The sequence below is a fragment of the Lonepinella sp. BR2271 genome (assembly GCF_051851515.1).
Classification (GTDB): domain Bacteria; phylum Pseudomonadota; class Gammaproteobacteria; order Enterobacterales; family Pasteurellaceae; genus Lonepinella.
The window spans coordinates 1-57671 of record NZ_JBPDVF010000014.1 but is presented as its reverse complement, the minus strand read 5'-3'; the positions used below and the strand labels follow the sequence as shown (position 1 = coordinate 57671).

The 57671-nt window shown below is 42.0% G+C and carries 60 protein-coding genes, 2 tRNA genes, 1 other RNA gene and 2 riboswitches (1 of these 65 running past the window's edge); of the genes, 34 read left to right on the top strand and 29 right to left on the bottom strand.

Features of this window, described 5'->3' with window-relative positions:
• The 5 genes from ACTG7X_RS10370 to ACTG7X_RS10350 form a co-directional block, all read right to left on the bottom strand.
• Positions 1–172: the 5' end (the start) of an iron ABC transporter ATP-binding protein gene (locus tag ACTG7X_RS10370; RefSeq protein ID WP_439258382.1), read on the bottom strand. 590 nt of this gene lie to the left of the window's left edge; the window shows 172 of its 762 coding nt (coding positions 1–172); it begins with the start codon at positions 170–172; its stop codon lies beyond the left edge, outside the window.
• 6 nt (positions 173–178) lie between these two features.
• Positions 179–1129, bottom strand: coding sequence for an iron chelate uptake ABC transporter family permease subunit (locus tag ACTG7X_RS10365; RefSeq protein WP_439258381.1), 951 nt, complete (start codon positions 1127–1129; stop codon positions 179–181).
• A gap of 16 nt (positions 1130–1145) precedes the next feature.
• Entirely contained in the window at positions 1146–2099 is a 954-nt protein-coding gene (locus ACTG7X_RS10360) for an ABC transporter permease (protein WP_439258380.1), read from the bottom strand.
• A gap of 400 nt (positions 2100–2499) precedes the next feature.
• Entirely contained in the window at positions 2500–3906 is a 1407-nt protein-coding gene (gene mepM / locus ACTG7X_RS10355) for a murein DD-endopeptidase MepM (protein WP_439258387.1), read from the bottom strand.
• 57 nt (positions 3907–3963) lie between these two features.
• Positions 3964–4236 (bottom strand): YcgL domain-containing protein, encoded by a 273-nt coding sequence (locus ACTG7X_RS10350; RefSeq protein WP_439258379.1) that lies wholly within the window; start codon positions 4234–4236, stop codon positions 3964–3966.
• Positions 4237–4316: 80 nt separating this feature from the next.
• Between ACTG7X_RS10350 and sfsA the strand changes: the two genes are divergently transcribed.
• The 3 genes from sfsA (at position 4317) to ACTG7X_RS10335 (ending at position 5815) form a co-directional block, all read left to right on the top strand.
• Entirely contained in the window at positions 4317–5033 is a 717-nt protein-coding gene (gene sfsA / locus ACTG7X_RS10345) for a DNA/RNA nuclease SfsA (RefSeq protein ID WP_439258378.1), read from the top strand.
• 233 nt (positions 5034–5266) lie between these two features.
• Complete coding sequence (locus ACTG7X_RS10340; protein WP_439258377.1) at positions 5267–5536, top strand: type II toxin-antitoxin system RelB/DinJ family antitoxin; 270 nt, start codon at positions 5267–5269, stop codon at positions 5534–5536.
• A gap of 3 nt (positions 5537–5539) precedes the next feature.
• Positions 5540–5815: a type II toxin-antitoxin system YafQ family toxin gene (locus ACTG7X_RS10335; RefSeq protein ID WP_439258376.1), complete on the top strand. Its 276-nt coding sequence runs from the start codon at positions 5540–5542 to the stop codon at positions 5813–5815.
• Between the two features lie 39 nt (positions 5816–5854).
• Here ACTG7X_RS10335 and kdsA read toward each other — a convergent pair whose 3' ends face one another.
• Genes kdsA through prfA form a run of 5 tightly spaced genes read right to left on the bottom strand, consistent with a single transcriptional unit; the run spans position 5855 to position 9977 of the window.
• Positions 5855–6709, bottom strand: a complete 855-nt coding sequence (gene kdsA, locus ACTG7X_RS10330; protein ID WP_439258375.1) for a 3-deoxy-8-phosphooctulonate synthase — start codon at positions 6707–6709, stop codon at positions 5855–5857.
• A gap of 12 nt (positions 6710–6721) precedes the next feature.
• Positions 6722–7552 (bottom strand): SirB1 family protein, encoded by an 831-nt coding sequence (locus ACTG7X_RS10325; RefSeq protein WP_439258374.1) that lies wholly within the window; start codon positions 7550–7552, stop codon positions 6722–6724.
• A complete protein-coding gene (gene prmC, locus ACTG7X_RS10320) occupies positions 7549–8421 on the bottom strand; it encodes a peptide chain release factor N(5)-glutamine methyltransferase (protein ID WP_439258386.1) in 873 nt (290 codons plus the stop codon). Before prmC ends, ACTG7X_RS10325 begins: the two co-directional genes overlap by 4 nt.
• Positions 8408–8884 (bottom strand): RDD family protein, encoded by a 477-nt coding sequence (locus ACTG7X_RS10315; RefSeq protein WP_439258373.1) that lies wholly within the window; start codon positions 8882–8884, stop codon positions 8408–8410. The genes prmC and ACTG7X_RS10315 overlap by 14 nt, the downstream gene beginning before the upstream one ends.
• A 10-nt stretch (positions 8885–8894) precedes the next feature.
• Entirely contained in the window at positions 8895–9977 is a 1083-nt protein-coding gene (gene prfA / locus ACTG7X_RS10310; protein ID WP_439258372.1) for a peptide chain release factor 1, read from the bottom strand.
• A 270-nt stretch (positions 9978–10247) separates the two neighbouring features.
• On the opposite strand from prfA, the gene rsxA reads away from it, so the two are divergent.
• From rsxA to nth, 9 genes are all read left to right on the top strand, one after another.
• The gene (rsxA, locus tag ACTG7X_RS10305) at positions 10248–10826 is read left to right on the top strand and encodes an electron transport complex subunit RsxA (protein WP_439258371.1); all 579 of its coding nucleotides are present in this window, start codon (positions 10248–10250) and stop codon (positions 10824–10826) included.
• Entirely contained in the window at positions 10827–11405 is a 579-nt protein-coding gene (rsxB, locus tag ACTG7X_RS10300; RefSeq protein WP_439258370.1) for an electron transport complex subunit RsxB, read from the top strand.
• A complete protein-coding gene (gene rsxC, locus ACTG7X_RS10295) occupies positions 11405–13723 on the top strand; it encodes an electron transport complex subunit RsxC (protein ID WP_439258369.1) in 2319 nt (772 codons plus the stop codon). Before rsxB ends, rsxC begins: the two co-directional genes overlap by 1 nt.
• Before the next feature lie 146 nt (positions 13724–13869).
• Entirely contained in the window at positions 13870–14262 is a 393-nt protein-coding gene (locus ACTG7X_RS10290) for a type II toxin-antitoxin system RelE/ParE family toxin (protein ID WP_439258368.1), read from the top strand.
• Positions 14249–14560, top strand: a complete 312-nt coding sequence (locus ACTG7X_RS10285; RefSeq protein ID WP_439258367.1) for a helix-turn-helix domain-containing protein — start codon at positions 14249–14251, stop codon at positions 14558–14560. The genes ACTG7X_RS10290 and ACTG7X_RS10285 overlap by 14 nt, the downstream gene beginning before the upstream one ends.
• 44 nt (positions 14561–14604) lie before the next feature.
• A complete protein-coding gene (rsxD, locus tag ACTG7X_RS10280) occupies positions 14605–15693 on the top strand; it encodes an electron transport complex subunit RsxD (protein ID WP_439258366.1) in 1089 nt (362 codons plus the stop codon).
• 2 nt (positions 15694–15695) lie between these two features.
• The gene (rsxG, locus tag ACTG7X_RS10275) at positions 15696–16268 is read left to right on the top strand and encodes an electron transport complex subunit RsxG (RefSeq protein WP_439258365.1); all 573 of its coding nucleotides are present in this window, start codon (positions 15696–15698) and stop codon (positions 16266–16268) included.
• 181 nt (positions 16269–16449) lie between these two features.
• Positions 16450–17097 (top strand): electron transport complex subunit E, encoded by a 648-nt coding sequence (locus tag ACTG7X_RS10270; RefSeq protein WP_439258364.1) that lies wholly within the window; start codon positions 16450–16452, stop codon positions 17095–17097.
• Positions 17094–17729 (top strand): endonuclease III, encoded by a 636-nt coding sequence (gene nth / locus ACTG7X_RS10265; RefSeq protein ID WP_439258363.1) that lies wholly within the window; start codon positions 17094–17096, stop codon positions 17727–17729. Before ACTG7X_RS10270 ends, nth begins: the two co-directional genes overlap by 4 nt.
• 1 nt (position 17730) lies before the next feature.
• Here nth and zevB read toward each other — a convergent pair whose 3' ends face one another.
• From zevB to ACTG7X_RS10250, 3 genes are read right to left on the bottom strand one after another with little or no spacing between them, the layout of a single operon-like run.
• Positions 17731–18735 carry a zinc transporter permease subunit ZevB gene (gene zevB / locus ACTG7X_RS10260; protein WP_439258362.1) on the bottom strand — a complete coding sequence of 335 codons (1005 nt, stop codon included), beginning with the start codon at positions 18733–18735 and terminating at the stop codon, positions 17731–17733.
• Positions 18726–19355, bottom strand: coding sequence for a zinc transporter binding subunit ZevA (zevA, locus tag ACTG7X_RS10255; RefSeq protein ID WP_439258361.1), 630 nt, complete (start codon positions 19353–19355; stop codon positions 18726–18728). The genes zevB and zevA overlap by 10 nt, the downstream gene beginning before the upstream one ends.
• Positions 19356–19967, bottom strand: coding sequence for a riboflavin synthase subunit alpha (locus tag ACTG7X_RS10250; RefSeq protein ID WP_439258360.1), 612 nt, complete (start codon positions 19965–19967; stop codon positions 19356–19358).
• 58 nt (positions 19968–20025) lie between these two features.
• Here ACTG7X_RS10250 and ACTG7X_RS10245 point away from each other — a divergent pair, with 58 nt between their 5' ends.
• Entirely contained in the window at positions 20026–21423 is a 1398-nt protein-coding gene (locus tag ACTG7X_RS10245; RefSeq protein WP_439258359.1) for an MATE family efflux transporter, read from the top strand.
• Between the two features lie 25 nt (positions 21424–21448).
• Here ACTG7X_RS10245 and ffs read toward each other — a convergent pair.
• Positions 21449–21546: signal recognition particle sRNA small type (ffs, locus tag ACTG7X_RS10240), an RNA gene on the bottom strand.
• Positions 21547–21789: 243 nt separating this feature from the next.
• Here ffs and ACTG7X_RS10235 point away from each other — a divergent pair.
• The 6 genes from ACTG7X_RS10235 to ACTG7X_RS10210 all read left to right on the top strand — a co-directional run bounded on the left by ACTG7X_RS10235 (position 21790) and on the right by ACTG7X_RS10210 (position 29772).
• Complete coding sequence (locus ACTG7X_RS10235; RefSeq protein WP_439258358.1) at positions 21790–23964, top strand: TonB-dependent siderophore receptor; 2175 nt, start codon at positions 21790–21792, stop codon at positions 23962–23964.
• Positions 23965–24110: 146 nt separating this feature from the next.
• On the top strand, positions 24111–24425 hold the full coding sequence (locus tag ACTG7X_RS10230) for a toxin (protein ID WP_439258357.1): 315 nt from the start codon (positions 24111–24113) through the stop codon (positions 24423–24425).
• Complete coding sequence (locus ACTG7X_RS10225) at positions 24415–24774, top strand: helix-turn-helix domain-containing protein (RefSeq protein ID WP_439258356.1); 360 nt, start codon at positions 24415–24417, stop codon at positions 24772–24774. The genes ACTG7X_RS10230 and ACTG7X_RS10225 overlap by 11 nt, the downstream gene beginning before the upstream one ends.
• Positions 24775–24785: 11 nt before the next feature.
• The gene (locus ACTG7X_RS10220) at positions 24786–26549 is read left to right on the top strand and encodes an ABC transporter ATP-binding protein/permease (RefSeq protein WP_439258355.1); all 1764 of its coding nucleotides are present in this window, start codon (positions 24786–24788) and stop codon (positions 26547–26549) included.
• 571 nt (positions 26550–27120) lie between these two features.
• Positions 27121–28875 (top strand): 30S ribosomal protein S12 methylthiotransferase accessory factor YcaO, encoded by a 1755-nt coding sequence (gene ycaO / locus ACTG7X_RS10215; protein WP_439258354.1) that lies wholly within the window; start codon positions 27121–27123, stop codon positions 28873–28875.
• Between the two features lie 15 nt (positions 28876–28890).
• Positions 28891–29772, top strand: a complete 882-nt coding sequence (locus ACTG7X_RS10210) for a DUF808 domain-containing protein (protein WP_439258353.1) — start codon at positions 28891–28893, stop codon at positions 29770–29772.
• Positions 29773–29836: 64 nt separating this feature from the next.
• On the opposite strand, the gene ACTG7X_RS10205 is transcribed toward ACTG7X_RS10210, so the two are convergent.
• Both ACTG7X_RS10205 and ACTG7X_RS10200 read right to left on the bottom strand, forming a co-directional pair.
• Positions 29837–30298: a glycine zipper 2TM domain-containing protein gene (locus tag ACTG7X_RS10205; protein ID WP_439258352.1), complete on the bottom strand. Its 462-nt coding sequence runs from the start codon at positions 30296–30298 to the stop codon at positions 29837–29839.
• 3 nt (positions 30299–30301) lie between these two features.
• Complete coding sequence (locus ACTG7X_RS10200) at positions 30302–30877, bottom strand: VOC family protein (RefSeq protein WP_439258351.1); 576 nt, start codon at positions 30875–30877, stop codon at positions 30302–30304.
• Positions 30878–31041: 164 nt separating this feature from the next.
• On the opposite strand from ACTG7X_RS10200, the gene adk reads away from it, so the two are divergent.
• Together adk and ACTG7X_RS10190 are read left to right on the top strand one after the other, a co-directional pair.
• A complete protein-coding gene (adk, locus tag ACTG7X_RS10195; RefSeq protein WP_439258350.1) occupies positions 31042–31686 on the top strand; it encodes an adenylate kinase in 645 nt (214 codons plus the stop codon).
• 324 nt (positions 31687–32010) lie between these two features.
• Positions 32011–33975, top strand: coding sequence for an LTA synthase family protein (locus ACTG7X_RS10190; RefSeq protein WP_439258349.1), 1965 nt, complete (start codon positions 32011–32013; stop codon positions 33973–33975).
• A gap of 54 nt (positions 33976–34029) precedes the next feature.
• On the opposite strand, the gene thiP is transcribed toward ACTG7X_RS10190, so the two are convergent.
• The 4 genes from thiP to uvrD all read right to left on the bottom strand — a co-directional run bounded on the left by thiP (position 34030) and on the right by uvrD (position 40004).
• Positions 34030–35697 carry a thiamine/thiamine pyrophosphate ABC transporter permease ThiP gene (gene thiP, locus ACTG7X_RS10185; RefSeq protein WP_439258348.1) on the bottom strand — a complete coding sequence of 556 codons (1668 nt, stop codon included), beginning with the start codon at positions 35695–35697 and terminating at the stop codon, positions 34030–34032.
• Positions 35673–36686: a thiamine ABC transporter substrate binding subunit gene (gene thiB, locus ACTG7X_RS10180; RefSeq protein ID WP_439258347.1), complete on the bottom strand. Its 1014-nt coding sequence runs from the start codon at positions 36684–36686 to the stop codon at positions 35673–35675. The genes thiP and thiB overlap by 25 nt, the downstream gene beginning before the upstream one ends.
• Before the next feature lie 56 nt (positions 36687–36742).
• Positions 36743–36851: riboswitch (TPP riboswitch) on the bottom strand.
• A gap of 53 nt (positions 36852–36904) precedes the next feature.
• Positions 36905–37777 carry an EamA family transporter RarD gene (gene rarD, locus ACTG7X_RS10175; RefSeq protein ID WP_439258346.1) on the bottom strand — a complete coding sequence of 291 codons (873 nt, stop codon included), beginning with the start codon at positions 37775–37777 and terminating at the stop codon, positions 36905–36907.
• 16 nt (positions 37778–37793) lie between these two features.
• Positions 37794–40004 (bottom strand): DNA helicase II, encoded by a 2211-nt coding sequence (gene uvrD / locus ACTG7X_RS10170; protein WP_439258345.1) that lies wholly within the window; start codon positions 40002–40004, stop codon positions 37794–37796.
• 112 nt (positions 40005–40116) lie between these two features.
• Positions 40117–40218: riboswitch (TPP riboswitch) on the top strand.
• Positions 40219–40292: 74 nt separating this feature from the next.
• Between uvrD and ACTG7X_RS10165 the strand changes: the two genes are divergently transcribed.
• On the top strand, positions 40293–41348 hold the full coding sequence (locus tag ACTG7X_RS10165) for an ABC transporter substrate-binding protein (protein WP_439258344.1): 1056 nt from the start codon (positions 40293–40295) through the stop codon (positions 41346–41348).
• Here ACTG7X_RS10165 and fdhD read toward each other — a convergent pair.
• Positions 41345–42169, bottom strand: coding sequence for a formate dehydrogenase accessory sulfurtransferase FdhD (gene fdhD / locus ACTG7X_RS10160; RefSeq protein WP_439258343.1), 825 nt, complete (start codon positions 42167–42169; stop codon positions 41345–41347). The two genes, ACTG7X_RS10165 and fdhD, sit on opposite strands and share 4 nt — an antisense overlap.
• Positions 42170–42452: 283 nt before the next feature.
• Here fdhD and ACTG7X_RS10155 point away from each other — a divergent pair, with 283 nt between their 5' ends.
• Positions 42453–43895 (top strand): alanine/glycine:cation symporter family protein, encoded by a 1443-nt coding sequence (locus tag ACTG7X_RS10155; protein ID WP_439258342.1) that lies wholly within the window; start codon positions 42453–42455, stop codon positions 43893–43895.
• 129 nt (positions 43896–44024) lie between these two features.
• Here the strand turns inward: ACTG7X_RS10155 and ACTG7X_RS10150 are convergent, their stop codons facing one another.
• The 5 genes from ACTG7X_RS10150 to ACTG7X_RS10130 all read right to left on the bottom strand — a co-directional run bounded on the left by ACTG7X_RS10150 (position 44025) and on the right by ACTG7X_RS10130 (position 48213).
• A complete protein-coding gene (locus ACTG7X_RS10150; protein ID WP_439258341.1) occupies positions 44025–44570 on the bottom strand; it encodes a hypothetical protein in 546 nt (181 codons plus the stop codon).
• Positions 44571–44578: 8 nt separating this feature from the next.
• Positions 44579–45754, bottom strand: coding sequence for a hypothetical protein (locus ACTG7X_RS10145; RefSeq protein WP_439258340.1), 1176 nt, complete (start codon positions 45752–45754; stop codon positions 44579–44581).
• 27 nt (positions 45755–45781) lie between these two features.
• Positions 45782–47026 carry a hypothetical protein gene (locus ACTG7X_RS10140; RefSeq protein ID WP_439258339.1) on the bottom strand — a complete coding sequence of 415 codons (1245 nt, stop codon included), beginning with the start codon at positions 47024–47026 and terminating at the stop codon, positions 45782–45784.
• Positions 47027–47312: 286 nt separating this feature from the next.
• Positions 47313–47741, bottom strand: a complete 429-nt coding sequence (locus ACTG7X_RS10135; RefSeq protein WP_439258338.1) for a TOBE domain-containing protein — start codon at positions 47739–47741, stop codon at positions 47313–47315.
• Between the two features lie 199 nt (positions 47742–47940).
• Complete coding sequence (locus ACTG7X_RS10130) at positions 47941–48213, bottom strand: acylphosphatase (RefSeq protein WP_439258337.1); 273 nt, start codon at positions 48211–48213, stop codon at positions 47941–47943.
• A 129-nt stretch (positions 48214–48342) separates the two neighbouring features.
• Here ACTG7X_RS10130 and ACTG7X_RS10125 point away from each other — a divergent pair, with 129 nt between their 5' ends.
• The 5 genes from ACTG7X_RS10125 to mtgA all read left to right on the top strand — a co-directional run bounded on the left by ACTG7X_RS10125 (position 48343) and on the right by mtgA (position 52965).
• Positions 48343–49008, top strand: a complete 666-nt coding sequence (locus tag ACTG7X_RS10125) for a curli polymerization inhibitor CsgI-related protein (protein WP_439258336.1) — start codon at positions 48343–48345, stop codon at positions 49006–49008.
• A gap of 144 nt (positions 49009–49152) precedes the next feature.
• The gene (locus ACTG7X_RS10120) at positions 49153–49608 is read left to right on the top strand and encodes a YccF domain-containing protein (RefSeq protein WP_439258335.1); all 456 of its coding nucleotides are present in this window, start codon (positions 49153–49155) and stop codon (positions 49606–49608) included.
• 26 nt (positions 49609–49634) lie between these two features.
• Positions 49635–51806, top strand: coding sequence for a YccS family putative transporter (gene yccS, locus ACTG7X_RS10115; protein ID WP_439258334.1), 2172 nt, complete (start codon positions 49635–49637; stop codon positions 51804–51806).
• A gap of 129 nt (positions 51807–51935) precedes the next feature.
• Complete coding sequence (trpR, locus tag ACTG7X_RS10110) at positions 51936–52238, top strand: trp operon repressor (protein ID WP_439258333.1); 303 nt, start codon at positions 51936–51938, stop codon at positions 52236–52238.
• Entirely contained in the window at positions 52222–52965 is a 744-nt protein-coding gene (gene mtgA / locus ACTG7X_RS10105; protein WP_439258332.1) for a monofunctional biosynthetic peptidoglycan transglycosylase, read from the top strand. The genes trpR and mtgA overlap by 17 nt, the downstream gene beginning before the upstream one ends.
• A 52-nt stretch (positions 52966–53017) precedes the next feature.
• On the opposite strand, the gene ACTG7X_RS10100 is transcribed toward mtgA, so the two are convergent.
• A complete protein-coding gene (locus ACTG7X_RS10100; RefSeq protein WP_439258331.1) occupies positions 53018–53497 on the bottom strand; it encodes a Dps family protein in 480 nt (159 codons plus the stop codon).
• Between the two features lie 141 nt (positions 53498–53638).
• Positions 53639–54100 carry a ribonuclease HI gene (gene rnhA / locus ACTG7X_RS10095; protein WP_439258330.1) on the bottom strand — a complete coding sequence of 154 codons (462 nt, stop codon included), beginning with the start codon at positions 54098–54100 and terminating at the stop codon, positions 53639–53641.
• 55 nt (positions 54101–54155) lie between these two features.
• Here rnhA and dnaQ point away from each other — a divergent pair, with 55 nt between their 5' ends.
• From dnaQ to der, 6 genes are all read left to right on the top strand, one after another.
• Entirely contained in the window at positions 54156–54938 is a 783-nt protein-coding gene (gene dnaQ, locus ACTG7X_RS10090) for a DNA polymerase III subunit epsilon (protein ID WP_439258329.1), read from the top strand.
• Between the two features lie 77 nt (positions 54939–55015).
• Positions 55016–55092: transfer RNA gene (locus ACTG7X_RS10085), tRNA-Asp, on the top strand.
• 34 nt (positions 55093–55126) lie between these two features.
• Positions 55127–55203, top strand: a tRNA-Asp gene (locus tag ACTG7X_RS10080).
• Between the two features lie 117 nt (positions 55204–55320).
• On the top strand, positions 55321–55572 hold the full coding sequence (locus ACTG7X_RS10075; RefSeq protein WP_439258328.1) for a type II toxin-antitoxin system RelE family toxin: 252 nt from the start codon (positions 55321–55323) through the stop codon (positions 55570–55572).
• A complete protein-coding gene (locus ACTG7X_RS10070; protein ID WP_439258385.1) occupies positions 55556–55909 on the top strand; it encodes a helix-turn-helix domain-containing protein in 354 nt (117 codons plus the stop codon). Before ACTG7X_RS10075 ends, ACTG7X_RS10070 begins: the two co-directional genes overlap by 17 nt.
• 25 nt (positions 55910–55934) lie before the next feature.
• Positions 55935–57482 (top strand): ribosome biogenesis GTPase Der, encoded by a 1548-nt coding sequence (der, locus tag ACTG7X_RS10065; RefSeq protein WP_439258327.1) that lies wholly within the window; start codon positions 55935–55937, stop codon positions 57480–57482.
• A gap of 64 nt (positions 57483–57546) precedes the next feature.
• On the opposite strand, the gene ACTG7X_RS10060 is transcribed toward der, so the two are convergent.
• Positions 57547–57671 (bottom strand): IS3 family transposase (locus ACTG7X_RS10060; RefSeq protein WP_439258049.1); only part of this gene is annotated, 125 nt, incomplete at its 5' end.

Here is a 57671-nt window from a genome sequence, read left to right as displayed (position 1 = left end):
CGCCTTGTTCGGGGGACAATAAACGGCTCATGATCGCCAAGACGGTACTTTTCCCCGCCCCATTGGGGCCAATAAAGGAGGTGATTTTTCCCTGTGGAATGGTGACAGACACCTGATCCACCACTTTCTTATTGCCATAGCTTTTACTGATATTTTGAATTTCAATTGTCATAATTTACTACCATTTTTTCTGTGTTCGCAACAGCAAATAAATAAAATACACCCCACCCACAAAATTGATAATAATACTTAAGGTGGTATTAAAGGTAAACACTTGCGAGACCAAAAATTGCCCGATAATTAAGGTGATGATGGCCATGAATATCGCGGTGGGAATTAAAATCCTGTGCTTAAAGGTGGGCATAAATTCAAAGGTGACGTTCATCACCAATAACCCTAAAAAGGTCAACGGCCCGACAAGCGCGGTGGAAACGGAGGTTAAAATGGCGACAATAATCAATAAATGGCGAAGTATTTTTTGATATGGCACGCCCAAATTAATGGCTTGTTCACGCCCCAACGCCAACACATCAAAATAACGCCAATAACGAAAACTGATCGCCACGGTGACCACTAAAATGCCAATGGCTAACCATAAAATATCCAAATTCATGCGGTTAAAACTGGCAAAACCAATATCTTGCGCAATCTGAAATTCATTCGGGTCAATCAGCACTTCCATAAAGGTGGTTAAACTTTGGAAAAAGGTACCAAATACAATCCCAACCAACAGCAAGAAAAATAAATTTTGTTGTTCTTGCTGAAATAAAAGACGGTACAGCAACAGGGCGAATAACACCATGATGGCGGTTGAACCTAAAAATAAAATAATGGGATCCACCGATAATAACGTGGTGGAACCGAATAAAAAGATGATTAGGGTTTGAACTAATAAATAGAGCGAATCCAGCCCGAGAACACTTGGCGTTAAAATACGATTATTCACTACCACTTGGAAAATCATGGTCGCCACCGCAATCGCGGCGCCTGTTACAACAATGGCTAATACGGCCAAGGCGCGGTGATGTAAGGCATATTCCCAACGATTGGGTAAATGATAACCAAGGTAAACACAAACCGCGAAAACAGCCAACAGGGCTAATAAGATCAACTTTTGAGAATACTGCATTTTCATCTTTTACGCCCTACCCTTGCCGATAACGTTTAAATAATAACAGCAAGAAAATCGCACTGCCAAATACGCCGACCACCGCATTGATGGAAATTTCATAAGGGTAAATCACAAGGCGGCCTAAAATATCACAAAACAACACAAATACCGCGCCGAGTAAGGCGGTATGGGACAGGATTTTTTTCAAATTATCGCCTAAATAAAGGGTGACCAAATTCGGTACAATTAAGCCTAAAAAGGGAATCACACCCACTGAAACAATAATAATGGACGACACCGTGGCCACAATGGCCAAGCCTAAATACAGCACTTGTTGATAATTCAAGCCTAAATTGGTGGCAAATTCTTCGCCCATGCCGACAATGGAAAAACGGTTAGCAAAAAGATAGGCCACGATTAAGGCGGGCAAGCTAAAATACAGCATTTCATAACGCCCCGCCATCACCAAAGAAAAATCCCCTTGCAACCAACCCGCTAAATTTTGCAATAAATCTTCTTTATAGGCGATAAAAGCCGTAATGGAACTGATAATGTTACCAAACATAATCCCCACGAGCGGGACGAAAATACTGTCTTTAAATTTCAGGCGGGACAAAATAGTCATAAATAATAAGGTGCCTAAAAAAGACACCGCAACAGCAATCCCTGTTTTAAGTAACATGGAGGCGGAGGGAAACAATAAAATCGCCATTAAAATCCCTAATCTGGCACTGTCCATGGTGCCGGCGGTGGTGGGGGACACAAAACGGTTACGGCTTAATTGCTGCATGACCAAGCCACAAATGCTCAAGGCAGACCCCGCAATCAAAATACTGACTAAACGAGGCACCCGACTGACGGCAAAAATTTCCCATTGTTCAGCGTCAAAAGCCAATAATCCATTCAGATTAAGCGTGCTGACGCCAATAAACAGCGAAATAACCGACAAGATAAGCAAAGCAAAAAGCAAATAACGGCGTTTAATCATAGATTACAAGGTCAATAATGAAAAATGAGAATAATTATTTTTAAGAACGGCTAGAGTAACATAGAAAGACAAATATTCAAAATAAAACTGCGTTTTACCCTCACCCTAGCCCTCTCCCAAAGGGAGAGGGGACGTTCTTTGTATTAATCGCCAATCTTGCGTTTCCCTCTATTCATTCCCTCTATCTTTAGGTGAGGGTAAAAGAAAATTACATCACTCCCAAAACCATTCCCTCTCCCAAAGGGAGAGGGGACGTTCTTGGTATTAATCGCCAATCTTGCGTTTTCCTCTATTCATTCCCTCTCCCTTTAGGTGAGGGTAAAAGAAAATTACATCACTCCCAAAACCATTCCCTCTCCCTCTGGGAGAGGGCTAGGGTGAGGGTAATTACTGTTCGAAATTAATTTTTTAAACTCAACAAACGTTCCGCCGACTTGGCTTTGACTAAGAAATTTTTACGCTCTTTATCCGCCATGCCCGAGTTGGTACCCGGCAATTTCACCGTCATTGGATTGACGGCACGGCCATTAATATGGAATTCATAATGTAAATGCGCACCGGTCGAAATGCCGGTATTGCCGGATAACGCAATGCGTTCACCGCGTTTTAACGACTGCCCCGCTTTGACTAACGGCTTACTCAAGTGCATATACACGGTTTGATACACACGGCTATGACGCACCACAATATAGCGCCCTGCCCCGCCCGCTTGATAAGCCACTTTTTCCACCACGCCGTCCGCAGGCAAAATCACCGGTGTACCAATTGGCACCGCAAAATCCACCCCTTTATGTGGACGTACTCGCCCTGTCACTGGATGGCGACGCGCCGGATTAAAGGGGGATGAAATCCGCGCTTGACGTTGCAATGGCGTCCGTGCAAAACCTTTCCCTATGGTTTCCCCTTGGCGATTATAATAACGGCCGTTATCCGCTTGAATGGCATAATAACTGGTGCCGTTATGGGTAATATGAATAGCGTCAACGTTCCCTTGGCCGGTTAATTTATCCTCCAGATATTCCCTTGTCACCAGTACCGCAAAATTATCGCCTTTCGCTAATTTTGAAATATTGACTTGCCATTGAAGTGCGGTGCTTAATTGATTAATTTGTCGGTTGTCCAAGCCCAATTTATGCAAACTGGCTCGCAAGGATCCCTCAATTTTGCCTTTCAGCACATCTTTCTTCCAGATACTTTTCTTTTCAATGATTTGGCGCGCAAATTTGCCCTTTTCTTTTAATTCGTAAATGCGTTCTTCTTTCTCGGAAACCAACCAATTTAAATATTCCAGTTCATTTTGATTATCTAACATCCAATAAATCTGTTGACCGGCTTTTAAGTTTTTTAACTCTGGATAACTGGCGATTAAAATTTGACTGGTTTCATCTTCCAAACCTGACATTTCTAAGACATCTTTTAATTTGTCACCGCGCACCACGGTATAAGAAAACTGATCGGAAATCCGTTTGGCTTGATCGGCTGCCGCTAATAAATCATCTACGGCATTTTGTGCCTCTTCTGGTAATTTGTCATACTCATTGAGATCAACCTGATCCACTTCGTCATCTTGTCCCAACAGTTCATCATCATAAGAAGTGGCCTCTTGCTCAGATGAGGTCGGCGTTAATGCTTGGTATTGACTATCGTGGGTACCGTCTATGGCGGTGAATTGGGTATGTTCCGCGGTATTTTTTAAGGTCAACACACCGCCGGTCACAAGACAAAGCAACGCAACAAAGAAAATCAACGCTTTAATCCGTGATTTTCTTTTTCGTCTCTCTCTCGCTAACTTAACGTGCTGAACCACTTTCATACCGTCCTAGTAAAAACCTGTGTGTCTATGACAAGGGAAATAATAAAAAATTCATGATAAATACTGCTTTTTATGTTGTGCCAATAAACTTTCTTGCAAAGGTGGCATTTGCAAATAAAAACCTTGCTGTTGGATATGCGCTAACACGTCTTGATTTGAAGCCTGCACTAATTGTTTTTTTCCCTTTAAATTAAATAACATAACAAAAATAGGCTGACCGAAGATCTGACGCAAGGTATCCGGCACCGCCTCAAATTGATCACGTTTTTCCACGTAAAGATACATCCCCTCTTTTCGGCTACTTTTATAAATAGCACACAACATGACGCTCTCTCCTAAAATTTAACGCTTGAGAGAATAACAGAAATCATTACAATGTACAGAAAAAATTATAAGGAATTCTTATGCAACTGCCTCCACTTCAAGCCGCCAAACTGATTAAACGTTACAAACGCTTTTTAACCGATATTGAATTACCCCATGGCGAGGTGATCACCATTCATTGTGCCAACACGGGTGCCATGACGGGCTGTGGCGAAAAAGAAGATATTGTTTGGTATTCCGATTCCGGCAGCACCACGCGGAAATATCCTCATTCATGGGAAATTACCCAATTAAAAAATGGTCAACTGGTTTGTATCAATACGCACCGCTCCAATCAATTGGTGTTCGAGGCCTTGCAAAACAAGCAAATTAAAGAACTGGCGGAATACGATCAGATTTTGCCCGAAGTCAAATACGGCGAAGAAAATAGCCGTATTGATTTCTTGCTCAAAGGCGAAGGCTTGCCCGATTGTTATGTAGAAGTCAAATCCATTACCTTGGTAAAAAACAACATTGGTATGTTCCCCGACGCCGTCACCACGCGTGGTCAAAAACATTTACGCGAATTGCTCGCCATGAAAAAGCAAGGCCACCGAGCCGTGGTACTCTTTGCTGGATTACATAATGGTTTTGATTGTTTTAAAATCGCCGACTATGTGGATCCAGAATATGATCGATTATTAAAAGAAGTGACAGCACAAGGCGTCGAAGCCTATGCTTATGCGGGTGAATTTGATATTTCTCAAGGTATTCCCACCGCACTTCGCTTAACTCACGCGGTAAATTGGATCGAATAACGCAAAAAATATTATTTTTTTTGATAATTATTCGTATTTATTGCTTGACAGTCTATTTGAGAATGGGTATCATTCACTCATTCAAACAATAATTAGATAATCACTCCATCATTTTACGCCACTCACCCCCACAGAGAGTGGCGTTTTTTTATGCGTTTTTGAGAGAAAACTACAACTAGGGATCAAATTTGTGTTATATTTGCACCAATATAGATACTAAATAGGAGCATTTTATGGCAATGTCAAATATCAGAATAGATACCAACTTAAAAAATCAAGCAGCCGCAATCCTTGCTGACTTTGGCTTATCACATACGCAAGCAGTAAAATTATTCTTTAATCAAATTGTCGCAACACGCAAAGTGCCGTTGTCTTTTGATTATGAAAGACAGTATAAAGATTCTGTTGTTGCCGAAGTATTAGCTAACACGAGAACGCCCGAAAATGGCGAATATTGCACGAGTTTAGACGAGTTAAATCAACGCATTAAAGAGTTGGGCTAAGTTATGGCTAAAAATCAATTTTTCATTTTTAACACGTTTAAAAAGGACTTAAAAAAGTACGTTTCCGCATTTTTTACACCCGAATGGCATGAAATTTCTACTTGTCTTTTGAATGGTGAGCCAATGCCTGTAAAATATCGAGATCATCAGCTAAAAGGCAATCTAAAAGAATTTCGTGATTGTCATTTAGCCTTTGATTTAGTCTTATTGTACAAAATCACGGATGACAATGTAGTAGAATTGCATAGAGTAGGAACGCACGAAGAATTATGCTTGTAGCATAAAAAAGGGGCGTTTGCCCCTTTGATTTTATTATAATTAATTCGCCGTATCCAACACAGGAAAGGATTTCACCAAATCATCCAACGCTTTCATTTGGCTTACAAACCCTTCTAACGCCGTTAATGGCAAGGCAGAAGGGCCGTCACATTTGGCTTGATTTGGATTGGGGTGGGCTTCTAAGAATAAACCCGCAATACCAATGGCTAAGCCTGCACGAGCCAATTCTGTCACCTGCTCTCGGCGACCACCCGAGGCCGCGCCAAATGGATCACGACATTGCAGCGAATGGGTCACATCAAAAATCACAGGGCTGCCGTTGGAGGCTTTTTTCATCACCCCAAAACCGAGCATATCCACCACGAGATTGTCGTAACCAAAATTCGATCCACGGTCGCATAAAATCACTTTATCATTACCACATTCGGCGATTTTTTCCACAATATTGCCCATTTGACCTGGGCTGAGAAATTGTGGTTTTTTCACATTAATCACGGCACCTGTGCGAGCCATGGCTTCCACGAGATCCGTTTGGCGCGCCAAAAAGGCGGGTAATTGAATCACATCCACCACCTCTGCTACAGGTTGACATTGATAAATTTCATGTACATCGGTGATAATTTTTACCCCAAATTGACTTTTTAATTCTTGAAAAATTTTCAAGCCCTCATCCATCCCCGGCCCACGATAAGAATGAATCGAAGAACGGTTGGCTTTGTCAAACGAGGCTTTAAATACATAAGGCACACCTAATTTTTGCGTGACTTCTACATAGCTTTCGCACACTTGCATGGCCATATCACGGCTTTCTAGCACGTTCATGCCGCCAAATAATACAAAGGGTTTATTGTTGGCAACTTCAAGCTCACCAATTTTTACAATTTTGTCTGTCATTATTTTTTCTCTCTAATGTAATAAATCATAAGGTAATTCTTTTTCAATATCAGGCAGTTGTGCCATCAACATATAGGCCGTTGGATCGTGCGGGCATTGCTGAATAAAATAATGAAAATCTTTCACCGCGGCATGATAGGCCCCCATTTGAGCCAACACCAAACCCCGATCGCGGCGTTCATAGGGTTCAATATCTTTATACTGATTGGCGCGAAATTCAAAATCAGACAAACGGCTTTCAATATACTTCAACGCCGCGTCATTATGTTCTTCCCGAATTAAACAGCCTTTCGCCAACTGTGCAAAACGTTCCTTTAATTGCTCGGGTTCTGCTACGGCCAAATCTTCTTGCGACATAGGCACGCCAAAGCCAAATGCCCCTTCGTACTGTTTTTGTAAATCTTGCTGAGTTAAATATTTGCCATCCCAAGGATCGATAAATGCCACATCATCCCCCACATTTGCCCGCAAAATTAGTTGGGTCGGAAACATCACCGGATACAGTGGCAAGTCCAATTTATCTGCCAGATACAACAAAATACAGCCTAGACTGACGGGCATGCCACGGTGCGAACGTAACACATAGCTCAAATACAAATTTTCCGTATGGAAATATTCTTGTGGATCGCAGCCAAATCCCCATTCGCCGTACATCAACTGCAACAGCTTATGGATTTTCACTTTCACATCATCCTCTTCAGGGATCACTTTACGCGCTTTTCGCACCAACCCGCCCATTAGCGAGCGAATGGTGCGTAAATCTTCGCCGTCATCTTCCGTGGTGATTAAATAAAAACTTTCCATGGCTAAATACAAGCCTTGTTTGACTAAATCTATCTTCATGTTAACCTTGCTAACGTCACTCGCTCATGACCGCCATAATCTTTGACAGTTTGTACCGAATGCCATAAATTTTCGCTAAAAAATGATCGCACTTTTTCGCCTTGTTGCCAACCATGTTCTAATAATAACCAACCTTGTGGTTGTAAAAACCGCGGTGCATTTTCAATGATTTTTTGTAAATCTGCATAGCCTTGGTTTTCGGCCACCAATGCTGTCAACGGTTCAAATCGCACATCGCCTTGTTGCAAATGAGGATCCTGCGGATCAATATAGGGCGGATTGCTCACGATAATATCAACGCGTTCGGTGACATTTTCAAACCAACTACTTTGTTGAAATTCCACATTGCCTAGATGATTTTGTCGCGCATTTTGTCGAGCTAATGCCACGGCGCCAAGTACCAAATCTACGCCTAAAATCCGATATTTTGCCCCGCACTTTTGCAATTCATCTGCCAACGCCAACGCAATCGCCCCCGTGCCAGTGCCTAAATCTAAAATGGAAATTTCACCTTGCTGTTGGCTTTTTGCTTTGGCAATCATTAACGCCTGTTCTACCAAAATTTCCGTATCAGGGCGGGGAATTAAGGTATCAGGCGATACATTCAATCTTAACGACCAAAATTCCGTTTCACCGAGAATATACGCCATGGGTTCGCCTTTGGCTCTCCGCTGTAAAAGTGCGGTGAGTTTTTGCTGACTTTCTGCGCTCAACGCGCGATCATCAAATGCCATTAACTGCGATTTGGTTAATCCTGTGACAGATTGCAATAATAAATAGCTGTCGGCTTTGGCGTTTAAATAGGGATCGTTGATAAGATTTTCAGCTAAAAATTGCTGAGCGTAGGCGATCCCTTTAGCAATATTCATCATTAGGTACGCTAATGACAATCGTAGAAAACATCAAATCGGTGACAGAGCGACGATCTTTGCGAATAAACGCACAAATCGCATCAAACAAACCTAATGCCACGAGTTGCCCCCCAATTCCCTCGACCACTTCTCGAGCAATGTATCGTCCCAAACTAATCGGCTCAAATGTGGTATAAGACACCACTTTCAAGCCTAACCATTTTTTACCTAAGGTTTGTTGATAAGTTTTCATTGCCCAAATTTGCAGCCCGGAATAAACCACGATGGCTAAAAGCGGAATCACCGTAATATCATCCCCGACAAAACCGGCAATAAATCCGCCAACAAGTAGGAATGCAATAAAAATCAAAAAATTAATTATTGAAGCCAACCAACGCCAACCACGTCCCGCATAAATAACAGGCATGACTTCGTCCGTTTTTATTACCGGTGCAACCGTATTTGGATTTTCAACTAACATCTGTTTCCCCTTAATTTTGTTCCGACAATGCCGCTAATTGATCCGCTTGGTATTCCGTGATAATCGGTTGAATCAGTTCATCAATTTTGCCGTTCATCACTTCATCAAGGCGATACACGGTTAAATTAATACGGTGATCGGTCACACGACCTTGTGGGTAGTTATAAGTACGGATCTTATCTGAACGGTCACCCGAACCTAATAGATTACGGCGAGTGTCCGCCTGTTCGGCGGCTTGGCGTTCTTGCTCCACTTGCACAATACGAGAGGCCAATACCGACATGGCTTTGGCTTTGTTTTTATGTTGTGAACGCTCGTCTTGACATTCCACCACAATGCCCGTTGGAATATGGGTAATGCGCACCGCCGAATCCGTGGTGTTCACGTGCTGACCACCTGCCCCTGATGAACGGTAAGTATCAATGCGAAGATCCGCTGGGTTGATTTCAGGCAATTCGCTTTCAGGCAATTCAGGCATGACTGCCACCGTACAAGCCGAGGTATGAATCCGCCCTTGGCTTTCAGTCTTTGGCACACGTTGCACACGGTGACCACCTGATTCAAATTTGAGCTGCCCATAGACATTTTCGCCCGAAATTTTCACGATAATTTCTTTATAACCTCCCTGCTCGCTTTCATTGGCACTCAGGGTTTCTATCCGCCAGCGTTTGCTTTCCGCATAACGGCTGTACATACGGAATAAGTCGCCGGCAAAAATCCCCGCCTCATCACCGCCCGTTCCTGCACGGATTTCTAAATAGGCGTTGTATTCATCATTGGGATCTTTCGGCAACAGCAAGATTTGCAACTGTTGCTCGACGCTATCCACTTCTTCCCGACATTCTTCAATTTCCATTTCGGCCATTTCTTTCATATCAGGATCATCTAATAAAAGTTCCGCCTCTTGCATATTCGCATGCAGTTGTTTCCAACGTCCAAAGGCTTTCACCACATCTTCTAATTGGGCGTATTCTTTGGAATAGGCACGGAATTTGTCTTGATCATTGATCACGGACGCATCACCTAATAAGGCCTCAAGTTCTTCATGGCGTTCTTGTAGGCTGTCTAATTTGCTGATAATACTGGGTTTCATATTGACCTTTTAAATCGATTAAAATCAAAATTTTTTCAAAAATTTTTGTAGGGGGGTATTGCATACGCCCTTGGCATTAACGGAGCGTAATTTGGGCGTATGCAATACCCCCCTACAATTTTCGTTATTCATTAAAATTCGTCGTATTCTAGCATAAAACGGCGGTAAAAATTAATGACATATTGATTTTTTTATTGTTCTCACCGCCCAAAACAAGGATAATACACAAGATTTTAACGATTTTTACTGATAACAATACCTTAGCTATTTATGGAATATATTTTACTGATTATTTCCACCGCACTGATTAACAATTTTGTGTTGGTGAAATTTCTTGGCTTGTGTCCGTTTATGGGGGTGTCCAAAAAAGTGGATACCGCTGTGGGAATGGGCTTGGCAACCATGTTTGTGTTAACTGTTGCCTCGCTTGCGGCGTATTTGGTAGATACCTATATTTTAGCCCCGTTTAACGCACAATTTTTGCGTACGTTGGTGTTTATTTTGGTGATTGCGGTGGTGGTGCAATTTACCGAAATGGTGATTAACAAAACCAGCCCGACACTCTACCGTTTACTCGGGATTTTCTTGCCTTTAATCACCACCAACTGTGCGGTGTTAGGCGTGGCGTTATTGAACATTAATCTTGCCCATAATTTAACCCAATCCGTGGTGTATGGTTTTTCCGCCTCACTGGGGTTTTCCTTGGTGTTGGTGCTATTTTCGGCTTTGCGTGAACGCCTTGCTGCAGCAGATGTGCCGGTGCCGTTTCGTGGTGCATCCATTGCCTTAATCACCGCAGGGCTGATGTCCCTTGCCTTTATGGGCTTTGCAGGCTTAGTGAGATCCTAGATGACGACCCTTTCTTGCGTATTGATTACCATCACTGTCCTCGCCTTGATTTTCGGCGTGGTGCTGGGTTTCGCCTCGATAAAATTAAAGGTAGACGCCGATCCCATTGTGGAAAAAATTGATGCGATTTTGCCTCAAACCCAATGCGCGCAATGCGGTTACCCTGGTTGTAAACCCTATGCCGAGGCCATTGCCAACGGTGATGTGATCACAAAATGCGTACCAGGTGGGCAGCAAACCGTGGTCAAAATCGCCGAACTGATGGGCGTTGATGTTCCAACGCTGGACGGCATGGAAGAACCCGAAGTCAAGGTGGCGTTTATTCATGAAGATATGTGTATTGGTTGCACAAAATGTATTCAGGCTTGCCCTGTAGATGCCATTATCGGCACCAACAAAGCCATGCACACGATTATTGCGGATCTTTGTACGGGTTGCGAACTTTGCGTGGCACCTTGCCCAACGGATTGTATTACCATGGAAAAAATAGAAAAACAGGTCGAAAATTGGAACTGGAAACTCGATCCAAAAATGGTGATCCCGATTAAATATGAAAATAAACTGGTGGTGGGCGAATAATGACCGATATTTTAACTCGCTACCAATCAGGCAAATTATGGGATTTCTACGGCGGTATTCACCCACCTGAAATGAAATCGCAATCCAATTCTACGCCGATTTTCACCGCACTTTTGGCGGAAAAATACTATGTGCCAATTAAACAACATCTTGGCTCGGCGGGGAATTTGCTTGTCAACGTCGGCGATCAGGTTCTCAAAGGACAACCGCTCACCCAAGGCGACGGCTTGCGTTGCTTGCCTGTGCATGCGCCGACTTCTGGCATTGTCACGGACATTGCCCCTTATATTGCCGCCCACCCATCGGGGTTAAGCGAAATGGCGGTGCATATTCAGGCTGATGGGAAAGATCAGTGGCGTGAGCAACAACCCATTGAAGATTTTCTCAGCCAAACACCCGATCAACTTATTCAAAAGATTTACCAAGCTGGCGTAGCAGGCTTAGGCGGTGCGGTATTCCCAACGGCGGCAAAAGTCAGCTCTGCCGCTAATTTGGTGAAATTATTGATTATTAACGGGGCGGAATGTGAGCCTTACATCACCTGTGATGACCGTTTAATGCGGGATTATGCGGATGAAATCATTGAGGGCGTGCGGATTTTACGCTACATTCTTCGCCCTGAAAAAGTGGTGATTGCGGTAGAAGATAACAAGCCCGAGGCGGTCGCTGCCCTTGAATTTGCCTTGCACGGGGCAGATGATGTGGACATTCGGGTAATCCCGACCAAATACCCCTCTGGCGATTCCAGTCAATTAGTGAAAATCCTCACAGGCTTAGAAGTGCCAACTGGCAAACGTTCTTCTAGCATTGGCGTGCATATGCAAAACGTGGGAACGGCATTTGCCATTAAGCGTGCGGTGATGAATGATGAACCATTAATTGAACGTGTGGTCACGCTCACGGGCGATAAAATCCCCAATAAAGGCAATGTCTGGGTACGTTTGGGTACGCCAATTTCCGCTGTATTAGCCCAAGCGGGTTATCAGGCGGATGAACGCTTGCCGGTGTATTTAGGCGGGCCAATGATGGGCTTAGCGTTGCCGAATTTAGACGCCCCCGTCACTAAATTAGCCAACTGCTTGCTCGCCCCCGATCATTTTGAATATGCGCCACCGCCCGCAGAACAAGCCTGTATTCGCTGTTCAGCTTGCTCGGACGCTTGCCCTGTGCAACTCATGCCACAACAATTATATTGGTTTGCCCGTGCGGAAGATCACGAAAAATCGCAACAATATCAATTAATGGATTGTATCGAATGCGGGATCTGTGCCTACGTTTGCCCGAGCCATATTCCGTTGGTGCAATATTTCCGTCAGGAAAAATCCGCTATTTGGGAACAGGAAGAAAAAGCCAAAAAAGCCGAAGACGCCAAACTCCGCTTCGAGGCCCGTCAAGCTCGCTTAGAAAAAGAAGAACAAGCCCGCAAAGCTCGCACCCAAAAAGCCGCTGAAAATCGCCGTCAAGAAGTGGCAAACAGTGACGGTGTTGATCCTGTGGCAGCGGCTCTCGCTCGCCTCAAAGCGAAAAAAGCCGATACGTCAGCGGAAACAGAAATCAAAACTATCGTAGATGAAAACAAAGGTGAAGTGTTGCCAGATAACAGCGATATTATGGCCGCCCGCAAAGCTCGCCGTTTAGCTCGGCAACAGGAACAAGCCGAACAAACAACTGAAAGTGCGGTGCAAAATAACGAAATTTCAGAAAAAAACACCGCACTTGATCCGAAAAAAGCAGCGGTGGCAGCCGCCTTGGCTCGAGCAAAAGCCAAGAAAGCCGCCCAACAAAATCAAGCTGTTGAGCCTGTCGCTGAAAAACCAGCAGAAACTGAAACCAGCGCTGAAGTGGATCCAAAAAAAGCAGCGGTGGCAGCGGCTATTGCTCGGGCTAAGGCGAAAAAAGCTACGCAACAAAATCAAGCTGTTGATCCAATCGTTGAAAAGCCAATAGAAACTGAAACCAACGCTGAAGTGGATCCGAAGAAAGCGGCGGTGGCGGCAGCGATTGCTCGGGCTAAGGCGAAAAAAGCTGCGCAACAAAATCAAGCTGTTGAGCCAGTTGTTGAAAAACCACTAGAAACCGAAACCAACGCTGAAGTGGATCCGAAGAAAGCGGCGGTGGCGGCAGCGATTGCAAGAGCAAAAGCCAAAAAACAAACTCAACAAAATCAAGCTGTTGAGCCAATCGCTGAAAAACCACTAGAAACCGAAACCAACGCAAAAGTGGATCCGAAAAAAGCGGCGGTGGCGGCAGCGATTGCAAGAGCGAAAGCAAAAAAAGCCGCTCAACAGGCTAAAAATAATCCCAACAACGCAGAGTAATGAGAAAATTTACCCCCTGTTTTACCCCATAAAAATCTCAATTTTGTGATCTCTATTCCAAAATTGAGATTTCTTGTTAGGTAAAATGCGCGTTCTAATTTACCGTCAATCTCACCTTGCCATTACAAGAGAGATAACGGATAATTATGCGATTATTTAAAACCAAAGCCTTTGCGGAATTTGCGAATAAAAAAGGCATTGACGACAGTTTACTGATTGATGCCGTTGAGCGAGCCGAAAAAGGCTTAATTGATGCGGATTTAGGCGGAAACGTCATCAAACAACGTATCGCCAAACAGGGACAAGGACGATCTTCGGGTTATCGTTCGTTGATTTTCTATAAAATTCACCAAAATTGCTTTTTTGTGTCTATTTTTGAGAAAAGTGATAAAGAGAATATTTCCAGAGAAGATCTTCTTGATCTAAAAAAACTGGCTAAAATGTATTTTAATTATTCAAATGCAACCATTGAAAGTTACCTTAAACAGGGGAAATTAATAGAAATCTTTCTTAAGGAGATTAACAATGAAATATCGTAGTATTATCGCACAGCAAATCCACGAACACGTGGTGGATTTATATGAAATTGGTGCCGTTGATGAAAAAACGATGAAAGAATTTGACAAAAGTTGCCTTGTCCCCGTTCACTCGCTTTCTAGCAACGAAATTTGCGAGATTCGTTCTAAAGAAGGCATTTCACAACGCACTTTCGCTCATCATTTAAATGTAAGTAAAAGTCTGGTTTCGGCGTGGGAACGTGGGGTGAAAAAACCTACGGGGGCAGCATTGAAATTGTTGAATATTGTACAGAAAAAAGGCATTGATGCCATTGCCTAAGACTGACGAAAACGCCTACCCACAAGGAAAAGAAAAGGAATAATATGTTTAGAATTGCCAGTTCCCCCCATACCCATTCAGGAAAACTCACCGCTCGCATTATGCTGTGGGTGATGTTTGCCATGCTACCAGCATTGGGTGTACAGATGTATTTCTTTGGTTTTGGGGTGTTAATTCAAGTGGCGTTGGCGGTGAGTTTTGCCTTGCTATTGGAATATGGCGTCACCTATTTACGTAAAAAAACAGCTTTATTTTATATCGCCGATTTTAGTGTCACATTAACCGCCCTTATTTTAGCCATGGCGATTCCGCCTTATGCGCCTTATTGGGTGATTTTAATCGGCACATTTTGTGCAGTAATTTTAGGTAAGCACGTTTACGGTGGATTAGGACAAAACCTCTTTAACCCTGCCATGGTGGGCTATGTGGTGTTGTTGATCTCTTTTCCGGTGCAAATGACAGCTTGGTTACCGCCACTTTCCTTGCTTAACGAACCGCCGACCTTGGCGGACAGTTGCCGTTTGATTTTTTCAGGTATGACCACAGATGGCTTTAGTCTACATCAATTAGTCGCAAGTATTGACGGAATCACCTCTGCTACGCCGTTAGACACGGTAAAAACAGCAATGAAAAGTGCGGTATTTTCTCTGCAAGATTTAAGCCAATCGCCGATTTTCAGCGATATTCTGCCATTCAGTTCTGGCTTGAACGGTATCGGTTGGACGCAAGTCAATTTGGCATTTTTACTGGGTGGGCTATTTTTAATTTGGAAAAAAATCATTCATTGGCAAATTCCTGTGGCCTTTTTAACCGCACTTTTTGCCTTAGCTTGCCTGAATTTTGTGCTTTCACCTCATGCCACCAGTCCTATTTGGCAATTATTTACCGGAGCAACCATGTTCGGGGCGTTTTTTATCGCCACCGATCCCGTCAGTGCCTCCATTACGCCAACAGGAAAATTGATTTTTGGGGCATTAGCAGGCCTGTTAGTGGGATTAATTCGTTTCTACGGCAACTACCCTGACGGCGTGGCATTTGCGATTTTACTGGCGAATATCTGCGTACCGTTAATTGACCATTACAGCCGTCCGAGAGTGGCGGGTCATCAAATTGGGCAAGGGAGAAAATCATAAATATGGGGAAAATTATCAGCAAATATGGGCTGTTACTTGGTTTTGTCGCCCTACTCTGTTCCGCCATTTCGGGGGGCGTGTATTTACTCACCAAAGATAAAATTGATGCGGTGATTGCCAAGCAACAGCATGACTTGTTATTGCAAGTGATTCCGCAAGCCTATTTTGATAATGACGTTATGCAAAATTGCCAACCATCCAATAGCCAAGAAATTGATAAAATTTGCACCGCACTTTTAAACGGAAAACTTTCCGCTTATGCCATTGAGGCCACGGCACCAGATGGTTATTCGGGCAATATTCGATTATTAGTGGGTCTCACTCCTGATGGCGAAATTTTAGGCGTGCGAGTATTAGAACACCACGAAACCCCAGGGCTAGGGGATAAAATTGAAACCCGTATTTCCGATTGGATATTGAGTTTCAGCCATAAAAAAATCAGCCAAGAAAATCTTGCCGATTGGTCGGTGAAAAAAGATGGTGGGCAATTTGATCAGTTTACTGGAGCCACGATTACACCAAGAGCTGTGGTGAACCAAGTGAAACGCAGTGCGTTGGCGGTGTTGGGGAATTGATGACCCTCACCCTAGCCCTCTCCCAAAGGGAGAGGGAACGTAAAATGGATAATTAACATTTATCAATCCTAAAAAATAGCTCTTCTTTTCGGGTGAGATAATTTTCAAAAAGAATTTAATTCCCTCAAAACCATCCCCTCTCCCTTTGGGAAAGGGCTAGGGTGAGGGTAAAGAGAATATTATGACAGAAAAAACCGAAAGCCTTTGGCGAAACCTGTTTCTGCAAGGCTTATGGCGAAACAACCCCGCCACCGTGCAACTGCTCGGCCTGTGTCCATTGTTGGCAGTATCAAACTCAGCGACCAATGCACTGGGTTTAGGGCTTGCCACGATGATCGTGTTAATTTGCAGCAACACCATGGTGTCGTTGTTTCGCAAACAAATTCCCCATGAAATTCGTATTCCGATTTATGTGATGATTATCGCCACCACCGTGACTGTGGTGCAACTGCTGATGAACGCTTACACATACAGTCTTTATCAAGCCTTGGGGATTTTTATTCCATTGATTGTCACCAACTGTATCGTGATCGGGCGAGCCGAGGCCTTTGCGAGCAAAAATGCCCTATTACATTCCGCTTTTGATGGTTTTGCCATGGGATTAGGCATGACCTTAAGCCTGTTTTTACTCGGCGCATTACGTGAAATTTTCGGTAACGGCACCTTATTTGACGGTATCCATTTATTGCTCGGTGATTGGGCGAAAGTGTTACGCATTGAGCTTTTTCACCATGACAGCAATCTGTTACTCGCCATTTTGCCACCTGGGGCATTTATTGGTTTAGGCTTGATTTTGGCGTTTAAGAATAAGATTGAACAGAAAAAATGAACCAACAAAAACGTATTGAAATTTTAACCCGATTGCGTGATAACAATCCGCACCCAACGACTGAGCTGAATTTTAGTTCGCCGTTTGAGCTACTTATTGCAGTGATTTTATCCGCTCAAGCCACTGATAAAGGGGTAAACAAAGCCACCGATAAATTATTTCCCGTTGCCAATACACCCGAAAAAATCTATGCCTTGGGCGTAGATGGCTTAAAAGAATACATCAAAACCATTGGACTATTTAACAGCAAAGCCGAAAATATCATCAAAACCTGCAAAGACTTAATCGACAAACACGACTCGCAAGTCCCCGAAAATCGTGAATCCTTAGAGGCTTTGGCTGGTGTAGGGCGAAAAACCGCCAACGTGGTACTTAACACTGCTTTCGGACATCCCTCCATTGCGGTAGATACCCATATTTTCCGTGTTGCCAATCGTACGGGCTTTGCACCGGGTAAAGATGTGGTGAAAGTAGAAGAAAAATTGCTTAAAGTCGTGCCAGCGGAATTTAAAGTTGACGTACATCATTGGCTGATTTTGCACGGTCGTTATACTTGTATTGCCAGAAAACCCCGTTGCGGATCGTGCTTGATTGAAGATTTATGTGAGTTTAAGGAAAAGACGGAAGTTTAACTCACCGCCCAAATAATCCTGCGCCCCCACTGCTCTGTAAAGTAGTGGCATAAATCAAACTCACGGCAAACCCCATTAATAGCAAACCGAAAGCCAGTTTTAGCCAGTATGAAAATTGGCTTTTAGCGGTGGGTGATAAATACCATTTTCCTACCCGAACAGCGGTTTTTCGGGCGTATTGCACCATTAAAGCAAAGCTAGATAACGTCATTCCTGTTCCCACCGCCATGGCCATTGTCGCCACCACGCCCCACAGGTAAAGATCGAGCATATAGGACAAAAATAAAATAAAAATCGCCCCTGTACAAGGTCGCATGCCAATGCTTAAAATAATCAACCATTGTGATTTTAAACTATTGGCTTGACTAAGTTGATCTTCAGCAGGCAAATGTTGATGCCCACAACCGCAATTTTCATCATGAATATGAGAGAAAAAAACTGGCGGATTTTGCACCGCACTTTTTAAAATCTGATTATCGGCGGCTGGTTTAATTTGCAGAATTTTTGGCTTGCGTTGAATTTGCCAAATTTTTTTGCCACTTTGAATTATCCATTGCGAACCCAGTAAGAAAATCAAAGCATAAGCGCCTCGTTCAAGCCAAAGTTGACTGGCTTTAAAATAAGACGAAGATAAATTTAACAGCACCACCACAATACTGGTCGCCACAATCGCCACCACGCCTTGCATTAAGGATGAAAAAAACGCTAACCGCATGCTAGCGAGAATTTTAGATTCATGTAGCGACAAATAACTGGTCATAATAAATTTGCCATGACCCGGCCCTAGCGCATGAAACACGCCATAACCAAAGCTAATCAAAATTAAACTGGTGCCAGCATAAATTGGGGCTTGTTTAATTTGATGTAGATTGTCTGATAACAGTTGATTAAATTCCCGTTGCCATAGCACGACTTGCTTAAATAAATAGGGAAATAGCAACGTGATGCCTGCGATTAACAGACATAATAACAACAGGGTTTGGCATTTTTTGACCGTTATTGACATTGCAAAATCACTTTTTGAGCAAATTCTTTACCTAGCGAAAAATCCGCCTCTCGTTGGGTTTTATCTAAGGATTTGGCATATTGTTTGGTTTTTTCATCCACAGTTTGATCCACCATATCACCATGGCAATTTGACGGAAGTTGGCTAAAATCCACCACACTTTTATTGTCATAGAACATAGACACATAATAGGTCGGATCGTAAATCATCAAGATAAACTCACTGTCTTTTAGGGACTGCGGTTGGGATAAAAAGAAATCAAATTGATATAAAATTTGGTTCCCTACCGCTTGAATATCGTAATGTTTCGGATGGGAGGTATATTTTACTCGATTACCTTGTTTATCATAAAGATAGCTAAAATAATGTTCCGATACCGTATTTTTAATCATATCATCCACAATGGCTTGTTTAACACTTGGATCGTTGTGTGCCACTTGCAAATCGTACAAAAGTTCAGCTGAACTGGCCTCGTCTAGCAACCATTTCACCGAAAAACCGATTAATGCGTCTTTTTCTACCAATGGCGTGGTTCTCATGCCAATAAACGCATGCGGATGTGCATACACTTGTTGATTAAAAGCCCAAAGTGCGGTGAAAAATAACAGGATTTTTTTCATTTACATTCTCGTGGTTAAATAACGTTCTACGGTGTCCACAATGGCTTGTGTTTGCGGATCGATTTCAATATTTACTCGATCTCCTACCGTTTTTTTGCCAATAATCGTGCGTTCAAGGGTTTCAGGGATCAGATTGACACAAAATTGCTTGCCATTCACTTCGCCAATAGTCAAACTAATCCCATCCACCGCAATAAAGCCTTTGGTTAAAATATATTTCATCACCGTTTCATCTGGCAATTCAAACCAAATTTGGTGATTATTTTCGCTCACTTTATGGGCGGAAATTTGGGCGGTGCAATACACATGGCCAGACAAAATATGCCCGCCAACTTCTGCCCCGAATTTCATGGCTCGTTCAATATTGACCCATTCGCCGACCTTTAGTTCCCCTAAATTGGTAATGCGTAGGGTTTCAGTCATTAAATCAAAGCTGACCAGATCATTGTCCACCTTGGTGACGGTTAAGCATACGCCATTATGCGCTACCGAGGCGCCGAGTTGTAAGTCGGTCAGTAATTCCTGTGGCATTTTTATCTGATGTGTTCTAAAATTAGTTTTTTCAATGATAGAATGAAGTTGTGCCATACCTTGCACGATACCTGTAAACATATAAACTCACTTAGCGAATTAAAAATTTTCTCTATTATAAAGCAAACTCGGATTCTGTATGCAAAAAATTCACCATTGGCCACAATATCATGCGCAAGCAAAAAAATTAATTCAAATTGCCATGCCGATTTTGCTCGCTCAAATCGCCCAAAATTCCATGGGATTAGTGGACACCATTATGGCAGGACGAGTCAGTGCGGCAGATATGGCGGCCATTTCCGTGGGGGCATCCATCTGGTTTCCCTTGGTATTATTTGGGCATGGTTTATTACTCGCCCTTCCGCCGACCATTTCCTATTTAAACGGTTCCAATCAACGTTCTCGCATTGCCCATCAAGTACGTCAAGGCTTATGGATTATTCTGCTGGTTTGCTTGCCATTGGGCGGGCTGATTTATCACAGTGATCTGATTATTCATGCCATGCAGATGGAAGAACGTTTGGCAACGATTACTGTCGGTTATTTACATGCCATGTTGTTTGGCTTGCCGGCGTATTTATTGCTGATTAATTTCCGTTGCCTCAATGATGGCGTGGCGAAAACTAAACCCGCCATGGTGATTACCTTTATTGGCTTATTACTGAATATTCCGCTTAATTATGTGTTTATTTACGGCAAATTCGGTGTACCCGCATTCGGGGCGGTCGGTTGTGGTATTGCCACCGCCATGGTGAACTGGGCAATGTGTTTCATGATGATTGCATACAGCCGCCGTTCTCACCATTTGCGTGATATTCGCCTTTTCGATCAGATGATTGAAAAACCTGATTGGACGACGCTCAAAAAACTACTCAAACTCGGTTTTCCCATTGCGGTCGCCCTTTGGGCCGAAGTGGCCTTGTTTGCGTTGACGTCCTTATTTTTATCACCACTAGGCACCGCCATGGTGGCCAGTCATCAAATCGCCTTAAACACCAGTTCTTTTGTGTTTATGTTCCCCATGTCCTTAGGCATGGCGACCACGATTTTGGTGGGGCAACGCTTAGGCGAACAATCTCCGTCAGAGGCGAAAAAAGTATCTTATATTGCCTTTGCTGTCGGGCTGAATATCACTATTATCACCGCTTTTGTCACCCTATTCTGGCGAGAACAAATTGCGCAATTATTTGTGACAGACAGTAGCGTGATTGCCTTAGCCAGTTCCCTGTTAATTATCGCTGCCCTCTATCAATTTTCCGACACCTTGCAAGTTGTCGCCGGTGGCGTGTTACGAGGTTATAAAGACACCAAAGCCATTTTGTATATCACAATTTTTTGCTATTGGGTGTTAGGCATGCCGATTGGTTATGGACTGGCTATGACTGATATTATCGTGCCGCATTTGGGGGCATTAGGCTTTTGGATTGGGTTTGTGGTGGCATTGACTGCGGCGGCGATTCTGTTGTTATATCGGATGTGGAAAATACAACGCCAATCAGATGAACAGTTGTTAACAAAATTAGAACAGATTAAATAGAAAAGTGCGGTAAAAAAAGGTGGAAACCTTTCCAGCTCCTCTCGGCACACAGAAATTCTGACTTTGGCTGCTTTCTTCCGAACCTGACCGAGTAAACCAGACACTATTGCGAAAGACCGAAAAGGTTTCCATAGGATAAGCATAAAATGCTTAGGGCGTGGATTATGCTATAAACTGCAATGAATTGCAACTATTTAAATTTAGCAGAACCATTAGCGCACTTTTATCCATTCTTTTTTATTAAAATGAGAATAAATCTTATTAGGCTATTGCAATAAATTATCGTTTACTTTATAATCGCCCAACTTTTTTTAAGCGGTCTACTTTTTAGACTATTTTTTATGAACTTTATGTAAGGATAACCTAATGCGTTCCACATTTAAATTTAGCGTTGTTTACACCGCACTTTTTGCCGGTGTTTCTTTTGGTGCCTTTGCTGAAACAGTTCAGCAAGAAAATGAGCAACTTGATGAAATTCAGGTTACTTCTGGTGAACTAAAACAAATTGGCTATCACGCCATTGGTACAACAGCCGTATCAAAAGTAGACGTCCCACTAATTGACACACCAACCACAGTGAGCATTGTCACTTCTCAATTAATTCAAGATCGTAAAGTAGATAATCTTCAAGATGCACTTGCAAGTGTAAGCGGAGTGAGCCAAGCAAACACCTTAGGTGGCGTATTTGATGCTGTACAAAAACGTGGTTTTGGTTCAAACCGTGATAACTCCATTATGCGTAATGGCATTGAATCTGGTCCTAGCCAAAACTTCGGTGCAACCACAGAAACAGTAGAAGTATTAAAAGGTCCAGCATCTGTATTATATGGTATCCAAGATCCCGGTGGCATCATTAATGTTGTTACCAAAAAACCACAACAAGAACAGAAAACGGTTATCGGTGGTACTGTCGGTAACAATAATATGTGGGGAACGCAATTTGATAGTACTGGTGGCTTAGGTAATGGTTTTGCTTATCGCTTTATTTATGATAAACAAGATAAAGATTACTGGCGTAATTTTGGTAAAATTGAACGTACGACCTATGCCCCATCACTATCTTATGAAAGTGAGAATACAAAACTTTTACTTGCTTATGAACATTTAGATTATATAGAGCCATTTGATCGTGGTACCGTATTATTAACAGCTACGGGAGAGTTACCTAATATTCCTGTCGAAACACGTTTAGATGAGCCAAACAACGAAACTATCGGTAAAGTAGATCGTATTCAAGTGAAATTAGAGCAAAAACTGAATGACACTTGGAAATTGAATGCTAACTATGGTTACACTCGTTCACTTTATAGCTACAATCAAGCTCGTTTAAACTCAATTAATTTAACCACAGGTAATGCTGTTCGTTTCATTGAGCAACAAAATAACGGCGATCAACGTGTTCATGCTGGATCTTTAAATTTAGTTGGTGAATTTTCTATTGGTGAAATTGCTAACCGCTTTATTGTGGGAGTAGATGCAAGCCGTAACTATCGCCATATTGGACCTATCTATAACGCTAATAATAGCAATGGATTAAGAAGCCCGATTAACATTTATAATCCTGTTTATACTAATCCTACTGCACAACCCGTCAATGTTAATGGCAATGCGTATCAATATAACTATGTAAAAACAGCGGGTGTTTATGTTCAAGATACCGCTTATTTGACGGATAAATTAATTGTAACAGGCGGTATTCGTTATGAATATTACGATCAATTCTCAGGTCGTCATGGTTTAGGCGGTTCAAAGACAGGTAACACAGACCAACACGGTGGTGATTTCCTATATCAATTAGGTACTGTGTATAAATTTACCCCAAATTGGGCGGCTTATGCGAACTATGCAGAATCTTTCCGCCCACAATATGCGATTGCACAACTCGTTGAATCCAGCTTATCACCTGAACAAGGTAAGTCCTTTGAAATCGGTGCAAAATATGAAGGTAGCCGTATCAGTGCCGCCCTTGCCTTATTCAACATTGATAAGGAAAATGTGGCTGAGAGTGCTACTTGTACTGATGGTTCAGGTAATAGCTGTTTATACATCGTGGGTAAACAACGCTCCCGTGGTGTAGAATTAGATGTAAATGGTTATATCACAGATAAATTAAGCCTAGCATTAACCTATGGTTATACTAATGTAAAATCAACTAAAAATGATACCTATCCAATCTATGAGAATAAACAACTTTCAGGTGTACCAAAACATCAAGGATCTTTATTCTTAAAATATGATGTCGGTTCTTGGTCGTTTGGCAATGTGCGTTTAGGTGGTGGAGCAAGATACTTGGGTTCTTGGTATGCTTATAACAGTACTTATACTGCGCAATATAAAATCCCACATGCTGTAATTTATGACGCATTTGTCGCTTATGATACACAAATTTCAGGTAAAAAATTAACTCTGCAATTTAATGCGAAAAACTTATCAGATAAAACCTATTTCCCATCAACGGCAGGGAATGCTAGTGGTACTCTAATTCCAGTAGCTTTAGGTTACGGTCGTGAATACCTATTAAATGCCAAAATTGAATTCTAATTGAAACTTTGACTTATTCACAAGGGGCGGTTAAACTGCCCCTTTTGTTGTATGGCAAATAACATTGTCTTGTTTTTAAATAAATGTCAAATTGACAGTAATACAAAGTAATATATAATACATAGTATGCCACCAAGAGAGTATAAATGTACACAATCGTTGAAACTGAAATATTTAAATCCAAAGTAGATCGTATTTGGACACCTGATGAGCGATTGGCATTTTTGAGTTTTTTATCAAATAATCCGCTTGCAGGTGACGTGATCCCCAAATCGGCGGGATTAAGAAAAGTGCGTTGGCAAGCAAATGGACAGGGAAAACGTGGCGGTGCAAGAGTGATTTACTTTAATCTGCTTGAGGATGGTCTGATTGTTGCTCTTGATATTTATACCAAAAATGAAAAAGAAAATTTATCTCAACAAGAAATGAAACACTTGAAAGGAATAAAAAATGAACAATAATATTAGCCAAACATTACAACAAAAAAGCCAAAATTGGCATATTGAAACAATGGTGAACGCTGTCATTGCTGATGATCCCGAGATGGAACAGTTGCGTGAGAGCTTAACACAGGCTTTATCCGAAGTAAAACGAGGGAAATATGCTCGTCAGACAGAAATCGCCACCTCTCCCATTGTGGAAACTCGCACCAAAGTCGGGCTATCCCAACATAAATTTGCTGAAAAATTGGGAATTTCGGTCAATACATTACGTTCGTGGGAACAAGGGCTACGCCGTCCGAGTGGTGCGGCAGCCACGTTGTTATCGTTGTTAAACAAACGTCCTGAACTCCTATTAGAATTACATTAATCACACACTTTATGAACTGGCAAACAGAATTAAATAACAGTTTTACTTGGCTACTTTCTGCCCTCTGTTGGCTCAGTTTAGGGCTATTTTGTACCGCACTTTTATTGCGAAAAACGCCTTTTGGGCAAAAATTTTGGCTAATTACCCAGCCTTGTGTCAAAAATAGCCATCCGCTTAAAACCCTTGGTTTGATACTGTTATTGTTGGTTTTTATTCTATTAGAAGTCCGAATTAGTGTTCTTAATTCTTTCTTTTACAATGGATTATACAGTTCATTGCAAGACAAAAAAGCTGAGGCTTTTTGGTTCTTTGCGTTACTGAATGCCATGCTGGTCGGCTTTAAAATTATCCATTCCATTTTAAATTATTTGGTGCGTCAGGTGTTTGAAATTCGTTGGTTAGAAAAAATGAACGAACAAATGCTCAATCGCTGGCTACAAAATAAAAATTACTATCGAATTAAATACGAAAAAGACTTGCCCGATAATATCGATCAACGTATTGAACAAGATGCCAAAGAATTTATTACTGGCACCGTTGATTTACTGGATGGCGTTATCGGTTCGCTGGTATCGATCATTGAATTTACCCTGATTTTGTGGGGTTTATCGGGTCTATTGCCCCTGTTTGGTTTCGACATTCCTAAAGGTGCGGTGTTTTTTATCTACATTTTTATTATCATGGCGACCGCCCTTTCCGTGTGGATTGGTTATCCGTTAATTAAACTCAATTATGCCAAAGAAAAATATGCTGGGGACTATCGTTATTCGCTTATTCGAGTACGAGATAATGCGGAGAGTATTGCCTTTTATGACGGCGAAAAACAAGAACAAGCCCACTTAAAAACAAAATTTAATACAATTATTGAAAACCGTTGGGCAATCGTTCGCCGTATGTTGGGGTTAGACGGCTTTAATACTGGCGTCACCCAATTTGCCATGATTTTGCCCTTAATGTTGCAATCTCCCCGATTTTTTGCCGGACTTGCCACCTTGGGCGACATGCACCAAACCGTGCAAGCCTTTAACCGGTTAATGCGTGCCTTATCATTTTTTCGTTTATTTTATGAACAATTCACCTTATATCAAGCACGTTTAAACCGTTTATATGGTTTTATGTTTACCTTGGATGAACTAGATAATGAGCAAATTGTTCAACCAACGGAATGTGGCTTGGGCATTCGTTTACAAGATTTTGGCTTAAAAGATCAACAGGGCGAAATCTTGTTACAACAGGTCAATTTAGAACTAAATGCCGGTGATGCGTTATTAATTCAAGGGCCGTCTGGGGCGGGCAAAACCACGTTATTAAAAGCTATTGCCGGAATTTATCCTTTTGAAACCTTTGGTTATTGTGAACGACCATGCAATGCCAATGTGCTATTTTTGCCACAACGCCCTTATATGCCACAAGGTACGTTACGTCAGGCAATTTGTTATCCGAATATTGATCCATACCATGCGGATTTGGAAAGCTATATGGAGAAATGCCGTTTGAGTAATTATATTCACGCTTTGGATCAAGAAAATGACTGGCAAGCTACCCTTTCCCCCGGGGAATTACAACGTGTGGCGTTTATTCGGATTTTCTTAACCAAGCCGAATATTGTATTTTTAGATGAAACGACTTCTGCACTGGATGAACCAACGGAGTATATTCTTTATCGTAAAATTCGGGAAAAATTGCCGAATATGATTGTGTTAAGTATTGGACATCGTGGTACACTACATCAGTTTCATAATAAGGTGTTTGATCTTGGGGTGTGTCGAATTTAATCGGGATTTCGCCCGATGGGCGACTTACTTTTTCTTTGCGTCGCCAAAGAAAAAGTAAGCAAAAAGAAAGGCGACCCCGATTTTGCCTTGTTTCCTGAAAATTCATAAATTTTTTTAACGGAAAATGGCTGAACTCGCTACGCTCAGACAGCCGCCATTTTCCTAAAAATTTATGAATTTTCAGGCGGCAAAGACGGGGCCCTGTTTATTAGAGCGTTATTTTATTTAATTTGTAAATTTAAAAATATTTTTTATATTTGCACCGCACTTTCATTACGCTCGATCAAATTGGGGCCCCGTCTGAACCGCCTTTGCGTTTTGGTATTTTTAGCTAAATTTTGCATGTCTGAGCGTAGCGAGTTCAAAATTTAGCGTTAAAAAAATACCAAATAAGCAAAGATAAGCGGTGAAGTCGGGGTGTGCTTTTCTTTGCCTACTTTCTTTTGCACAAGCAAAAGAAAGTATGGTCGCCCAGTGGGGCGAAATCCACACCTAAACAGCAAAAAAAAGTAGGTCGCCCTTTGGGCGAAACCCAATATTTATTTAACAAATTAACTAATAGGAAAATTTCATGACACAAACCTTTATCCCCGGCAAAGACGCTGCCCTTGAGGACAGTATCAGCAAATTTCAACAAAAATTAACCGCACTTGAGTTCAATATTGAAGAGGCCTCTTGGTTAAATCCCGTCCCCAATGTCTGGTCAGTACATGTACGTGACAAAGATTGTCCACAATGTTTTGCCAATGGTAAAGGGGCAAGCAAAAAAGCGGCGTTGGCCTCCGCTCTAGGAGAATATTTTGAACGTCTTTCTACCAACTATTTCTTTGCCGATTATTATTTAGGGCAAGATATTGCCAATGGTGATTTTGTTCACTACCCGACTGAAAAATGGTTTGAAATTGAAGATGAAGATCTGTTACCCGAAGGGATTTTAGACGACTATTTACTCGGCTATTACGATCCCGAAGGAGAACTTACCCCTGAATTATTAGTTGATTTACAATCCGGTAATTATGATCGTGGTATTGTGGCTATGCCTTATGTGCGTCAATCGGATCAACAAACCGTATATATTCCACAAAGTATTATTGCTAATTTGTATGTCTCCAATGGAATGTCTGCAGGAAATACGAAAAACGAAGCTCGTGTACAAGGTTTATCCGAAGTCTTTGAACGCTATGTCAAAAACCGTATTATCGCCGAGGCGATTAGCTTACCGAAAATTCCAGACAATGTGATTGCACAATATCCGAGCATTCAAGCAGCGATTGAAAAACTTGAGCAAGAGGGATTTCCGATTTTAGCCTATGATGCGTCATTGGGGGGAAAATATCCGGTCATTTGTGTGATTTTATTGAATCCGAATAACGGCACTTGCTTTGCCTCTTTTGGAGCTCACCCTAATTTTCAAGTGGCGTTTGAACGGACTGTGACAGAGCTTTTACAAGGTCGTAGTTTAAAAGATCTTGATGTGTTTACGCCACCGTCCTTTAATAATGATGATGTGGCAGAACACGCTAATTTAGAAACGCACTTTATTGATTCCAGTGGTTTAATTTCATGGGATCTGTTTAAACAACAAGCCGATTATCCGTTTGTACATTGGGATTTTTCAGGTACCACAGAGCAAGAATATCATAATCTCATGTCTATCTTTAATGCCAATGGTAAAGAAGTGTATATCATGGATTACAATCACTTAGATGTGTATGCTTGTCGTATTATCGTGCCATCTATGTCGGATATTTACCCTGCAGATGATTTGGTTTACGCCAACAACAATATGGGCATGGAATGGCGAGAAATCCTGTTAGATTTACCGCACTTCCACCATGATGCAGAGACTTATCAAGAATTGTTGGACGAATTAGACGATCAAGGCATTGATGATGCCACTCGTGTACGTGAATTTATCGGTATCGTGCCACCACCAAAATCAGGCTGGACGACCTTACGAGTCGGGGAATTAAAATCCATGCTTTATCTGGCATTAGGCGATTTAGAATTAGCCTTAGACTGGGCAAACTGGACATATAATATGAACAGTTCTGTTTTCACGCCAGAACGAGCCAACTACTATCGTTGTTTAATCAGTTCGATTGAATTATACCTAGACGAAACGCGTGCTCCTGAACAATATCGAGAAGTATTTGAGAAAATGTACGGCAAAAGTGCGGTGAATTTTGCTTGGTCTGCTGTTGATGGTGGTAATCCGTTCTATGATTTATTGGCCGATGATGAACATTTGCAAAAATTTGAAGCACATCAAAAATTGTTAGCGGCTTATGCAAAATTGCAAAAAGCCAAACGTGAAAATTGGTAATAATAGGAAGTAAAAATGGCATTTAGTTCCTTATTTACCTTACTTGATGATATTGCTGCAGTCTTAGATGATGTCGCATTAATGACCAAAATGGCCGCCAAAAAAACGGTTGGCGTGATCAGTGATGATTTAACCCTCAATGCCACTCAAGTCAGTGGCAAAGATGTGGCGGCCAGTCGAGAATTGCCGATTGTGTGGGCAGTGGCAAAAGGATCCTTATGGAACAAAGCGATTTTGATTCCCCTTGCCTTATTGTTGGCCATTTATTTACCGTCTTTAATTAATATTCTATTAATGATCGGCGGTGCCTATTTGTGTTTTGAGGGGATGGAGAAGTTACTTCATACGTTCTTTGTGAAAAATCACGAAAATAGAGACCGCACTTCAACGCTTTCTCAAAGCAATGAAAAAGAAAAAATCCGAGGCGCCATTAAAACCGATTTTATTCTGTCGGCAGAAATTATTATTATCGCCTTAGGTTCTATCCAAGAGGCCGATATATTAACCAAAATCTTAACCTTATTAGCAGTGGGAATCGGTATTACCTTTTTCGTCTATGGTTTGGTTGGACTGATTGTTAAACTCGACGATATTGGTTTATGGTTAATCAAAAAAGACAATGTCGTAGCACAACAGATAGGTAAATTTCTGCTGTTTTTTATGCCTTGGTTTATGAAATCCCTCTCGGTTATTGGGGTGATTGCCATGTTTTTAGTCGGCGGTGGGATTTTTGTGCATTATTTGCCCGTGCTACATCATTTTATTGAAGGTTTGCAAATGAGCAGTCAGTTGTCTTGGCTGACGGAATTTGTCGTGGGATTACTCATTGGAGCCATTTGCTGTCTGATTGTTCTGCCGTTAATCCACGTATTTAACAAACCATCTAAAGCAGAATAATTTCCCAATAAAAAACCCTTTGCATTATTGTCAAAGGGTTTTTCATCTGTAAATCAATGTGATATTACATAGCAGAAACGTTTAAGGTTGAACCACCAACGATACGCACTTTACGTCCCACCGTTAAGCTCGCATCATATTTTTGTACGACCACGATTTCACTGCCATCGTCTTTCTTGATAACTAACTCTAAAGAATCCACTTGAGAGGCTTTTTCTTCAACTTTGCTACCAATCATGGCACCAGCAATGGCACCAACAGCACTGGCTAATACTTGACCAGAACCACCACCAATGGTAGATCCCGCGACACCACCAAGCACACCACCACCCACGGTACCAATCACACCTTGATTGTCTGCTTGAATTTTAACAGAACGCGCGGAAACAATGGTACCATAAGAAATAGAACGTGCCTCTTTAGACTGGTTGCCAGAATACACATCACCACTATAAATATCAGTATTAGCACAACCGGTCACGCCAATTGCAGTAAACAGGGCTAATGCTAAGGTAATTTTTTTCATTCACTAAACCTCAATAATCGTTTTAATGTTATAAGGATGAACCTTGATACACACTGGATTTTTGCTTTTATCGGCAAAACTCACAGCAATGGAGGGATTCGGCAATTGCTCACCCTCAACTTTTGGCTCACTCACTTTGACATGTAGAGTTGTTAATTGGTTCCACAAAAAATTTTTTTCAAGACGTAAAAGCCATTGTGAAACACTTTCGCCCTCATCAAATGGTATGACAATCTCAATATGTTCCCATGATTCCAATGGATAACAGCTATTTTTAGGAAACGGTAATTCGACAATATCCACGGATTGCCCGAGCAATGTCAAAGGCGCATTTAATTGAATTAAATAAATGACTCGCCCATTGACGATATTATCGCTCAAAATTGTACCGCACTTCAGCAATAACGCCAACCAATTTCTAGCACTCTCCTCCGTATTTACCCGAATCGCCACATGATCTATCTCATATTTAGCGAGATCAATCTGCATGGCTTGGGCTAATTGATGAATTTGTTGTTGAAAATGCACAAAATCAGCCTCAGTGGCTAAATCTGAACAAGTGAATAAAGAAACTGTCATTCTTACGTCCTATTAATAAGCCTAAAATATCGTCAATCCATTATCATATCTCAATTATCGCTAAGAGAATATGAAAATTTCCCCTATAATACGCCTACTTGTCAAATGACCGAGATAAGGTTATATTGTCTGAAATTTTACTTTTTTAATTATTGGAGAACATAATGAACATTATTTTATTAGGCGCCCCCGGTGCAGGAAAAGGAACACAAGCGCAATTTATTATGAATAAATTCGGTATTCCACAAATTTCAACCGGTGATATGTTACGTGCCGCCATTAAAGCAGGAACCGATTTAGGTAAACAAGCGAAAACCTTAATGGATGCCGGACAATTAGTCCCAGATGATTTAATTATTGCCTTGGTGAAAAACCGTGTGGCCCAAACCGATTGCGAAAACGGCTTTTTATTAGACGGTTTCCCACGCACTATTCCACAAGCAGACGCATTAAAAGCCGTCGGCATTCGCATTGATTATGTGTTGGAATTTGATGTACCAGATGAAGTGATCGTTGAACGTATGAGCGGTCGCCGTGTACACCAAGCCTCTGGCCGTAGCTATCATGTGGTTTACAACCCGCCGAAAGTTGAGGGTAAAGATGATGTGACGGGTGAAGATTTGATTATTCGTGCAGATGATAAACCAGAAACCGTGTTAGATCGCTTAAAAGTCTATCACAGTACGACTAAGCCGTTAGTGGATTATTATCAAGCTGAGGCGAAATCGAGTGATACGCAGTATTTTCGTTTAGATGGCACCCGAAAAGTGGAAGAAGTGAGTGCGGAATTAGATCGTATTTTGGCGTAATAAAAACGGGTTTCGCCGTTGGCGACCCTACTTTCTTTTACTTGTGTAAAAGAAAGTAGGCAAAGAAAAGCACACCCCGACTTCACCGCTTTTCTTAGCTTGGTTGAAATTTTCTTAACGGTAAAATCGCAACTCGCTACGCTCAGACAAGGCGATTTTACCTAAAAATTTCAAGTCGCCAAGGCGGTTCAGACGGGGCCCCGTTTACGGGCGTAAAGATAAACCAGTATTCTATCCAAAAATTACGCTCGTTTTTGCCATTTTGCTAAAAATTTATAGATTTTCAGGAAACAAAGACAGGGATTAAATTCAAGGAAATTCATTATGTTCAAACGCATTTCAGGTCCTCTTTATCCTTTATTTATTTTTTTCCTCACCAATTTGATTCTCTTATCGATCAGCCGTGTTGCCCTTGGTTTATGGCAAAGTGAACGTATTGGTGAATTGGGAAATTGGTTCCAACTCCTTTTAAACGGTGTGCGTATTGATATTTCTGCACTCTGTTGGCTTTTTGCTCCGCTGATTATTTTAAGCGTTTTATTCAGTGGCAAAGGAAAAGCGGGACTGGTTGTTCAGTCTATCGTCAAAATTGGTTTGGTGATTGAAAGCACGTTCTTTTTATTTATGGAATTTGCCACACCGGCCTTTATTAATACTTACGATCTCCGTCCTAATCGCCTCTTTGTTGAATACTTGTCTAGCCCGAAAGAAGTGTTTACCATGCTGTGGAATGGGCATTTAAGCGCTTTAATTTCTGCCCCCATTTTAACCGCACTTTGTGCCTTTTTATTTTGGAAATTAGCCAATTATGCCTTTAAAAATGTGGCTTACCCGAAATGGCATGGGAATTTAATCACTCGCCCGTTGGTCTTTTTATTAATCGGCGGGATCACCTTTTTAGGCGCCAGATCGAGTTTACAACATCGTGGGATTAATCCTGCTATGGTGGCCTTTTCACCCGATCCGTTGGTGAATTCCTTGGTGTTAAGCTCTGGCTATTCCTTGCTGTTTGCAGTGCAACAAATGAAAGACGAGGGCAACGCAGCGGAAATCTACGGGAAAATGCCATTAGAAGAAGTGATCAGCACCTTAAAATCTGTACGCAACCGCCCAGATTCCGATTATATTTCAACCGAATTACCAACACTTACCCACAACCAAGCCACTTATCAAGGCAAACCGAAAAATCTCGTGATTATTTTGGAAGAAAGCCTTGGCGCACAATTTATTGGTACATTAGGGGGCAAACCTTTATCGCCGAAAATTGATGAACTCGCTAAACAAGGTTGGTTATTTGAAAATTTATATGCCACCGGTACCCGCTCTGTACGAGGTATTGAGGCCGTCACGGCGAGCTTTACGCCAACGCCTGCCCGTTCCGTGGTGAAATTACCCGGTAGTCAACAAGGCTTTTTCACCATTGCCGAACTGCTCAGCCAACAGGGCTACCATACTTCTTTCATCTATGGCGGTGAAAAACACTTCGATAATATGGCGAGCTTTTTCTATGGCAACGGTTTCCAGCAAATTATTGATGAAAAAGACTACGTCAACCCTAATTTTACCGGCACTTGGGGCGTCAGTGATGAAGATTTATTCACAAAAGCCCATGAAACCTTTAGTCAATTACACCAACAAGGCAAACCGTTTTTTAGCTTAGTGTTCACTTCAAGCAATCACGATCCCTTTGAATTTCCAGCGGATAAAATTGAACTCTACGAACAACCGCAAGCCACAAGAAATAATGCGGCGAAATATGCCGATTTTGCCACAGGACAGTTCTTTGAATTAGCCCAAAAAGCAGATTATTGGCATGATACGATTTTCTTGATTATCGCTGATCATGATTCTCGTGTGGGTGGTGCCGCTTTAGTACCAATTCAACATTTCCATATTCCAGCGTTGATTTTGGGTAAAGACATTGCTCCAAAACGTGACCCTCGTTTAGTCAGCCAAATTGACATGCCAACGACGCTCCTTTCATTAATTGGCGTCAGTGGCAATTATCCAATGCTCGGCTATGATCTCACCCAACCGGCGGATCCAAACCGTGCCTTAATGCAATATGATAAAACCTTTGGTTACATGCGTATGCAAAATGGCCAGTTAGAGGCGGTGATTTTACAACAAGGTAAACCGGCAGAAAGCTATGTTTATGCGAAAGACAGCGCCACTTTAACCCCAATCGCCAACAATGAAACAATGCAAAAACAAGCCTTAGCCTACTCGCTATGGGGAAGTTATGCCTATAAATTGCATCTTTATCGTTCGGCGGAAACAAAGAAATAATGACATCAGGCCCCAACTCGGGCGCCTGATTTTTATCTTAAGCCTTATTAATAATTAGACAGATTTTTCGCTTTCCACCCAAGAAAACACGACAAAACAGCTCACTAACAGCACCAATGCCGTCACGGCGCCCTCCTCGCCTCGATAGCTACCTAATTGTTGATAGAGCAAATAAGGCAAGGAACTAAAATCTTGATTGCCGAATAAGGCAATCGCCGTGAAATCTCCCAAGGACAAGCAACTCGCCAACGCAAAGGCATATTTCACCGGCTGACGCAAGGCTTGCCATTCAATCCATTTGAACCGTTGCCAACCTGTCACACCGAGCGATTGGCAAAGGCGTTCATAATAAATCAGGTTATGTGTCATTGGCACCGCCAAAATTCGCATAACAAAAGGCAAGGCAAGTACGGCATTACATAAAATAATTAATCCAAATAATTGTGCGGTGGAAAATTGCCATTCTTTCAGCCACAAAAATAAACCGGTTGCTAACATTAACATGGGAACAGCGAGCATAACCAAGGTAATATTGATCACGCCATTAGAAAAACGAGATAAGCCAATCCATTGTAATCGGCGTGAAGATAATAACAGCCCTACCGCCAACAATAAGGCCAATAACGCTGATAAAGGAGCAAGGGTGAACGAATAGCCCATGGCTCGCCATAAAGCAGATTGTTGCCAAACGGATAACATGGCAGGGGAAAATACCGCACGACATAAGGTATTCAGCAATGGGAGTAACAGAAAAGCGGAAAACAGCAGCAATAAAAAAACGTGGCCGAATTTCACCGCACTTGATTGTTTCGCCACCCAATACTGCGATTGATCTAACTGTGTTTCGGTGTTTCGCCCTAACAACGTGCTTAAGGCAAATAATACAAAAAAGCAAATCCCTTGCAACAGGGCAAATTGCGTGGCTTTGGCTAAATCAAAATCAAAAATAATCGCCTGATAAATGGCCACTTCTAAGGTGGTAAATTTCGGCCCGCCACCTAACACCAACACAATAGCAAAGCTCGTGAAACACAACATAAAAATCAACACAACGGTCGGCAAAATAGACTGACGCAAATAAGGCCATTCCACCCAACGGATAAATGTCCATCTGCGAATGCCTAATTGCGCAGCTAATTGATGTTGTTGAATGGGAATGCCTTGATAGGCTTGCAAAAATAGCCGCATGGCCAAGGGAATATTAAAGAACAAGTGGGCAATCAGAATGCCGCTGAGTCCGTAAATATCTGGTCGCCATGTCACGCCAAGCCACGCACAAAATTGCGCTAACCAACCCGAGGCACCGTAAACGCCCAATATCCCAAACACCGCCACCAAGGAGGGCAATACAAAGGTGAGCGAGAACAGACGTAACAGCGCCTTTTTTCCCCAGAATGGTTGATAGAAAAACGCCCGAGCAAACCAAGCGCCCAAGAATACCGATAACAATGCGGATAAGCCCGCTTGCCAGAAACTAAAAAAGAGGACTTGGCGAACATAACGCCCCTCAGTCACGGCTTGCCATAACTGTTGCCACACATGCCCCTGTGAACTTTCACGTCCGAAGTCAAACACCGCAAACAGGCTATTGGCGTATAGGCTGAATAACAGCCCAAACACCAATAGCCCACTCACATAATGTCGTCCTTTTAACTGGCGAAAGGTTTGTTTACCTTGCGCCCAAAAAGCGGACAGGTTTATTGACTTAAGACCGCTTGCCATTGTTCCGTCCAGCCTTTGATCGCCTGATCGGTCAAGTTATCAAAGGGCAAGGCTTTCACTTCAAATTGATGGGCTTTAAGTTGATCAAAGTGCGGTTCAATGTTCGCTGAACTGACAGAAAGCATGACATTTTTCGGAATTAACACCTTTTGTGCCTCGGCGCTCACCATAAAATCAATAAATTTATCGGCACATTGATTCGCAGGGCTGTTTGGCTTATCAATTTTTGCCACGGTATCCACTTGATACAATGCCGCATCACTGAATTCGGTGGCCATATATTGATCGGTTTTATCATGTAATTGGTGATAAATCGGCGAGGTGCTGTGGCTAAAGACAACATCCGCCTCCCCTTTTAAAAACGCCCCATAGGTTTCCGTCCAACCTTTTCCGACCGTCACCGTATGTTTCGCCAAGGTTTTCCATGCTTGTTCCACTTGATCTGGCGGATACACTTGATTTAACCAAACCAAAAAACCACGCCCCATACTACTGGTGCGAGGATCTTGATAGATCACCCGTAAATCTTGGCGTTCCACTAATTCTTTCAAGGTTTTCGGCGGGTTAGTCAGTTTATTTTTATCATAAATAAAGGCAAACTGGCCAAATTCATAGGGAATAAAGGTTTGATCTTGCCAAGCAAAAGGCAAGGAAAGTGCGGTTAAATCCACCGCAGTTTTGGCAAATAAACCGCTTTTCTGTGCGGCCTCTTGTTGGAAATTATCCAATCCAATCACCACATCCGCCGGCGTTTTTTTACCGTCCACACGCAGACGATTAAACATAGTATTGCGACTATCAAAGACTTTATAGATAACGGAACATTGCGGGTTGGCGCTTTCAAAAAGCTGTTTCACTTCATTACCGGGTCCCCAATCCGCCCCAAAGAACTCCTCGGTATAGACGGTCAGAGGTTGTAAAGACGCCAATACGCTAGTGGAAATGGCAGAAAGTGCGGTGAAAAAAGACAGTGTTTTTACTCTAGACATAAAAAATCCTTTAATGATGATTAAAGGAATTTAAGTGCGGTCAAAATAGACAATATTTTTTGACGTTTCCCAAATCCCTACGCTGATATTACTCGGTTCAGGTTCTACGGGTATTTTCTCAGCCTGGTTAACCTGATGGTTAACTCTGCACCCCGATGAGAACAACATTAGTTTAATCGTTTTTATGCGACTTTGACAACTAACTTGCTCATAAAACATTAACTTTTTTGCCGAATTCGCAACACACCGTCAAATATCAATAACAAAATAGAAATAAATAAGCCCGCCATTAACAGGTAGGAATCACTTTCTAAACGTTCGCCAATTAAAAATGACACGGTAAACATGCTAAAGGGTTCGAGGTAACTCAATAAACCAAATAAATTCATTGGCAAGGATTGGCTCGCCAACACATACACGCCTAAAGCCACCGCACCGACAATGCCTAATACCGCTAACCAAACATAAATATATGGATTTTGTGACTGAATCCAACTCATATCTGCTTGGCTTGCCAAATAAATGGAAATGGGTAACAGCAAGATCATTTCCATCACAAAGCTAGAAAAATGCAGAATATTAAAACGGCGACGAATCACGAAATACAAGGGATAACCCAAACAAGCCAAAGCACTTTCCCATGAAAATGTGCCTGATAAAATAATTTTGCTTAACACCCCAATGGCCGCAAACAACACCGCATAGGCTTTGATTTTGGAAATCCGTTCTTTGTATAAAAAGCGCCCAATTAACACCATAATTAACGGCATTAATAAATACCCCATGGACACTTCAATGGCTCGGGTATTCACTGGCGCCCACAAAAATAACCACATTTGGATCCCCATATTGGCACTCGTGACCAATAACACTAACCATAAATGGGGTTGATTTTTGAGCTGAATCAGAAATTGACCGAATACCTGATGTTGTTTAATCACATAAAGCATAACCAATAAAAAAGGCAAGGTAACCAAGGTGCGCCAACCCAATAACACATCACCCGCCATGGGTTGTAAAACCGTTGAAAGGTAATAAATAACACCGAATAACAGCGACGCCGTGACGGAAAAAATCACCCCTTTTATCATATTTCGCCTTATTTCGTTAAATCTGTTCTAACTTCGCCAAATGCGCAATCAGCCATTTAATCCCTTGCCCTTGGAAAGCAATTTGTAACCTGGTATTGTTGTCCTCACCCTCAATATTAATAATGGTGCCTTGACCAAATTTAGCGTGACGCACTTTCTGCCCTTTTTGCCAACCGCTACCATGTTGTGCAAAAAGACGGTTATTTTGCACCGCACTTTGCGTGGCGTGATCGTCCACTTTTTGCTGATTATAGGCTCTCGTCACCGTGCCACGTAAACGAATGGTTTGTAAACAGGCTTCTGGCAGTTCATTAATAAAACGAGAGGGAAGATGTTGTTCTTGAGTATTATATAAACGGCGACTTTCCGCATAGCAAATCGTCAATTTTTGCTTGGCTCGGGTAATTCCTACATAGGCCAAACGGCGTTCTTCTTCCAATCGTTCTAAATCAAATAAGGATTGTTTACTTGGGAAAATTCCCTCCTCAACGCCCACCATAAACACCCTTGGAAATTCCAAGCCTTTGGCGGAATGCAAGGTCATCATTTGTACGCAAGATTGGTGCGGACTGGCTTGCTCCTCACCGGCCTCTAAGGACGCATGGGTTAAAAAGGCAGTGAGATCAGTCATGTCCTCCGCCTCCGCAGGCTTAATAAATTCACGGGTGGCGGACACCAATTCTTCCAAGTTTTCGATCCGCACTTCGCCTTTATCGCCTTTTTCTTCTTGGTACATTTTATACAAACCCGATTGCTTAATCACAAAATCCGTTTGCTCAAATAAAGGCATTTGGCTGGTATCTAATGCCAAGGCGTTAATTAATTCCACAAAACGCAACAACGCCGTAGCCGCTCGCCCTGCCAATTTATTGTCGGTAATCGCCACTTGAGTGGCTTGCCACAAGGTAATTTGACGTTCACGAGTGAGTTCACGCAAGGTTTCCAAGGTGCGCTCACCAATGCCTCGGGTTGGCGTGTTAATCACACGTTCAAAGGCGGCGTCATCATGCGGATTATTCACTAAGCGTAAATACGCCAAGGCATCTTTAATTTCTTGCCGCTCGAAGAATCGCATACCGCCATAAATACGATAAGGAATATCCGCTCGAATAAAGGCCTCCTCCAACACCCGAGACTGGCTGTTGCTCCGATATAACACGGCGCAATCATGTAATTGTCCACCATCTTCTAGCCAGATTTTCACTTGCGCCGACACAAACAAGGCCTCATCTAATTCATTAAATGCCGCATAGATCCCGACGGGTTCCCCTTGCTCGCCACTGGTCCACAGGTTCTTTCCTAACCGATTGCTATTATTGGTAATTAATTGGTTCGCCGATTGTAAAATATTGCCCGTTGAACGGTAATTTTGTTCCAAGCGAATGGTTTGCGCTTGATGAAAATCACGTAAAAAACGTTGAATATTCTCAATTTGCGCCCCACGCCAACCGTAAATAGATTGATCATCATCCCCCACAATCATCACCTGACCGGTTTTGCCTGCGAGTAATTTGATCCACGCATATTGAATGGTATTGGTATCCTGAAATTCATCTACCAAAATTTGACTAAAACGGCGTTGATAACTTTGTAAAATCAACGGATTATGCGCAAATAATTCATAGGCTCGCAACAAAATTTCAGCAAAGTCCACCAAACCCGAACGATCACAGGTTTCTTGATAGATCTGATAAATCCGTACCCATTCTTGCGTTTCTCGATTGTGGCTGACCTCAATTTGATGGGGGCGTAATCCCTCGTCTTTTTGCTTATTAATAAACCAACAGGCTTGTTTCGGCGGGAAATTTTTCTCGTCATAGCCGTGTAATTTCAACAGCCGTTTAACCAAGCGCAGTTGATCTTCACTGTCTAAAATTTGGAAATCTTGCGGCAATTTGGCGTCGGCATAATGAGAACGCAATAAACGGTGGGCAATGCTATGAAACGTTCCCACCCACATAGAAAATAGATTACGTTGCGAATATTGCGCCAAGGTAGATTGGATCCGCTGACGCATTTCCGCAGCGGCTTTATTAGTAAAAGTCACCGCCATAATGCTCCCCTCGGTAATATTTTCTACCGCCACCAACCAAGCCACACGGTGCGTTAACACTCGGGTTTTACCACTACCCGCCCCCGCCAACACAAGATAATTCCCCAACGGTGCGGAAACGGCCTCACGTTGTTTATCATTTAATCCATCCAGTAATTCTGAAATATCTGCCATAACGATCACTTTTATCTGTTTTTATTTACAGTGCAGTATAGCGAGTTTTTTCACGGAAAACAATTAAAATTTTATGCTTTACAACAACAAAATTCGATCATATAGTAAGGCTCGTAGTTAGTCGGGGTGCGACCCTTTTTTAATGAGTCGCTGAGAAAATACCCGTGAACCTGATACAGTTAATGCTGACGTAGGAAACTAACGGACGGAACATCAATCATCTTTTTGTCCCATTCTTAGCCAAATTCCTGTTAGCTTATTTTAATCATCAACATTAAGGATAAGTTAATGCAACACTCCCTCAAAACCAGCCTAAAATACACCGCACTTTGTACTGCTTTAGTGGCAATGAACCCCCTTTCTCATGCTTATGCAGAGGGAAAACTCACGGTATATTGCAGTGTGCAAAATACCACTTGCGAAAAAGTGACCCAAGCCTTTGCTAAAAAGTACAATGTGGACGCTAAATTTATCCGTGATAGCACGGGAATTGTGCTAGGCAAAATCAAAGCAGAAAAGAAAAATCCACAAGCCGACGTGTGGTATGGCGGTACTTTGGAACCGCATTTGCAAGCAGCCGATCAAGGTTTGCTCGAACCCTATCGTTCCCCTTTACAAGCGGATGTCATGCCTCAATTTCAACCGCTGATGACCAAACTAAATCATCATATTTCCATTGTCTATTTAATGGAATTAGCGATCGGGGTGAACACGGAAAAACTGGCTAAATTAGGTATTCAAACCCCCAAATGCTTTGCCGATTTGCGCGATCCCGCTTTTCACGATCAGGTGCAATACCCCGATCCTCGGGTGTCTGGCACGGGCTATTCCTTTTTAAGTACCTTAGTGCAACTTTGGGGCGAAGAAAAAGCCTTTGATTATTTCCAAAAACTGCACCGTAACGTGACACAGTACACCAAAAGCGGTTTAGCCACCAATCGGCTCTCCACCGGCGAAGTGGCCATAGACATCAGCTTTATGCACAGTTATGTGAGAGAAAAAGACAAAGGCGCCCCTGTAAAAGGGATCTTACCGTGCGAGGGGGCAGGTTATACCTTGGGGGCAGCGAGTATCATTAAAGGGGCCAGAAATCCTGATAACGCCAAATTATTTATTGATTGGGTGATGAGTCCAGAGGCTCAGGAAATTCCATGGCGACAAGGTGATTCTTATCAAATCCCCACCAATATTCACGCTCAACCGTCACCCAAAGCGAGCGATCCGACCAAATTAAAACTCATTGATATTGATTTTATTCGTTTTGGTTCGGATAAAGAAAGTAAACGCCTATTAGAAAAATGGTTCGAAGTCACCAAAACCCAATCGGATACGCCAAAAAATTAATCGTATTTTAACCGCACTTCGCCGTGATAAATCGTGGCTCGCCCTGTTCGTGCAAAACCGATCAGGGTGAGATCACAATCTTGCGCCATGTTTACCGCAAGATCGGTGCTAGCCGAAATCGCTACCAGCATTTCAATACCGCAACTCACGGTTTTTTGTACCATTTCATAACTGGCCCGACTGGTCACTAACACCAAGCCTTGGGGTTTGCCAGTTTTGGCGTGCCAACCTAACAATTTATCCAATGCCACATGTCGCCCTACATCTTCCCGAATCGCCAACAACTTGCCTTGCGGATCGAAAAACGCCGCCGCATGGGTTGACCCCGTTTGTTTGCCTAACATTTGCGCTTGTTGAATTTGCGTTAAACAGTCGTCTAATCGGTGAATATCAAAGATTAAAGTGCGGTGTAATTTCGCCAATTTTTTGGTTACTTGGCTTAATTGTTCTGAACCGCAAATGCCACAACCTGTTCTGCCCGTCAAGGTACGGCGGTGTTCTTTCAAACGCATAAAACAACGGCTCGCCAATTCAATATGCACTTCAATGCCTTGGCAACTTTCCACTCTATCCACGCCATAAATATCCGCCGGCTTGTCAATAATCCCCTCGGTTAAAGAAAACCCGTAAGCAAAATCCTCTAGCTCGCTCGGCGTACACATCATCACGGTGTGAGAAATGCCGTTATAGACTAGAGCGACAGGGGTTTCTACGGCTAAAAAATCCGTTTGTGCATGCACGGTTAACTGATTTTCTGTATTTTTTTTCACCGCACTTATCGTACGTGGTTGGTATGAAGTAAAGGGCATGGTTTGTGGCATATCGCCTCTCTATTCCGCAATAAATTAGCCGAATTTTACCGTGTAACCAAGCAAACTGCAATGACAAAGCCCCTTCCCTTATCTATAAATAACAAGACAAATAACAAATTACATCAACACAACCTAAAGATTATTGATGAAACGCCATAAAATACAATGATTTTTTATAAAAAATTCAAAATACTCATTTTTTATCTAAATAGCTTATAAAAAACCTAGACATTTTTATCAAGAATAGCGATTATCGCCCCGTTGATTTTATTTTATCTATGGGGAACACTTTATGTTAAGCGAATTTTTTGACCTGATTGAATCAGGAATAAACTGGTTTAACCAAACCTTAAGCACGCCGTTGTGGGATATTACCATTGTGCTGTTGCTTGGGGTGGGGTTGTTTTTTACTATCACCACGGGCTTAGTACAATTACGTTTGTTGCCACAAAGTCTGCGTGAAATGTGGTTTGGACGCGTTTCAGACGGAAATTCTTTAAGCCCGTTTCAAGCCTTTACCACAGGCTTGGCCAGCCGTGTGGGCGTGGGCAATATCAGCGGTGTCGCAACAGCCATTGCCGTAGGGGGACCGGGAGCGGTATTCTGGATGTGGATGACCGCGTTACTGGGTATGTCCAGCGCCTTTGCTGAATCCAGTTTGGCGCAATTGTTTAAAGTGCAAGACAAAGACGGCACTTTTCGTGGCGGTCCCGCTTATTATATTACACAAGGCTTACGCGCCCCTTGGTTAGCGGTGATTTTCGCCTTATCGTTAATCTTCACCTTTGGTTTTGCATTCAACGCCGTACAGGCCAACTCCATTGTGGAAGCCACGCACAATGCGTGGAAATGGGACGCGCATTATGTCGGTGTCGCACTTGTTATTTTAAGCGGATTAATTATTTTTGGTGGCATTAAACGCATTGGCGGATTTTCTGCCAAAGTGGTGCCGACCATGGCGTTGTTTTATCTGATTATTGCGGTGATTATTTTAGGCATGAATATCCAAAAAGTACCAACGGTATTATCAAATATCGTCGAAAGCGCCTTTGATTTCTCCGCCATGGCGGGCGGCTTTTTTGGTGCCGTGTTGTCAAAATCTATGTTAATGGGGATTAAACGGGGCTTGTTCTCCAACGAAGCGGGGATGGGTTCCGCCCCCAATGCTGCCGCCTCCGCAGATGTTAAACATCCCGCTAGTCAAGGCCTCATTCAAATGCTTGGCGTATTTGTGGATACGATTGTGGTGTGTAGCTGTACCGCGATTATTATTCTTCTCTCCGACGACTACGCCACTTCTGGCTTGCAAAGTATTTCGCTGACTCAGCACGCTTTGCAGTTCCACGTCGGTGAGTTTGGCTTGCATTTCTTGGCGTTTATTTTGTTCCTGTTCGCCTTTTCATCCATTATCGGTAACTACGCCTATGCGGAGAGCAACATTCGCTTTATCAAAAACCGCCCATGGTTAGTGCTAGCCTTCCGCCTTGTGGTATTGTTCTTTGTGTATTTTGGCGCCGTCAATTCCGCCACTATCGTATGGGATTTTGCCGACTCCGTGATGGCGATTATGGCCATGGTAAACTTAGTCGCCATTATTCTACTGTCGCCACTGGTATGGATTATTTTAAAAGATTACCAACGTCAATTAAAAGCCAAACAAGAACCCGTATTTTATGCGGAGGATTACCCAAGTTTGAAAAAATATCAGCTTGATCCAAGATTGTGGAAAAAATAAGATAAGGTTTGAGAAAATACTGTTCGGATTGTTATTTCTTGTTCATTATAAAATACCTGTTTTTGAATATTACTTCAGAAACAGGTATTTACATAAATTTTATGATAGGTTCGCCCTTTGTTCTAAAACCTATTTATATTTCCGCCGTCTCTCACAATCTTCACCCGCCATCTTTGCGAATGAATCTGCCATAGTTTGGGAGCTTTTCGCCAGTTTTTCATAGTGAGCAAAGAAAAGTGTTTGTAACTTCTCATTGGAATACACAGGATCGCCATCATAATTGCTAAATCTCAGCGCCCTAGCATTATCCGCCAACATAGTTTCAGGATCTTCGGCCTCAAGCATTTGTCGCAAGGCAGTTTTGCCAAAAACATCCCAACCCATCTCGGGAACAACGAATTTAAACCCTTTGCATTGTGCTGGAAATTCGATTTTAGCACTGGTGCCGACAAAACTCGGGGCAACCACCACCGTGGCGGCAACCACGGCGGTGATAATTTTATGCTGACTGACAAGGTTGACCAATTTGCGTAACAAATTATTGGTTTCCGCCGACTGTTTCACTTGAGTAACCACGGGCGTGAAAATGCCTTTCAGCTTTTCCAACAGCTTTTGGAACGTTTCCGATTGCATAAACTTCTCTAGCCATTGTTTAAATTGCGTGAATTTTTCCATTTTTTCTCCTAATCTAATTTTTGGTAATGATTCACACGAACACCCAACTTATCAAAGGCTTGTTCCACAACCGAACAAGGATGTGCCTCAAAAATTTCGCTTTCTTTGGCTTTAATCAGATTGACTTTTTCCTGTTCTACCTGATTAAAATCTGTCACGCCCTGTTCTGCCACAAACGCCAACAATTTGCCTGCACATTGTTCATTGTAGGTTTGTTTCAGCTTATCAGGTTGATTTACAAACTCTTGCACCATTTGCTGTTCTTTTTCTTTCAACACTTCATTACGCAACCAACAAACGGAATATTCCCGTTTATCCGTGGCACAATCTTTTTCGGTGTTGGCTAACTCTTCAAAAGAAAGTTTTCGTAATTCGGCAATGCCTGTTTGGGCATATTTAAGATAAAGTGCCTTATCCATTTCATTTTTTTCAGAAATATGCTCTTTGCCACTCAAATAATCATCAAATGTCGTTTTCCCATCAAGACTAAAAAAACGATGGACTTTCTCATTAGGCACTAATTCTCTCACTGCTTGTTGCCACGGCAATTTGTCGTATTCCTCTGCACGTTTTTTAAGATCGTTGATAATCGTTTGAGTTAATTGAGAAATTTCCTTTGGTTTTTTTATTTCTTTACATTGATCTAGCAAATCATATGCCACTTCACTTCTTGGATGGTCAGTAAAAAATTTCTGTATTTGCGAACCATCCAAAAACCATTTCAGTTCCTCACTCTGGTTATTATACGCAAGACTATCCAATTCCGAACCACAATCCCCTTCATATTTAGTGGGCTCTTTCAAAAAAGTGAGTTGAGCATTCGCCGCATTCACACAATTTTCATCAAATTTGACAAACTGTTGTTTAAATTGCTGGACTAACTTTTCTCCTGCCTCTTCTGGCGTTTTCGCCCCACCTAGTTTTTGCATTGTAAAGCCATTCAGGCTTCCCCCTCTTGGTTTTTTTGCCTTGTCGATCATAACGTCACACAATCTAAGCGTTAAACTGCGTTCATCAGGATGTTGCAAATAATAATCCGTAGATTCCACCGTTTGTGGCAACCCAAAATTGACAGTTTGTTCTTCACCGCCACCGCAAGCGGTTAAGCCTGCACTGATCATCAGGGAAAGCATAAGTGATGTTTGAACACGGTGGTGTTTTAAAGTTGATAGTTTTTTTAACATAATTGAATCCTGTTTTCTCAATGGCGATTAATTTAATTTATTCACATAATCCACTTCTAGCCCCAATTTTTTTAAGGCACTTTCGGCAAAATTACAAGGATAGGTTTGATAAATTTGCTCTTTCTTCTCTCTCAACTGTTGAATTTGCTGGCCAGAAAGATCTTCAGAACGTTTAGGAAGATTATTCTCCGTGATATAACTTTCCATTTTCGCCACACATTGATTGAAATCAGTTTTTAAGCGATCAAAATTCATCATATAATCACGCTCTTGCTGTTGCCATTTTTGCTGTAACGCTGTTTTATAAATGGAACAAACAGAACCTTCTCGTTGATCCAACTGGCAATAGCTGTTGTCCTTGAGTAAATCAGGATAGGATTTAGCTAACAGTTCTTTTAAGCCTGCTTGATAATATTTAGCGTAAAGAGCACGGAGGAATAGCCAATCACGTTTTTCTTTATTGTGTTTTTTGTCATAATCACTTTCTTTCCTTTGATCAAAATACATCCAATCATCGTTTTTTGCTAAATAAGCTGACAGCAGATCCTTTAATGTTGGCTGATCCTCAAATTCGTTTCGCTTATTCCATCCAAGCCACCCCAAATCTGAATTAATGTTTATTAGTTTATTGATTCCCTGTTGCCAATTAATATTTGCCCATTCTTGTTCCACAGGTTGAAGAAAATGATCCAACTGTTGATTGATATATTCCTGTTTCGATCGTTCCATCTCCTTATCAAATTGGAATTCAATCTCTTTTTTCCGAACCTTCAAAATAGTGTTCATTCGCACTACTTGATATTCAGTCGAAGCCAATAAAATACCGTTTGAATACTCTGAGAGAAAATTATCTTTCTCATAATTGTCATTCCACCAAGTGTTAAATTGTTGATAAGTATTTCTTTCTGCTGTTTTCGGGAAAACAGGCTCGGCAAGTAGCCATGCCACCATAGCATTGGCACAATTTTCCAAAAAATTATAATATTTATGACTTAATGCAATGGTATCAATGATTAATTTAGGATTCTCCTCCACGTCCCTTTCGTGTCGTTGTTGTTTAAAAAGTTGACCTACAAGTTTCTCATTCGTTTTTAAAACTTGCTTACATTGTTGATTAGTGGCTTTGGCTTGATCTAAATGTTGACTATAAAACGCTTGGCTTTGCAGTTCCGTTGGGAAATCCACATCCTGCAGTGCCGATTTATCATCACCACACCCAACCAACACCAGTGCAGCCCCTAAGCTGAGAAAAAACTGTTTTTTCATTTTCATATCATGATCCTGTTGTAAAAATAAAAAGAAAGGATGTGAAAAAGGATCAAGTTCCCAAAATCACGCCAGAGATTATAATTTATGTACTGTAAAAAAAAACACCATTTTACACCGCACTTCGCATTTTTTCGGATTAAAAGGATCTTATTTTTTGGAGCACAAAAGATTAGGGCTTGTTAATTTGGGCGGGCAAATTAGATTAATCACGGATAAAACCGTAAAGATGGGATAACAAAAAGCGCGGTGAAAATGTTGTGCTTTTTTCACCGCGCTTGTATGAAAGCAATTATGCGCGTTTTACGCCCAATACAATATGTGATGCTTTAATTAACGCGTTGACTGGCGAGCCGACCACTAACCCCAGATTTTTAACGCTGGTTTCGGTGATAATCGCGGTGAGTTCTACGCCACCCGCGGTCTTGACGTTCACTTCGGCATTTACAGCACCGTAGGTCACTTGTTGCACCTTGGCTTCGAACTGGTTACGCGAAGATAAGATGAGATCGTTGTCGGTAGATAAAATCACTGACGGCGCTTTGAAAATCGCAATGACATTTGAGCCTAATTGTAAGCCTAAATTTTCAGTGCTTTCCGAGGTAATGGAGGCAACTAATTTTTCACCGCCGGCTAAAGCGAGTTCAATCACGTCCGTGGTGATACCTTTTTTAATGCCTTGCACGGTCGCTTGGAGTTGGTTTCTTGCACTAATGGCCATAATTTTCCTTGTTAAATGAATAGAATAAAATCACAAATTTCATTATAACCTAAAAATACTGCTTGAACATTATATAAAAAACTATATAATGCAGACGTATAGATAATAATCATGGTAGTATTTTTGCGAGTGTCGTCCCACGTCACTCGCTTTTTTTTATGCTAGCCGTTTTGTTGTCAAGGGTACGCTGTCGTTTTCCCTAATGTTCAATGGCAAAGCCTGAAAATTCACGTTCACCGGTATAATCTTGCTCCACTACACGACTAACTTCCGCGGACGGTGAGCCTTTGTGTAACCAATCACGCATGGCATTCACTTGTTCAGGTTCGCCCACCACTACGGCTAATACTGCGCCGTCAGTCAGATTTTTAACATAACCGCCCACACCTAATTTACCCGCTTGTAATAAGGTATAAAAACGAAATCCGACGCCCTGCACCCGTCCATAAACGGTAAACTGTTTTTTTTCCATATATCCACCTAAGAAATATCCATTTTTTTGCATTTTGCTATTTCCATTTTAGTAAAATTAGCATAGCATATTAGCCGTCACTTTAGGATAATAAAAAGTGCCAATCCGATCAATCCAAAAGGAGTCAATATGAAATTTCGTCTTGCTGCCATTGCTAGCGTAGCATTATTTGCAAGTTCAACCTGTTTGGCTGGTGTAGTGACCAGTTCTTCTAATCTTGAGTTTTTAGCCATTGACGGGCAAAAAGCCAGTAAATCCTTATTAAAAGACGTGCGTTCTTTCAATGTGAATGATACCAATACTCACCAAGTGGTGGTGCGTGTGTCTGAAATTGTGCGTGAAGGATCCGACCGTAGCTTGTTTGAAAGCGATCCTATTGTAGTGACATTTCAAGGCACCACGGAAGATATGCAAATTTCTGCCCCGCATTTAAGCACCGACCGTGATGCGGAACAGTTTAGACAAAACCCAAGCATTAGCGTAAAAACGACCTCAGGCAAAGTCGTTAGCATTAAACAAGATTATTTGAAACAAGAAGGCTTTTTACCGGGCGTGAACTTAGTGGAAAATTTATCTGAATACAATTCCTCTGGCGCGGTTGCCGCCGTACCTGGCTTAGCCACTGCGACGCTACCGGCCACGGTTGCCACGGTAGGCACCAATGGCAAAGTGCAAAAAGGCAAAGTCACCGTACAAGGTGAAAATGCAGCGGAGCAAATGTTGCAATATTGGTATCAACAAGCCGATAAAGAAACCCAACAACGTTTCTTAAACTGGGTAAAAAATCAAAAATAGTTCTGTTTAGTACTTGTGTGTACCAAACTAAACATATTATGATGTTCTACATCTAGGTAGGTAATAAAGCCACGGCGTGGCGTTACTTAGTATAACCCCGTACGCAAGTGCGGGGTTTAGCACTTTTGTTTATAGGATATTTTTATGGCGTTTATCTTAAATATTCTCAATTTCGTCCTCGGTGGCTTTGCGGTGACACTCGGTTGGTTAGCGGCAACGGTAATCAGTGCGATATTGATTATCACCTTGCCTTATACGCGTAGCTGTTGGGAAATTACCAAAATGTCTTTGGTGCCCTTTGGCAATGATATTGTGCATGTGAAATATTTAGAGCCTGATTATTCTGGATCAGAGGTATTAGGTAAAGTCTTAAATATTGTATGGTTTGTGTTCTGCGGTTGGTGGCTGTGTTTAATGCACATTTTTGTGGGCATTGGCCAATGTGTCAGTTTAGTCAACATTCCGACGGGTTTGGCGCATTTTAAATTAGCGCCGATTTCCTTGTTCCCCGTCGGGCAACGAGTGGTCAGCAAAGAATTGGCGGCGTTTGCTCGTCAGCAAGCCGCAGAGCGGGAATTTACCTTACGCTGTAATGCCTAAGGACAATAAGCGAACAAGGCGATCCTATGCAAAAAAAGGGACTTCAACTTAACAGTAAAATCATTGCCATCTTGCCGATTGCCATTGCGGTCAATCTGGCTTGTGTGTTGATCTGGTTATTGCAGATTACCGACCAAAGCATGCCGTTAATTTTAGGCGTGATTGCGGCCAGTTTGGTGGATTTAGATCACCGTTTATCTGGTCGCTTAAAGAATATTTTTTATACGCTGATTGCCTTTTCCATTTCTTCCTTAGTCACCCAATATTTTCTCAATCAGGGCATTTGGTTTGTCCTCTCCATGACCGCCATGACCTTTGTATTCACCATGATTGGTGCGGTAGGTCAACGTTATAGCACCATTGCGTTTGGCACCTTGGTGGTATCGCTTTACACCACCCTCGCTTATATACCAGACACGCCTTGGTATATTAATCCGTTGATGATTTTAGCCGGTACCCTGTTATATAGTGTAATTACCGTCACGGTACATCTTTGCTTTCCACACCGCCCTTTGCAAGAAAAAGTCAGTCGGGCATTTGTGGCCTTGGGGGCCTATTTGGATGCCAAAGCGGCGTTTTTTGATCCTGATGATATTGAGCAGTTAGCAAGCAAACAATTAACTTTAGCCATGGAAAATAGCCAGTTAATTCAGGTATTTAATGAATGTCGCACCGCACTATTTTATCGTATGCGAGATAATCACCGCTATTCTTACACCAGTAAAATGTGCCGTTATTATATGGCGGCGCAAGAAATCCACGAACGCGCTAATTCAAGCCATTTTGACTATAAAACCTTGGCCGAACAGCTTAAAAATGCCGATTTGATTTTTCGCATTCAACGTCTGTTAGAATTACAAGCGCAAGCCTGTCGAGACATTGCCCATGCCTTGCAAAAAGCCCAAGATTATCAACCACAAGCCCGTTTGGAACGCGCCATACAGGGGATCAGTCAATCCTTTGAATTATATGCGCAACAGCACCAAGATAATTCAGCATTACATCATATTAAAACATTGCTCGATAACTTGCATAATATTCATTGCCAACTGCAATCCCTTTCGCAACCTATACAAACGCCCGAAACCCGCACGATTTACACCGAAAATATCACGGGGCTACGTCAAATTGTACGCCATATTGGCCGTCATTTTACCTTTCAATCCCAACTGTTCCGCCATGCTATGCGCTTGTCCTTGGTGGTGTTTTTCTGCTGTGCGTTGGTGGAATATTTTCACTTACAAGCGGATCGGGGCTATTGGGTTTTGCTGACCATTATTTTTGTCTGTCAGCCCAATTATTCCGCCACCAAGCTACGCCTGAAACAACGGATTATCGGCACCATTTTAGGGGTGATTGTGGGATCGCTATTGCCTTATATGACCTCAACTTTGGAGGCCAAATTGGCGGTGGTGGTGATCGCCAGTACGCTGTTTTATTTCTTCCGTAGCAATAATTACAGTTTCTCAACCTTTTTTATTACCATTCAAGTGTTGGCCAGCTTTGATATTATGGGATTCGATCTGTATGCCGCCTTGTTGCCTCGCTTAATTGATACCCTGATTGGTACTGCGTTGGCATGGTTTGCCGTGAGTTATTTGTGGTCGGATTGGAAATATTTGCAACTTGATCAGGTCAGCCAACAGGTGATCAAAAGCCAAGCTAATTATCTATTGCATATTATTAGCCATTTACAATTTGGTCGTGGCGACGATTTGAAATACCGCATTGTACGACGTGAGGCCCATGACAACGCCACAAGATTAAGCACCACCATCAGCAATATGAACAATGAGCCGAAAAAATACGCTCGCCATTTGCAACAAGGCTTTGAATTATTAAAATTAAACACCGCACTTTTAGGCTATATTTCTGCCTTGGGTGCCTATCGTGAGCAAATGCAAAAGCTCACGCAAGATGTGCTGTTTCTCAGTGAATTTTACCCTATTGCTAAAAAAATTATTCAGCTATTAGATAATTTGCCAAGCCTAAGTGCGGTACAATTTGAGGCACTTTTTCAGCAAATCGATCAAGGCATTAAAAACAGTCTGGCACAAACCAACGACACGCCAAGCCGTGCGGTATTTAATATGCCAATGCAACAGCTTAATTTAATGGCTCAACTGTTACCACCGCTTTATCACCTTGTACAAACACCGACAAATCAGGATCGTCCCAATGAAATTACGTCCGTTTAAACTGGCCTTATTCGGATTATGTTTCAGCTTACCTCAGATTTTACAGCAACAACCCCAAATTTTGTTTTCCCAAACTGAGCAAGATCGTTTATACTAATATGCACTAGTTTAATAGTGTGGGAGTATAACATGTATATTAGCCGAAATATGGATCAGTGGCGTACCTTTATTCACACCTTGCGTCATGCGGTGGCACAAGGTAAGGACGAAGAATTACTCACCCTGTTGCTCACGGCAGACGAACGGGATGCGGTGGGATTACGTTTACAAATTGTCGCTCAATTACTGGATAAAAACATTCCACAACGGGAAATTCAGCAAAATCTCAATACCAGTGCCGCCACTATCACCCGTGGCTCCAATATGCTAAAATTAATGGATCAAGATTTCTTAGACTGGGTGAAACAACAAATTGATGAGAACAATCCTTAATCGATTATTTTCCCGCAAAAAATACCGCACTTCCCGCCCCACCTTATGCCAAAAGTGCGGTGGCTTTTTGTGGCGTTTTTTACTTGGCTTTCTCCTCCTCAGCCTGTTATTACGTGTGATCCCGATTCCCACTTCGGCTTATATGATCCAACAAAAATTGGGCCATTGGTTACATCTGGATTTTGATTATTCCATTCAACAGCATTGGGTCAGTCTTGAGGAGATTTCCCCTTATATGCAACTGGCCGTGATTGCGGCGGAAGATCAGCGTTTTCCCGATCATTATGGTTTCGATTTAAACGCCATTGAAAAGGCCATTGACCACAATCAAAGCTCCAATAAAATTCGTGGAGCCTCCACGATTTCGCAACAAACCGCCAAAAATCTGTATTTATGGCACGGGCAAAGTTGGATCCGCAAAGGCTTAGAAGTGCCTGTAACGCTGACCTTAGAAACCCTGTGGTCAAAAAAACGAATTCTCGAAGTGTATTTAAATATTGCCGAATTGGGCGAGGGAATTTTTGGGGTGGAGGCCGCTAGTCAATATTATTTTAAAAAATCCGCCAAAAAATTGAGCAAAGAAGAGGCCGCTTTGTTGGCGGCTGTGTTGCCAAATCCGATTAGCTTTAAAGTGTTAAAACCGGGTCGTATGACTAAACGCAAACAAGTTTGGATTTTAAAGCAAATGAATGCTCTCGGAACAGGCTATTTGAAGAAATTGGATTAAAAAAAATCTGGCCGTTCTGAGGGTCGGCCAGATTTTTAATAACATGAAAAAACTAAGCGTTGCAGCTTTCGCAAGCGGCTTTTAACATCCAAATGGTTTTTTCTTGTGCGCTGATATAGTCGCCCATTAATGCGGCGGTACCTTCATCTTCAGCGTCGCCCGCTAAGGCTAAAATTTCACGTTGTTGTTGTAACAAGGTTTGAAACCCTTTTAATGTCCCTTGCAACGTATCTTGTGCAGAGGTGGCATTTTTGTGTTCTTGAATACGTGATTGGCTCAAATATTCGCTGAACGCATGCACTGGCGTATAGCCTAAAGTTAAAATACGTTCTGCGATTTCATCTACTTTTTCCACTAAATCATCATAGTATTCTTCAAATTTTTCGTGTAATGAGAAGAATTGAACACCCTTGATATTCCAGTGATAGCCACGTACATTCATGTAAAATACTTGATAAGTGGCTAATAAGTTATTTAATTCTTGTGCAATTTTCGCTGAAGTTGCTTTATCTAAACCGATACTGTTTGTCATATTATTTTCCTTTTGTTAAGTGAATATTGATTGGTTGATGTGTGCATTATAGTCAGGATTAATAGACAGTACAAATCAATATCACAAATTAGTGTAATTATTTTTAACTATCAAAAATTAACATTCAATCGTTTAAATTAATTAATCTTGATAACCCACATCCTCCAAGCTCGGATTTTCCGCCCCTTGGCGGGCCAATTCATCACAGATCTCATTCTCTCTATGGCCAGCGTGGCCTTTTACCCAATGCCATTGAATTTGATGTCGTTGAATAGCCTGATCCAATAATACCCATAAATCTTTATTCTTCACCGGCTTGCCTGTACTGGCTTTCCAATTGTTTTTTTTCCAATTAAAAATCCATTGCGTAATGCCATTTTTCATATATTGGCTGTCGCTCGCAATAATCACCGTGCAAGGTTCTTTCAAGCTATTCAACGCCTCAATCACCGCTCGCAGTTCCATGCGGTTATTGGTGGTATTAAAATAGCCTTTCGACAGGGTTTTCTCATGCTGTTTATAACGCAATAAAACGCCAATTCCACCTGCCCCCGGATTGCCTAAGCAAGAACCATCCGTAAAAATTTCAATTTGTTTTTGCATAAATCTGTTAAAATAAATCAATAAGAGCCAATATTCTAACAAAGATACAGAAATTATGACAATGAACATTGATACCAATCGCCAAATTGTACTGGATACCGAAACCACAGGGATGAACGAATTTGGTGCGCATTACGAGGGACATTGCATTATTGAAATCGGTGCAGTGGAAATGATTAACCGCCGTTTTACCGGACGCAAACTACATTTATACATTAAACCCGATCGTCCCGTGGATCCTGAGGCCATCAAAGTTCATGGCATTACTGATGATGACCTGAAAGATAAACCAGATTTCAACGCCGTTGCGCAAGAATTTATTGATTTCATTAGCGGTGCCGAATTGTTAATTCACAATGCTCCCTTTGATGTGGGCTTTATGGATTATGAATTTCGCAAACATCATTTAAATATCAAAACCGACGACATTTGTTTGGTCACCGACACCCTGCAATTAGCACGCAAACAATACCCAGGCAAACGCAACGGCTTAGACGCTCTCTGTGATCGTTTAAATATCGACAACAGCAAACGTACCTTGCACGGCGCCTTACTGGATGCAGAAATTCTAGGTGATGTTTATCTGGCTATGACAGGGGGGCAAAAAAATCTATTTGATGATGTGGAGAACGACAACCAGAACAATGTTCTCAATACCGCACAACAAACAAAAAGTGCGGTGAATATTCGGCAAGATTTGCCTGTTTTAATGCTGACAGAAGATGAAATTCAAGCCCATCAAGATTACATTAAGTTGATTAATAAAAAGAGCAAAGACAACTGCCTTTGGGTTAAACGGTTAAACCCTAGCCTAGAAAGTCCAGAAACCGTGCATTAATTAAGCAAGCAAATCAAAGATTGCAAAAAAGGGTTGACGGAACATTCATTCGCTATTATTATGCGTTTCACCAGTGCGGAGTGGTAGTTCAGCTGGTTAGAATACCTGCCTGTCACGCAGGGGGTCGCGGGTTCGAGTCCCGTCCATTCCGCCAACAAATTTTATTTTCATTTTAACTCCTATGATGCGGAGTGGTAGTTCAGCTGGTTAGAATACCTGCCTGTCACGCAGGGGGTCGCGGGTTCGAGTCCCGTCCATTCCGCCAACCTTTTAAGCACCTAGTTTTTTAGGTGCTTTTTTATTGCCAAGAATATAAATAAACTTATATTTATCTTTATTTCACTTATAAAAAGAGAGATAATATAAGAAATAAAGAGAAAATATGAATAAAATAATTTTTCAGCCGAAAGCCATTAAACAATTAAGAAAAATTCCACAAGGTATCGAAATTTATGATAAATGTGAAACCTTGAAAGATTTTCCTCATTGTCCCAATGTGAAAGCATTAAAAAATCACAAATACCAATATCGTTTTCGGGTTGGAAACTATCGAGTTCTTTTCAATTTCCAAAATGGCATAATGAATATCATCTCAATTGAAGAGGTAAAAAAACGTGATGACAACACTTACTAATGTGCAGATTTTAAATGATAACAATGGGTTACCTGCTTATGCAGTATTACCCTTTAACGTTTTTGAATGGCTAAAAGAAAAAGCCAATTTAACACAGGATATAGATGAAAATTCAGGCGTTCCTTATGAAGTCGTGGGGCTTGCCTTAAAACAAAATCTCACGGCAGTACGTGCCTGGCGTGAACATTTAGGATTAACCCAATCTGAAGTGGCTGAACGATTACAAATTTCACAATCTGCTTATTCTCAACACGAAAATGCAACGAAATTACGCAAAAGTACGAGAGAAAAAATTGCTCAAGCATTCGGTATTCGTGCCGAACAATTAGATTTTTAATTGAACAAACAAATTTAAGGTTTTTATGACTATAACAACAGAAATTACCCAACCCACTCCCGTGATCGCCCTCGTCGGTCGCCCAAATGTGGGCAAATCCACCCTATTTAACCGCCTTACTCGCACTCGTGACGCTTTAGTGGCGGATTTCCCAGGCTTAACCCGAGATCGCAAATACGGCCAAGCCCATGTAGCTGGCTTTGATTTTATTGTCATTGACACGGGGGGGATTGATGGCACCGAAGAAGGCGTGGAAGAAAAAATGGCAGAACAATCGTTACTCGCCATTGAAGAAGCCGATATTGTGCTGTTTTTAGTGGATGCTCGAGCAGGTTTAACCCCAGCAGATATTGGCATTGCCCAGTATTTACGCCAACGCCAAAACAAAACCACGGTGGTGGTTGCCAATAAAACCGATGGCATTGATGCGGATTCTCATTGTGCTGAATTTTATCAATTAGGACTAGGCGAAATCGCTCAAATCGCGGCATCACAAGGACGGGGCGTGACGCAATTAATTGAAGACGTACTTGCCCCCTTCGCTGCTCAATTTAACGCTACCGAAACCGCGGTGGAAAATGACGAAGATACTGAAGCAGAAAAAGACGAATGGGATAACGAGTTTGATTTTTCTGATGAAAATGACACCGCACTTTTAGATGAAGCCCTTGAAGAAGAAAGCGAACAGCCTGAAAATAAAAACATCAAAATCGCTATTGTGGGGCGACCAAATGTGGGCAAATCAACACTCACTAATCGCATTTTAGGCGAAGATCGGGTAGTAGTTTACGATTTACCCGGCACAACCCGAGATAGCATTTATATTCCCATGGAACGTGACGGGCAACATTACACCATTATCGACACCGCAGGCGTACGCAAACGGGGCAAGGTGCATTTAACGGTGGAAAAATTCTCCGTAATCAAAACCTTACAAGCGATTCAAGATGCCAATGTCGTGTTGCTTACCATTGACGCCCGTGAAGGCATTTCCGATCAGGATTTATCGTTGCTCGGCTTTATTTTAAATGCAGGTCGCTCATTGGTGATCGTGGTGAATAAATGGGATGGCTTAGATCAAGAAGTGAAAGATCGAGTCAAATCCGAACTGGATCGTCGTTTAGATTTTATCGACTTCGCCCGTGTGCATTTTATTTCTGCCTTACACGGCAGCGGCGTAGGCAATTTATTTGAATCGGTGCAAGAGGCTTACGCTTGTGCCACGCAAAAAATGACCACATCCCTACTCACCCGCATTTTACAAATGGCAACGGACGAACACCAACCGCCACTGGCAAATGGTCGCCGAATTAAACTCAAATACGCCCATCCCGGCGGCTACAATCCGCCGATTATTGTGGTACACGGCAACCAAATGGATAAACTGGCGGACAGTTACAAACGCTATTTATCCAACTACTACCGCCGTAGCCTAAAAATTATCGGCAGCCCAATTCGAATTCAATTCCAAGAGGGCAACAACCCCTTTGCAGGCAAACGCAATACGCTCACGCCGACCCAATTACGCAAACGGAAACGGTTGATGAAGTTTATTAAGAAATCAAAACGATAGGGAAACAAAAAAGTGCGGTGCAAAAAATTGACGTTTTTTGATCTGACCCCAAAAAGTTAGACACTTACATCAAGGACTGACGACGATATTGTATCGGACTCAGCCCTTTTAATTTTAACTGAATACGCTCTTTATTGTAATAGTGAACATACTCATCAATCATTATTTTAATTTCATCAACGGTCTTAA

Coding starts and splice junctions, on each gene's coding strand:
- ACTG7X_RS10365 (WP_439258381.1), bottom strand. CDS start 1,129: ATGCAGTATTCTCAAAAGTTGATCTTATTAGCCCTGTTGGCTGTTTTC.
- ACTG7X_RS10360 (WP_439258380.1), bottom strand. CDS start 2,099: ATGATTAAACGCCGTTATTTGCTTTTTGCTTTGCTTATCTTGTCGGTT.
- ACTG7X_RS10350 (WP_439258379.1), bottom strand. CDS start 4,236: ATGTTGTGTGCTATTTATAAAAGTAGCCGAAAAGAGGGGATGTATCTT.
- sfsA (WP_439258378.1), top strand. CDS start 4,317: ATGCAACTGCCTCCACTTCAAGCCGCCAAACTGATTAAACGTTACAAA.
- ACTG7X_RS10340 (WP_439258377.1), top strand. CDS start 5,267: ATGGCAATGTCAAATATCAGAATAGATACCAACTTAAAAAATCAAGCA.
- ACTG7X_RS10335 (WP_439258376.1), top strand. CDS start 5,540: ATGGCTAAAAATCAATTTTTCATTTTTAACACGTTTAAAAAGGACTTA.
- kdsA (WP_439258375.1), bottom strand. CDS start 6,709: ATGACAGACAAAATTGTAAAAATTGGTGAGCTTGAAGTTGCCAACAAT.
- ACTG7X_RS10325 (WP_439258374.1), bottom strand. CDS start 7,552: ATGAAGATAGATTTAGTCAAACAAGGCTTGTATTTAGCCATGGAAAGT.
- prmC (WP_439258386.1), bottom strand. CDS start 8,421: ATGAATATTGCTAAAGGGATCGCCTACGCTCAGCAATTTTTAGCTGAA.
- ACTG7X_RS10315 (WP_439258373.1), bottom strand. CDS start 8,884: ATGTTAGTTGAAAATCCAAATACGGTTGCACCGGTAATAAAAACGGAC.
- prfA (WP_439258372.1), bottom strand. CDS start 9,977: ATGAAACCCAGTATTATCAGCAAATTAGACAGCCTACAAGAACGCCAT.
- rsxA (WP_439258371.1), top strand. CDS start 10,248: ATGGAATATATTTTACTGATTATTTCCACCGCACTGATTAACAATTTT.
- rsxB (WP_439258370.1), top strand. CDS start 10,827: ATGACGACCCTTTCTTGCGTATTGATTACCATCACTGTCCTCGCCTTG.
- rsxC (WP_439258369.1), top strand. CDS start 11,405: ATGACCGATATTTTAACTCGCTACCAATCAGGCAAATTATGGGATTTC.
- ACTG7X_RS10290 (WP_439258368.1), top strand. CDS start 13,870: ATGCGATTATTTAAAACCAAAGCCTTTGCGGAATTTGCGAATAAAAAA.
- ACTG7X_RS10285 (WP_439258367.1), top strand. CDS start 14,249: ATGAAATATCGTAGTATTATCGCACAGCAAATCCACGAACACGTGGTG.
- rsxD (WP_439258366.1), top strand. CDS start 14,605: ATGTTTAGAATTGCCAGTTCCCCCCATACCCATTCAGGAAAACTCACC.
- rsxG (WP_439258365.1), top strand. CDS start 15,696: ATGGGGAAAATTATCAGCAAATATGGGCTGTTACTTGGTTTTGTCGCC.
- ACTG7X_RS10270 (WP_439258364.1), top strand. CDS start 16,450: ATGACAGAAAAAACCGAAAGCCTTTGGCGAAACCTGTTTCTGCAAGGC.
- nth (WP_439258363.1), top strand. CDS start 17,094: ATGAACCAACAAAAACGTATTGAAATTTTAACCCGATTGCGTGATAAC.
- zevB (WP_439258362.1), bottom strand. CDS start 18,735: ATGTCAATAACGGTCAAAAAATGCCAAACCCTGTTGTTATTATGTCTG.
- zevA (WP_439258361.1), bottom strand. CDS start 19,355: ATGAAAAAAATCCTGTTATTTTTCACCGCACTTTGGGCTTTTAATCAA.
- ACTG7X_RS10250 (WP_439258360.1), bottom strand. CDS start 19,967: ATGTTTACAGGTATCGTGCAAGGTATGGCACAACTTCATTCTATCATT.
- ACTG7X_RS10245 (WP_439258359.1), top strand. CDS start 20,026: ATGCAAAAAATTCACCATTGGCCACAATATCATGCGCAAGCAAAAAAA.
- ACTG7X_RS10235 (WP_439258358.1), top strand. CDS start 21,790: ATGCGTTCCACATTTAAATTTAGCGTTGTTTACACCGCACTTTTTGCC.
- ACTG7X_RS10230 (WP_439258357.1), top strand. CDS start 24,111: ATGTACACAATCGTTGAAACTGAAATATTTAAATCCAAAGTAGATCGT.
- ACTG7X_RS10225 (WP_439258356.1), top strand. CDS start 24,415: ATGAACAATAATATTAGCCAAACATTACAACAAAAAAGCCAAAATTGG.
- ACTG7X_RS10220 (WP_439258355.1), top strand. CDS start 24,786: ATGAACTGGCAAACAGAATTAAATAACAGTTTTACTTGGCTACTTTCT.
- ycaO (WP_439258354.1), top strand. CDS start 27,121: ATGACACAAACCTTTATCCCCGGCAAAGACGCTGCCCTTGAGGACAGT.
- ACTG7X_RS10210 (WP_439258353.1), top strand. CDS start 28,891: ATGGCATTTAGTTCCTTATTTACCTTACTTGATGATATTGCTGCAGTC.
- ACTG7X_RS10205 (WP_439258352.1), bottom strand. CDS start 30,298: ATGAAAAAAATTACCTTAGCATTAGCCCTGTTTACTGCAATTGGCGTG.
- ACTG7X_RS10200 (WP_439258351.1), bottom strand. CDS start 30,877: ATGACAGTTTCTTTATTCACTTGTTCAGATTTAGCCACTGAGGCTGAT.
- adk (WP_439258350.1), top strand. CDS start 31,042: ATGAACATTATTTTATTAGGCGCCCCCGGTGCAGGAAAAGGAACACAA.
- ACTG7X_RS10190 (WP_439258349.1), top strand. CDS start 32,011: ATGTTCAAACGCATTTCAGGTCCTCTTTATCCTTTATTTATTTTTTTC.
- thiP (WP_439258348.1), bottom strand. CDS start 35,697: ATGGCAAGCGGTCTTAAGTCAATAAACCTGTCCGCTTTTTGGGCGCAA.
- thiB (WP_439258347.1), bottom strand. CDS start 36,686: ATGTCTAGAGTAAAAACACTGTCTTTTTTCACCGCACTTTCTGCCATT.
- rarD (WP_439258346.1), bottom strand. CDS start 37,777: ATGATAAAAGGGGTGATTTTTTCCGTCACGGCGTCGCTGTTATTCGGT.
- uvrD (WP_439258345.1), bottom strand. CDS start 40,004: ATGGCAGATATTTCAGAATTACTGGATGGATTAAATGATAAACAACGT.
- ACTG7X_RS10165 (WP_439258344.1), top strand. CDS start 40,293: ATGCAACACTCCCTCAAAACCAGCCTAAAATACACCGCACTTTGTACT.
- fdhD (WP_439258343.1), bottom strand. CDS start 42,169: ATGCCACAAACCATGCCCTTTACTTCATACCAACCACGTACGATAAGT.
- ACTG7X_RS10155 (WP_439258342.1), top strand. CDS start 42,453: ATGTTAAGCGAATTTTTTGACCTGATTGAATCAGGAATAAACTGGTTT.
- ACTG7X_RS10150 (WP_439258341.1), bottom strand. CDS start 44,570: ATGGAAAAATTCACGCAATTTAAACAATGGCTAGAGAAGTTTATGCAA.
- ACTG7X_RS10145 (WP_439258340.1), bottom strand. CDS start 45,754: ATGTTAAAAAAACTATCAACTTTAAAACACCACCGTGTTCAAACATCA.
- ACTG7X_RS10140 (WP_439258339.1), bottom strand. CDS start 47,026: ATGAAAATGAAAAAACAGTTTTTTCTCAGCTTAGGGGCTGCACTGGTG.
- ACTG7X_RS10135 (WP_439258338.1), bottom strand. CDS start 47,741: ATGGCCATTAGTGCAAGAAACCAACTCCAAGCGACCGTGCAAGGCATT.
- ACTG7X_RS10130 (WP_439258337.1), bottom strand. CDS start 48,213: ATGGAAAAAAAACAGTTTACCGTTTATGGACGGGTGCAGGGCGTCGGA.
- ACTG7X_RS10125 (WP_439258336.1), top strand. CDS start 48,343: ATGAAATTTCGTCTTGCTGCCATTGCTAGCGTAGCATTATTTGCAAGT.
- ACTG7X_RS10120 (WP_439258335.1), top strand. CDS start 49,153: ATGGCGTTTATCTTAAATATTCTCAATTTCGTCCTCGGTGGCTTTGCG.
- yccS (WP_439258334.1), top strand. CDS start 49,635: ATGCAAAAAAAGGGACTTCAACTTAACAGTAAAATCATTGCCATCTTG.
- trpR (WP_439258333.1), top strand. CDS start 51,936: ATGTATATTAGCCGAAATATGGATCAGTGGCGTACCTTTATTCACACC.
- mtgA (WP_439258332.1), top strand. CDS start 52,222: ATGAGAACAATCCTTAATCGATTATTTTCCCGCAAAAAATACCGCACT.
- ACTG7X_RS10100 (WP_439258331.1), bottom strand. CDS start 53,497: ATGACAAACAGTATCGGTTTAGATAAAGCAACTTCAGCGAAAATTGCA.
- rnhA (WP_439258330.1), bottom strand. CDS start 54,100: ATGCAAAAACAAATTGAAATTTTTACGGATGGTTCTTGCTTAGGCAAT.
- dnaQ (WP_439258329.1), top strand. CDS start 54,156: ATGACAATGAACATTGATACCAATCGCCAAATTGTACTGGATACCGAA.
- ACTG7X_RS10075 (WP_439258328.1), top strand. CDS start 55,321: ATGAATAAAATAATTTTTCAGCCGAAAGCCATTAAACAATTAAGAAAA.
- ACTG7X_RS10070 (WP_439258385.1), top strand. CDS start 55,556: ATGACAACACTTACTAATGTGCAGATTTTAAATGATAACAATGGGTTA.
- der (WP_439258327.1), top strand. CDS start 55,935: ATGACTATAACAACAGAAATTACCCAACCCACTCCCGTGATCGCCCTC.